This is a genomic window from Streptomyces sp. GL_140 (assembly GCF_057834465.1).
This window is the reverse complement of sequence record NZ_CM174404.1, coordinates 1,463,751-1,520,184: the sequence shown is the minus strand read 5'-3', so window position 1 is coordinate 1,520,184 and position 56,434 is coordinate 1,463,751. Positions and strand designations below refer to the sequence as shown.

Annotated in this window: 46 protein-coding genes, 3 rRNA genes and 1 riboswitch (2 of these 50 only partly in view); of the genes, 29 read left to right on the top strand and 20 right to left on the bottom strand. The window is 69.7% G+C overall.

Annotated elements, in window-relative coordinates; translation table 11 throughout:
• Nucleotides 1-2,161 carry the 5' portion of a glycoside hydrolase family 31 protein gene (locus AC3IYJ_RS07050; RefSeq protein WP_489400478.1) on the bottom strand. It extends 188 nt beyond the left edge of the window, so the window shows 2,161 of its 2,349 coding nt (coding positions 1-2,161); the start codon lies at nt 2,159-2,161; its stop codon lies off the left edge, out of view.
• A gap of 268 nt (nt 2,162-2,429) precedes the next feature.
• Between AC3IYJ_RS07050 and AC3IYJ_RS07045 the strand changes: the two genes are divergently transcribed.
• Nucleotides 2,430-4,424: an acetoacetate--CoA ligase gene (locus tag AC3IYJ_RS07045; protein ID WP_489400477.1), complete on the top strand. Its 1,995-nt coding sequence runs from the start codon at nt 2,430-2,432 to the stop codon at nt 4,422-4,424.
• 70 nt (nt 4,425-4,494) lie between these two features.
• Entirely contained in the window at nt 4,495-5,430 is a 936-nt protein-coding gene (locus tag AC3IYJ_RS07040) for a DUF8829 domain-containing protein (RefSeq protein ID WP_489400476.1), read from the top strand.
• Between the two features lie 116 nt (nt 5,431-5,546).
• Here the strand turns inward: AC3IYJ_RS07040 and ptsP are convergent, their stop codons facing one another.
• Together ptsP and AC3IYJ_RS07030 are read right to left on the bottom strand one after the other, a co-directional pair.
• Nucleotides 5,547-7,217: a phosphoenolpyruvate--protein phosphotransferase gene (gene ptsP, locus AC3IYJ_RS07035; RefSeq protein ID WP_489400475.1), complete on the bottom strand. Its 1,671-nt coding sequence runs from the start codon at nt 7,215-7,217 to the stop codon at nt 5,547-5,549.
• 73 nt (nt 7,218-7,290) lie between these two features.
• Nucleotides 7,291-7,740 (bottom strand): PTS sugar transporter subunit IIA, encoded by a 450-nt coding sequence (locus tag AC3IYJ_RS07030; protein WP_489400474.1) that lies wholly within the window; start codon nt 7,738-7,740, stop codon nt 7,291-7,293.
• 767 nt (nt 7,741-8,507) lie between these two features.
• Here AC3IYJ_RS07030 and AC3IYJ_RS07025 point away from each other — a divergent pair.
• The 13 genes from AC3IYJ_RS07025 (at nt 8,508) to AC3IYJ_RS06965 (ending at nt 24,091) form a co-directional block, all read left to right on the top strand.
• Nucleotides 8,508-10,032: ribosomal RNA gene (locus AC3IYJ_RS07025) — 16S ribosomal RNA — on the top strand.
• Between the two features lie 286 nt (nt 10,033-10,318).
• Nucleotides 10,319-13,442 (top strand): 23S ribosomal RNA (locus AC3IYJ_RS07020).
• Nucleotides 13,443-13,516: 74 nt separating this feature from the next.
• Nucleotides 13,517-13,634 (top strand): 5S ribosomal RNA (gene rrf, locus AC3IYJ_RS07015).
• Together the 16S, 23S and 5S rRNA genes form the textbook arrangement of a ribosomal RNA operon.
• A gap of 131 nt (nt 13,635-13,765) precedes the next feature.
• The gene (gene clsA, locus AC3IYJ_RS07010; RefSeq protein WP_384663848.1) at nt 13,766-14,356 is read left to right on the top strand and encodes a cardiolipin synthase ClsA; all 591 of its coding nucleotides are present in this window, start codon (nt 13,766-13,768) and stop codon (nt 14,354-14,356) included.
• A 100-nt stretch (nt 14,357-14,456) separates the two neighbouring features.
• Entirely contained in the window at nt 14,457-16,952 is a 2,496-nt protein-coding gene (locus AC3IYJ_RS07005) for a sugar phosphate nucleotidyltransferase (RefSeq protein ID WP_489400473.1), read from the top strand.
• Nucleotides 16,953-17,084: 132 nt separating this feature from the next.
• Complete coding sequence (locus tag AC3IYJ_RS07000; protein ID WP_489400472.1) at nt 17,085-17,990, top strand: DUF881 domain-containing protein; 906 nt, start codon at nt 17,085-17,087, stop codon at nt 17,988-17,990.
• Nucleotides 17,987-18,319: a small basic family protein gene (locus AC3IYJ_RS06995; protein ID WP_112452698.1), complete on the top strand. Its 333-nt coding sequence runs from the start codon at nt 17,987-17,989 to the stop codon at nt 18,317-18,319. Before AC3IYJ_RS07000 ends, AC3IYJ_RS06995 begins: the two co-directional genes overlap by 4 nt.
• A gap of 5 nt (nt 18,320-18,324) precedes the next feature.
• Complete coding sequence (locus tag AC3IYJ_RS06990; protein WP_489400471.1) at nt 18,325-19,203, top strand: DUF881 domain-containing protein; 879 nt, start codon at nt 18,325-18,327, stop codon at nt 19,201-19,203.
• A 189-nt stretch (nt 19,204-19,392) separates the two neighbouring features.
• The gene (locus AC3IYJ_RS06985; RefSeq protein ID WP_489400470.1) at nt 19,393-20,229 is read left to right on the top strand and encodes an FHA domain-containing protein; all 837 of its coding nucleotides are present in this window, start codon (nt 19,393-19,395) and stop codon (nt 20,227-20,229) included.
• Between the two features lie 44 nt (nt 20,230-20,273).
• Nucleotides 20,274-21,035 carry a transcriptional regulator FtsR gene (gene ftsR, locus AC3IYJ_RS06980; protein ID WP_489400469.1) on the top strand — a complete coding sequence of 254 codons (762 nt, stop codon included), beginning with the start codon at nt 20,274-20,276 and terminating at the stop codon, nt 21,033-21,035.
• Between the two features lie 97 nt (nt 21,036-21,132).
• Nucleotides 21,133-21,606, top strand: a complete 474-nt coding sequence (locus tag AC3IYJ_RS06975) for a bifunctional nuclease family protein (protein WP_330295267.1) — start codon at nt 21,133-21,135, stop codon at nt 21,604-21,606.
• Nucleotides 21,607-21,809: 203 nt separating this feature from the next.
• Nucleotides 21,810-22,466 (top strand): MerR family transcriptional regulator, encoded by a 657-nt coding sequence (locus AC3IYJ_RS06970; RefSeq protein WP_489400468.1) that lies wholly within the window; start codon nt 21,810-21,812, stop codon nt 22,464-22,466.
• Between the two features lie 110 nt (nt 22,467-22,576).
• Complete coding sequence (locus AC3IYJ_RS06965) at nt 22,577-24,091, top strand: DNA polymerase IV (protein ID WP_489400467.1); 1,515 nt, start codon at nt 22,577-22,579, stop codon at nt 24,089-24,091.
• A gap of 41 nt (nt 24,092-24,132) precedes the next feature.
• Here AC3IYJ_RS06965 and AC3IYJ_RS06960 read toward each other — a convergent pair whose 3' ends face one another.
• On the bottom strand, nt 24,133-24,498 hold the full coding sequence (locus AC3IYJ_RS06960) for a PRC-barrel domain-containing protein (protein WP_489400466.1): 366 nt from the start codon (nt 24,496-24,498) through the stop codon (nt 24,133-24,135).
• Nucleotides 24,499-24,616: 118 nt separating this feature from the next.
• Nucleotides 24,617-24,715: riboswitch (glycine riboswitch) on the top strand.
• Between the two features lie 197 nt (nt 24,716-24,912).
• Here AC3IYJ_RS06960 and gcvP point away from each other — a divergent pair.
• A complete protein-coding gene (gene gcvP, locus AC3IYJ_RS06955; RefSeq protein WP_489400465.1) occupies nt 24,913-27,798 on the top strand; it encodes an aminomethyl-transferring glycine dehydrogenase in 2,886 nt (961 codons plus the stop codon).
• Between the two features lie 128 nt (nt 27,799-27,926).
• Here gcvP and AC3IYJ_RS06950 read toward each other — a convergent pair whose 3' ends face one another.
• Together AC3IYJ_RS06950 and AC3IYJ_RS06945 are read right to left on the bottom strand one after the other, a co-directional pair.
• Entirely contained in the window at nt 27,927-28,133 is a 207-nt protein-coding gene (locus tag AC3IYJ_RS06950) for a DUF5999 family protein (RefSeq protein WP_489400464.1), read from the bottom strand.
• Nucleotides 28,134-28,426: 293 nt separating this feature from the next.
• Entirely contained in the window at nt 28,427-29,047 is a 621-nt protein-coding gene (locus AC3IYJ_RS06945; RefSeq protein WP_489400463.1) for a hypothetical protein, read from the bottom strand.
• A 508-nt stretch (nt 29,048-29,555) separates the two neighbouring features.
• On the opposite strand from AC3IYJ_RS06945, the gene AC3IYJ_RS06940 reads away from it, so the two are divergent.
• The gene (locus tag AC3IYJ_RS06940) at nt 29,556-31,091 is read left to right on the top strand and encodes a glutamate-cysteine ligase family protein (protein ID WP_489400462.1); all 1,536 of its coding nucleotides are present in this window, start codon (nt 29,556-29,558) and stop codon (nt 31,089-31,091) included.
• A gap of 155 nt (nt 31,092-31,246) precedes the next feature.
• Nucleotides 31,247-32,029 (top strand): CPBP family intramembrane glutamic endopeptidase, encoded by a 783-nt coding sequence (locus tag AC3IYJ_RS06935; protein WP_489402724.1) that lies wholly within the window; start codon nt 31,247-31,249, stop codon nt 32,027-32,029.
• A gap of 19 nt (nt 32,030-32,048) precedes the next feature.
• On the opposite strand, the gene AC3IYJ_RS06930 is transcribed toward AC3IYJ_RS06935, so the two are convergent.
• Nucleotides 32,049-32,876 (bottom strand): PhzF family phenazine biosynthesis protein, encoded by an 828-nt coding sequence (locus AC3IYJ_RS06930; RefSeq protein WP_489400461.1) that lies wholly within the window; start codon nt 32,874-32,876, stop codon nt 32,049-32,051.
• A 237-nt stretch (nt 32,877-33,113) separates the two neighbouring features.
• Here AC3IYJ_RS06930 and AC3IYJ_RS06925 point away from each other — a divergent pair, with 237 nt between their 5' ends.
• Complete coding sequence (locus AC3IYJ_RS06925; protein WP_489400460.1) at nt 33,114-33,743, top strand: PadR family transcriptional regulator; 630 nt, start codon at nt 33,114-33,116, stop codon at nt 33,741-33,743.
• A gap of 90 nt (nt 33,744-33,833) precedes the next feature.
• Here AC3IYJ_RS06925 and AC3IYJ_RS06920 read toward each other — a convergent pair whose 3' ends face one another.
• Entirely contained in the window at nt 33,834-34,262 is a 429-nt protein-coding gene (locus AC3IYJ_RS06920; protein WP_489400459.1) for a type II toxin-antitoxin system Rv0910 family toxin, read from the bottom strand.
• Nucleotides 34,263-34,443: 181 nt separating this feature from the next.
• On the opposite strand from AC3IYJ_RS06920, the gene AC3IYJ_RS06915 reads away from it, so the two are divergent.
• Both AC3IYJ_RS06915 and AC3IYJ_RS06910 read left to right on the top strand, forming a co-directional pair.
• Complete coding sequence (locus tag AC3IYJ_RS06915; protein ID WP_489400458.1) at nt 34,444-35,403, top strand: EamA family transporter; 960 nt, start codon at nt 34,444-34,446, stop codon at nt 35,401-35,403.
• A gap of 233 nt (nt 35,404-35,636) precedes the next feature.
• Nucleotides 35,637-36,683: a DMT family transporter gene (locus tag AC3IYJ_RS06910; RefSeq protein ID WP_489400457.1), complete on the top strand. Its 1,047-nt coding sequence runs from the start codon at nt 35,637-35,639 to the stop codon at nt 36,681-36,683.
• Here AC3IYJ_RS06910 and AC3IYJ_RS06905 read toward each other — a convergent pair.
• Nucleotides 36,665-37,324 (bottom strand): pyridoxamine 5'-phosphate oxidase family protein, encoded by a 660-nt coding sequence (locus AC3IYJ_RS06905; protein ID WP_489400456.1) that lies wholly within the window; start codon nt 37,322-37,324, stop codon nt 36,665-36,667. The genes AC3IYJ_RS06910 and AC3IYJ_RS06905 overlap by 19 nt on opposite strands.
• 37 nt (nt 37,325-37,361) lie before the next feature.
• On the opposite strand from AC3IYJ_RS06905, the gene AC3IYJ_RS06900 reads away from it, so the two are divergent.
• On the top strand, nt 37,362-38,693 hold the full coding sequence (locus tag AC3IYJ_RS06900; protein ID WP_489400455.1) for an aminotransferase class I/II-fold pyridoxal phosphate-dependent enzyme: 1,332 nt from the start codon (nt 37,362-37,364) through the stop codon (nt 38,691-38,693).
• Between the two features lie 108 nt (nt 38,694-38,801).
• Here AC3IYJ_RS06900 and AC3IYJ_RS06895 read toward each other — a convergent pair whose 3' ends face one another.
• Nucleotides 38,802-39,746, bottom strand: a complete 945-nt coding sequence (locus AC3IYJ_RS06895) for a DMT family transporter (RefSeq protein ID WP_489400454.1) — start codon at nt 39,744-39,746, stop codon at nt 38,802-38,804.
• A gap of 74 nt (nt 39,747-39,820) precedes the next feature.
• On the opposite strand from AC3IYJ_RS06895, the gene AC3IYJ_RS06890 reads away from it, so the two are divergent.
• The gene (locus AC3IYJ_RS06890; protein ID WP_489400453.1) at nt 39,821-40,720 is read left to right on the top strand and encodes a LysR family transcriptional regulator; all 900 of its coding nucleotides are present in this window, start codon (nt 39,821-39,823) and stop codon (nt 40,718-40,720) included.
• A gap of 13 nt (nt 40,721-40,733) precedes the next feature.
• On the opposite strand, the gene AC3IYJ_RS06885 is transcribed toward AC3IYJ_RS06890, so the two are convergent.
• Entirely contained in the window at nt 40,734-41,159 is a 426-nt protein-coding gene (locus tag AC3IYJ_RS06885; protein ID WP_489402723.1) for a pyridoxamine 5'-phosphate oxidase family protein, read from the bottom strand.
• A 184-nt stretch (nt 41,160-41,343) separates the two neighbouring features.
• Between AC3IYJ_RS06885 and AC3IYJ_RS06880 the strand changes: the two genes are divergently transcribed.
• The gene (locus tag AC3IYJ_RS06880; protein WP_489400452.1) at nt 41,344-41,961 is read left to right on the top strand and encodes a cysteine hydrolase family protein; all 618 of its coding nucleotides are present in this window, start codon (nt 41,344-41,346) and stop codon (nt 41,959-41,961) included.
• On the opposite strand, the gene AC3IYJ_RS06875 is transcribed toward AC3IYJ_RS06880, so the two are convergent.
• Both AC3IYJ_RS06875 and AC3IYJ_RS06870 read right to left on the bottom strand, forming a co-directional pair.
• Nucleotides 41,944-42,303: a hypothetical protein gene (locus AC3IYJ_RS06875; RefSeq protein ID WP_489400451.1), complete on the bottom strand. Its 360-nt coding sequence runs from the start codon at nt 42,301-42,303 to the stop codon at nt 41,944-41,946. The genes AC3IYJ_RS06880 and AC3IYJ_RS06875 overlap by 18 nt on opposite strands.
• A gap of 34 nt (nt 42,304-42,337) precedes the next feature.
• Nucleotides 42,338-44,932 carry an ATP-binding protein gene (locus AC3IYJ_RS06870; RefSeq protein WP_489402722.1) on the bottom strand — a complete coding sequence of 865 codons (2,595 nt, stop codon included), beginning with the start codon at nt 44,930-44,932 and terminating at the stop codon, nt 42,338-42,340.
• A gap of 394 nt (nt 44,933-45,326) precedes the next feature.
• Here AC3IYJ_RS06870 and AC3IYJ_RS06865 point away from each other — a divergent pair, with 394 nt between their 5' ends.
• Nucleotides 45,327-46,067 carry a hypothetical protein gene (locus AC3IYJ_RS06865; protein WP_489400450.1) on the top strand — a complete coding sequence of 247 codons (741 nt, stop codon included), beginning with the start codon at nt 45,327-45,329 and terminating at the stop codon, nt 46,065-46,067.
• Nucleotides 46,068-46,355: 288 nt separating this feature from the next.
• Here the strand turns inward: AC3IYJ_RS06865 and AC3IYJ_RS06860 are convergent, their stop codons facing one another.
• The 4 genes from AC3IYJ_RS06860 to AC3IYJ_RS06845 all read right to left on the bottom strand — a co-directional run bounded on the left by AC3IYJ_RS06860 (nt 46,356) and on the right by AC3IYJ_RS06845 (nt 49,802).
• Complete coding sequence (locus AC3IYJ_RS06860; RefSeq protein WP_489400449.1) at nt 46,356-47,072, bottom strand: hypothetical protein; 717 nt, start codon at nt 47,070-47,072, stop codon at nt 46,356-46,358.
• 709 nt (nt 47,073-47,781) lie between these two features.
• Nucleotides 47,782-48,429, bottom strand: coding sequence for a phosphatase PAP2 family protein (locus AC3IYJ_RS06855; RefSeq protein ID WP_489400448.1), 648 nt, complete (start codon nt 48,427-48,429; stop codon nt 47,782-47,784).
• On the bottom strand, nt 48,426-49,031 hold the full coding sequence (locus AC3IYJ_RS06850) for a phosphatase PAP2 family protein (protein ID WP_489400447.1): 606 nt from the start codon (nt 49,029-49,031) through the stop codon (nt 48,426-48,428). The genes AC3IYJ_RS06855 and AC3IYJ_RS06850 overlap by 4 nt, the downstream gene beginning before the upstream one ends.
• 159 nt (nt 49,032-49,190) lie before the next feature.
• The gene (locus AC3IYJ_RS06845; protein ID WP_489400446.1) at nt 49,191-49,802 is read right to left on the bottom strand and encodes a DUF4232 domain-containing protein; all 612 of its coding nucleotides are present in this window, start codon (nt 49,800-49,802) and stop codon (nt 49,191-49,193) included.
• A 286-nt stretch (nt 49,803-50,088) separates the two neighbouring features.
• Between AC3IYJ_RS06845 and AC3IYJ_RS06840 the strand changes: the two genes are divergently transcribed.
• The 4 genes from AC3IYJ_RS06840 (at nt 50,089) to AC3IYJ_RS06825 (ending at nt 53,290) form a co-directional block, all read left to right on the top strand.
• A complete protein-coding gene (locus AC3IYJ_RS06840) occupies nt 50,089-50,685 on the top strand; it encodes a hypothetical protein (protein WP_489400445.1) in 597 nt (198 codons plus the stop codon).
• Between the two features lie 139 nt (nt 50,686-50,824).
• Nucleotides 50,825-51,301 (top strand): hypothetical protein, encoded by a 477-nt coding sequence (locus AC3IYJ_RS06835; protein WP_489400444.1) that lies wholly within the window; start codon nt 50,825-50,827, stop codon nt 51,299-51,301.
• A 178-nt stretch (nt 51,302-51,479) separates the two neighbouring features.
• Nucleotides 51,480-52,073: a hypothetical protein gene (locus AC3IYJ_RS06830; protein WP_489400443.1), complete on the top strand. Its 594-nt coding sequence runs from the start codon at nt 51,480-51,482 to the stop codon at nt 52,071-52,073.
• A gap of 182 nt (nt 52,074-52,255) precedes the next feature.
• Complete coding sequence (locus tag AC3IYJ_RS06825) at nt 52,256-53,290, top strand: serine/threonine-protein kinase (protein WP_489400442.1); 1,035 nt, start codon at nt 52,256-52,258, stop codon at nt 53,288-53,290.
• Between the two features lie 46 nt (nt 53,291-53,336).
• On the opposite strand, the gene AC3IYJ_RS06820 is transcribed toward AC3IYJ_RS06825, so the two are convergent.
• From AC3IYJ_RS06820 to AC3IYJ_RS06810, 3 genes are all read right to left on the bottom strand, one after another.
• Nucleotides 53,337-53,561, bottom strand: a complete 225-nt coding sequence (locus AC3IYJ_RS06820; RefSeq protein ID WP_489400441.1) for a response regulator transcription factor — start codon at nt 53,559-53,561, stop codon at nt 53,337-53,339.
• 200 nt (nt 53,562-53,761) lie between these two features.
• Nucleotides 53,762-56,206: a SpoIIE family protein phosphatase gene (locus AC3IYJ_RS06815; RefSeq protein WP_489400440.1), complete on the bottom strand. Its 2,445-nt coding sequence runs from the start codon at nt 56,204-56,206 to the stop codon at nt 53,762-53,764.
• A 115-nt stretch (nt 56,207-56,321) separates the two neighbouring features.
• A protein-coding gene (locus AC3IYJ_RS06810; protein ID WP_489400439.1) for a 4'-phosphopantetheinyl transferase family protein crosses the window boundary here: on the bottom strand, nt 56,322-56,434 show its end. Its footprint extends 577 nt past the window's final position; only the last 113 of its 690 coding nucleotides appear in the window; its start codon lies off the right edge, out of view; its stop codon occupies nt 56,322-56,324.

The following is a 56,434-nucleotide window of genomic DNA, read 5'->3' as shown; positions in this document are numbered from 1 at the left end:
ACCCGTCGGCCGCGGCGACCGGCAGGAGCGAGCCCGCCCGGGCCAGCACCGGGATCCGGTCCACGGGGGCGTCCAGCAGCACCTGGCCCGGACCCTCGTAGGCCGCACCCGTCGCCGTGTCGTACCAGCGGCCGCGCGGCAACCGCACCGCCCGCCGGTCCGAGCCGCACTCCAGCACCGGAGCCACCAGCAGCGCGTCGCCCAGCAGGAACGCGTCCTCGCAGTCCCGCAGCGCCCGGTCCTCCGGCGTCCCCCACCACAGCGGCCGCACGTACGGGGCTCCCGTCCGCCGCGCCAGATGGGCCAGCGTCACGAAGTACGGGCGCAGCCGCTCCCGTTCCAGCAGCACGGCCCGGGCCGCCCCGGTCGTCGCCTCCCCGAACTCCCACGGCTCCCGCCGCCCCGCGAAGATCGCCGAGTGCGTCCGGAACAGCGGCAGGTACGAACCCAGTTGCAGCCACCGCAGGTACAACTCCGTTGAGGGCGAACCCCAGAAGCCGCCGACGTCGGGGCCCGAGTACGGCACCCCGCACAGGCCGAGCCCCAAAACCAGCGCCAGCGAGGCCCGCAGCCCGTCCCAGCTGCTCTCCACGTCCCCCGACCAGGTGCCCCCGTACCGCTGCATGCCCGCCCACCCCGACCTGGAGAACAGGAACGGCCGCTCGGCCGGGCGCAGTCGTACCAGTCCCTCCCAGCCCGCCCGCGCCATCCCCAGCGCGTACACGTTGTGCGCGGCCCGGTGGTCCCCGCCCGCCCCGTCCAGGACGTGCCGCGCCGACCGGGGGAGCGTGCGGTCCCCGAACGGGGCGAAGGAGACCGGCTCGTTCATGTCGTGCCAGATCCCGGCGAAGCCCTGCGCGAGCCGTTCCCCGTAGAGCCCGCCCCACCACTCCCGCGCGGCCGGATCGGTGAAGTCCGGGTACGCGCATTCGCCCGGCCACACCTCCCCGCGGACCTCCCGGCCCGCCGCGTCCCGTACGAAGGCCCCGTGCTCGCCGACCGCCAGGCCCGAGGCGTGTACCGGATCGCCCGCCTTCACCGCCGGGTCGACGATCGAGACCAGGCGTACGCCGTCGTCCGCCAACTCGGCGGCCAGCCCCGGCAGATCGGGGAACCGCTCGCGGTCCACCGTGAAGACCCGGTGCTCGTCGTAGTGGTCGATGTCCAGATGGACGGCCGAGAGCGGCAGGCCCCGTTCCGCGTACCCGGCCACGATCCGGCGCACCTCCGCCGCGCTCCCGAACCCCCACCGCGCGTGCTGGTACCCGAGCGCCCACTCCGGCGGCACGGCCGCGCCGCCCGTCAGCCCCGACCAGCCCTGCAGCACCCGCGCGGGCGGGCCCACCAGCACCCAGCAGCGCAGGGGACCGCCCTCCATGCGCAGCTCGCAGCTCCCCGGCCGGTCCGCACCCGATCCGGCCCCCTCCTCGCCCTCCCGCAACACCACCCGCCCGTCCCAGGTGTTGTCGTGGAACACCAGGTGCGTCCCGGCGTCCGCCACCACCAGCTGTACCGGCATGGTGATGTACAGCGGGTCCCCGGTCCGGCCGAACCCGTGCTTCGGGTCGGTGTTCCACAGCCGGTAGGAGCCGTCCCTGAGCCGGGGCCCCGCCGCCCGCCCGCCGAGCCCGAACACCCGCGCGTCCGCCGGGACCTCGCTGCGCAGCAGCCACCGGGCCCCGTGCCCGCCGCCGTCCTCCACCGGTTCCCACCAGCGCGGCGGCAGCTCGCGGCGCAGCACCGTCCCGCCCGGGGTGCGCACCTCCACCGCCCCGTGCCGGGACACCGCGACGGTCACCCGCTCGGAGACCACCCGCCAGCCGCCCTCGGTGTCCGGTTCGAGCACGGCGCGCGGATCGGCCTCCGGCCCGCCACCGACCACGGCGTACGAGGGGGTGGGCGCGGCCCCGTCCCAGCTCCAGAACACCGCCCCGCCCACGGTGACCCGTACCAGCAGCTCCGAACGGGCGAACCGCAGCACGCCCCCGCCCGGCCGGGGCTCCGTACCGGTCAGCAGACCCGGCACCCGGGCCCGTTCCGCGCCCCGGGGTGCGAGCCCCGCTCTGTCCACGCGCCGGTTGCGCCAGGCCGAGCGCCAGGCGCGCCTCCCCCGCTCGCTGCCGAGCTCCTTCACCGCACGTACCAGCTCACGACCGTCCATGGCGCCCACCCTGCCACCGGCACCTGCCCGGGACGGCTGCGTTCAACTGCCGTTCACTCTCAAAAGGATCACAAGGGACCGCCCATGACGGCTCTGGTGCGGATGTCGATCACATGGCATCGTCCCTGTGTGCCTCCGCGCGCCCACCCCGAGCGCGGTGACACCGTACGAACACCACAAGACGCACCACACGACGCACCACACGACACACCAGCCGACACGACACGCCCACGAAGCGCGAGCCGCAGACGTGACCGGGAGCCGACGCATGACCGCAGCAGCCACCCCCTCCGAGCCCCTCTGGTCCCCGGGCCCCGACCGGATCGCCGCGGCCCGGATCACCGCTTTCCAGGCCTGGGCCGCCGAACACCACGGCGCCCCCGCCGACGGCGGCTACCCGGCCCTGCACAGCTGGTCCGTCGACGAGCTCGACACCTTCTGGCAGGCCGTCGCCGAATGGTTCGAGGTCCGCTTCACCACCCCGTACCGGTCGGTCCTCGCCGACCGGTCCATGCCGGGCGCACAGTGGTTCCCCGGCGCCACCCTCAACTACGCCGAGCACGCCCTGCGCGCCTCCGAGGACCCGGCGCGCGCCGACGACGCCGCCCTGCTGTACGTGGACGAGACGCACGAGCCCACCACCGTCACGTGGGCCGAGCTCCGCCGCCAGGTCGGCGCACTCGCCGCCGAACTGCGCGCCCTGGGCGTAAGCCCCGGCGACCGGGTCAGCGGCTACCTCCCCAACATCCCCGAGGCCGTCACCGCGCTCCTCGCCACCGCCGCGGTCGGCGGAGTCTGGACCTCCTGCGCCCCCGATTTCGGCGCCCGCAGCGTCCTGGACCGCTTCCAGCAGGTCGAACCGGTGGTGCTCTTCACCGTCGACGGCTACCGCTACGGCGGCAAGGAGCACGACCGCCGCGACACCGTCGCCGAGCTGCGCGCCGAGCTCCCCTCGCTGCGCGCCGTGGTCCACATCCCGCTCCTCGGCACGCCGGCCCCCGCCGGGGCCCTGGAGTGGTCGGCCCTCACGGCAGGCACCGCGTCGTCGGAGGGGGGCGAGCCCGTCTTCGAGCCGGTCCCCTTCGACCACCCGCTGTGGGTCCTCTACTCCTCCGGGACCACCGGCCTGCCCAAGGCGATCGTCCAGTCCCAGGGCGGCATCCTCCTGGAGCACCTGAAGCAGATCGGTCTCCACTGCGACCTGGGTCCCGGGGACCGGTTCTTCTGGTACACCTCCACCGGCTGGATGATGTGGAACTTCCTCGTCTCCGGCCTGCTCACCGGGACCACCGTCGTGCTCTACGACGGCAGCCCGGGATTCCCCGACACTGGTGCCCAATGGCGCATCGCGGAGCGGACCAAAGCCACTCTGTACGGGACTTCCGCCGCCTACGTGATGGCCTGCCGGAAGGCGGAGGTCCATCCGTCCAGGGACTTCGACCTGTCCTCGGTCAAGTGCGTGGCGACCACCGGCTCCCCGCTGCCGCCCGACGGCTTCCGCTGGCTGCACGACGAGGTGGCCGAGGACCTCTGGATCGCCTCCGTCAGCGGGGGCACCGACGTCTGCAGCTGCTTCGCCGGCGCCGTGCCCACCCTCCCGGTCCACATCGGCGAGCTCCAGGCCGCCTGTCTGGGTACGGACCTCCAGGCGTGGGACCCGACCGGGAAGCCCGTCATCGGCGAGGTCGGCGAGCTCGTGGTCACCAACCCCATGCCGTCGATGCCGATCCGCTTCTGGAACGACCCGGACGGCAGCCGCTACCGCGACAGCTACTTCGAGATGTTCCCCGGCGTCTGGCGCCACGGCGACTGGATCACGATCACCGACCACGGCTCCGTGGTCATCCACGGCCGCTCCGACTCCACCCTGAACCGCCAGGGCGTCCGGATGGGCTCCGCCGACATCTACGAGGCCGTGGAGCGGCTCCCCGAGATCAAGGAGTCCCTGGTCATCGGCCTGGAGGAGCCGAACGGCGGCTACTGGATGCCGCTCTTCGTCCACCTTGCACCCGGCGCCGTCCTCGACGACGACCTCCGCGCCCGGATCAAGGCGACGATCCGCGAGGAGCTCTCCCCGCGCCACGTCCCCGACGAGATCATCGAGGTCCCGGGCGTCCCGCACACCCTGACCGGCAAGCGCATCGAGGTCCCGGTCAAGCGCCTCCTCCAGGGCGCCCCGATGGACAAGGCGGTCAACCCGGGCTCGGTCGACAACCTCGACCTCCTGCGCTTCTACGAGGAGCTCGCCCGCACCCGGCGCTGACCCCGGCGTCACTGTCAGTGGCTGTGATTACTCTGAGTGAGCAAGCGATCGCGCCACTCAGGGGGACCCGATGCCACGCTCGAACGACAGCAGGACCGGCACCACCGCGGGACGGCCCGCCCGTACCGCTCGCGGCGCCCGCGCCGGCAGGCGCCGCACACTGCGCCGCGAAGTCCCCGGCACCATCGGCCTCCTGGCCGACGCCGGGGACTTCGCGGCCATGCTCGGCTACCGCAGCTTCACCTTCGACGACCACCGCGACTACCTGGACCAGATCGACGGCCTGCTCCGCTCCCGCGCGGCCCAGGGCATCCACACCACCGTCACCCTCTTCGATCCCGAGGAGTACGCCGAGTACTGCACGGAGCACGGGCTCGACCCGGACACGCCCCAGGCCCGGACCCGCTTCACGGCCGAACTGGCCGGCACGGGCCCCGGCCTCCCGTACGCGGGCCAGCCCATCGACGAACTGGTCCCGCTCCTGGTCGACGAAGCCGTCCGCCAGGCCACCTGGGAGTACGCCACCACGCTGCTGGCCGGCGTGGGCAGCTGCGCCGACTGCGGGGAGGACATCGGGACCGCCTCCTTCGAGCGCGCGGCCGACGCGCTGGAACAGCTGGTCCGACGGGCCGGCCCCGGCCACCACCACCTGGTGTGCAGCGTCCCCACCGAGACCGAACAGCTCGTGGCCGTGCTCCATGTGGACACGAGCCCCGAGGGCCCGCCAAACATCGAGGGCCGCGAGGGCCTCGACTTCGTGACCGTCCTCGCCGCGGGCCTGGCCCTCGGCGGACCCGGGGGACTGGTCCTGCGCAGCGCTACCGAGGGCCACCCGGACCGCGTCCACGGCTGGCGCCTGGACCACGGCCGCCTGGTACCCCTCTCCGCGGCGGCCGTCTTCAACGCCTACTGCACCGACGCCGACACCGGAGACCCCGTCGCTCCGGAACCGGGCGTCGAACACCTACCCGGCTACGAAGTGGACACATCGGGGCCGCACCACTGACCCGAACGGGTGCGGCCCCGGAAACGGCCGAGGGGCCCTCGCCACCGGCGAAGGCCCCTCGATCGAAACGCACACCGTCCTGCGCGGTGCCCTCACGGGCGCGGTGTCTTCCTGAACTACTCGCCGGACAGCACGGCCTGGGCGGCCACGCGGGCCTCCTCGGCGCTGTCCGCGGCGCGCGCGGCCGCAGCCGCACGCTCGCACTGGGCGAGGGTGTACTTGGCGAGCGTCGCCCGGACGTAGGGAATCGAAGCGGCACCCATCGACAGGGAGGTGACACCCAGACCCGTCAGCACACAGGCCAGCAGCGGGTCGGAAGCGGCCTCGCCACAGACACCGCAGCTCTTGCCCTCGGCCTTGGCGGCGTCGGCCGACATGGCGATCAGGTCGAGCAGCGCGGGCTGCCACGGGTCCTGCAGTCGCGAGACGGCACCGACCTGGCGGTCGGCGGCGAAGGCGTACTGCGCGAGGTCATTGGTGCCCAGCGACAGGAACTCGACCTCCTGCAGGATCGAGCGCGCCCGCAGCGCGGCGGAGGGAATCTCCACCATCGCGCCGAACTTCGCCTGCAGACCGGCCTCGCGGCACGCGTCCGCGAACGCCTTGGCGTCGATCCGGTCCGCCACCATCGGGGCCATGACCTCGAGGTAGACCGGCAGCCCCGCGGAAGCCTTCGCCAGCGCGGTGAGCTGCGTACGCAGCACGTCCGGGTGGTCGAGCAGCGAGCGCAGACCACGGACACCCAGAGCCGGGTTCGGCTCGTCGGCCGGGGTCAGGAAGTCCAGCGGCTTGTCGGCGCCGGCGTCCAGGACGCGTACGACTACACGACCCTCGGGGAAGGCCTCGAGCACCTTGCGGTACGACTCGACCTGCTTCTCCTCGGTCGGAGCCTTCTTGCTGTCGTCCAGGAAGAGGAACTCGGTGCGGAACAGGCCCACACCCTCCGCCCCGGCATCGACGGCCGCCGGCACGTCGGCCGGACCACCGATGTTGGCCAGCAGCGGCACCTTGTGACCGTCGGACGTCGCGCCCGGACCAGAGGACGAGGAGAGAGCGGCCTTGCGCTCGGCGGCCGCGGCCTCCAGCTCGGCCCGCTTCGCCGCGCTCGGCTCCACGAACAGGTCGCCGGTGCTGCCGTCGACGGCGATGACCGTACCCTCGGCGATCTCGCCGGCGCCCGGAAGCGCCACGATGGCCGGCACGCCCAGCGCCCGCGCGAGGATCGCGCTGTGGCTGGTCGGGCCGCCTTCCTCGGTCACGAAACCGAGGACCAGCGCCGGGTCGAGCAGAGCCGTGTCGGCGGGAGCCAGGTCCCGCGCGATCAGTACGTAGGGCTCGTCGCTGTCCGGCACGCCCGGCATCGGCACGCCGAGCAGGCGCGCGACGATGCGGTTGCGCACGTCGTCCAGGTCGGCCACGCGGCCCGCCATGTACTCCCCGGCACCCGCGAGCAGCTCGCGGTACTGGGAGAAGGCGTCGTACACACCGCGCTCGGCGGTGCTGCCCACGGCGATCCGACGGTCGACGTCGGCCATCAGCTCAGGGTCCTGAGCGATCATGGCCTGAGCCTCGAGCACGTGCTGAGCCTCGCCACCGGCCAGCTGGCCGCGTGCGATCAGGTCGGCCGCAACAGCGTCCACGGCCTGACGGGCGCGCCCCTGTTCGCGCTCCGCCTCGTCCGCGTTGATCTGCTTGGCCGGCGGCTCGAGAACCGCCGTACCCATGTGCCGAACCTCGCCGATCGCCACACCGTGGCTCACGCCGACGCCTCGCAGCGTTGTCTCCATTTCACCCGTCTCCGATTGAGCGACGGCCCCGCCGCCGCGATGGATGTCCGACTCGCCTATGGAGGCGGACACGTCACTTCCAGCTGAAGAGGACGTCCGAAGTCTTCACGTCCCCGGGCTCGGCCACGTCGGAGAGGGAGTCCGCGGTTGCCTCCAGCGCCACGATGGGGCAGATGGAGGACTTGCCCGCGGTCTCGACGGCAGCGGGATCCCAGCGGATGACGGCCTGGCCGCGGGTCACGGTGTCGCCCTTGTTGACGAGGAGCTCGAAGCCCTCGCCGTTGAGCTGAACGGTGTCGATGCCCAGGTGCGTCAGCACACCGTGGCCTTCGCCGTCGACGACGACGTACGCGTGCGGGTGCAGGGAGACGACCACACCGTCGACGGGGGCCACCGCCTCCGAGAGCTCCTGCACGGGCTTGATGGCGGTGCCCGGTCCCACCATCGCGCCGGAGAACACCGGATCGGGCACTGCCGCGAGTCCGATAACGGTCCCGGCGAGTGGGGACGTCACGCTGGTCATGTGGGGCCTCCCAGGGGTGGGGCTACTTCGTGTCGCCGTCACAACCTGTCCTGGACGGCGTACTTTGAGAAGGGTAAGTCATGAGACGTCCCGGTTCCGTCTGAACTACACCTGTTGGTAGAGGTAGTGACGGAGGTCCCGAGCGAGTCAGGTGACAACCTAGTGGACTAGACCACCGGACTGGACCATACGCCTGAATCGATTTGCCTGGGCACCACCGGACCTGTACTGTCGAGACTCCCGCCAGGAAGCCCCGCGTGAACATTTCGCGAACGGCTGATGGACGGGACTCCTCCTCTCTTTTACTGATCTTGATCTCAACTTCTTTCCGCGTGCCTATTCGGCAAAACGGAGAGTGGTCAGGGAGACGGAAAAGGACTGATAGAGTCGGACTCACCGGAAAGGGAAAAGCGCGAAAGCGCAGGACCTGGAAGGCGGAAAACAAGCGAGACCGACTCTGATAGAGTCGGAAACGCAAGAACAACGAAGGAAGCGCCCGGAGGAAAGCCCCAGTAAGTGTTACTGAGGGTGAGTACAAAGGAAGCGTCCGTTCCTTGAGAACTCAACAGCGTGCCAAAAATCAACGCCAAAAAGTTGATACCCCGTCCACCTCGGTGGATGAGGTTCCTTTGAAAAAGACCTGTGAGGTCGCGGTTCTGCCGTGATGCTTGCAGGCAATTACACAGCGAGGACGCAGTGGACGGTCGGTCTTATTCCGACATGACTGTCCCGCTCTAAGTGCGTGTGCACCCGATTACGGGTAAACATTCATGGAGAGTTTGATCCTGGCTCAGGACGAACGCTGGCGGCGTGCTTAACACATGCAAGTCGAACGATGAAGCCCTTCGGGGTGGATTAGTGGCGAACGGGTGAGTAACACGTGGGCAATCTGCCCTTCACTCTGGGACAAGCCCTGGAAACGGGGTCTAATACCGGATAACACTCCTGCCTGCATGGGCGGGGGTTAAAAGCTCCGGCGGTGAAGGATGAGCCCGCGGCCTATCAGCTTGTTGGTGGGGTAATGGCCCACCAAGGCGACGACGGGTAGCCGGCCTGAGAGGGCGACCGGCCACACTGGGACTGAGACACGGCCCAGACTCCTACGGGAGGCAGCAGTGGGGAATATTGCACAATGGGCGAAAGCCTGATGCAGCGACGCCGCGTGAGGGATGACGGCCTTCGGGTTGTAAACCTCTTTCAGCAGGGAAGAAGCGAAAGTGACGGTACCTGCAGAAGAAGCGCCGGCTAACTACGTGCCAGCAGCCGCGGTAATACGTAGGGCGCAAGCGTTGTCCGGAATTATTGGGCGTAAAGAGCTCGTAGGCGGCTTGTCACGTCGGATGTGAAAGCCCGAGGCTTAACCTCGGGTCTGCATTCGATACGGGCTAGCTAGAGTGTGGTAGGGGAGATCGGAATTCCTGGTGTAGCGGTGAAATGCGCAGATATCAGGAGGAACACCGGTGGCGAAGGCGGATCTCTGGGCCATTACTGACGCTGAGGAGCGAAAGCGTGGGGAGCGAACAGGATTAGATACCCTGGTAGTCCACGCCGTAAACGTTGGGAACTAGGTGTTGGCGACATTCCACGTCGTCGGTGCCGCAGCTAACGCATTAAGTTCCCCGCCTGGGGAGTACGGCCGCAAGGCTAAAACTCAAAGGAATTGACGGGGGCCCGCACAAGCAGCGGAGCATGTGGCTTAATTCGACGCAACGCGAAGAACCTTACCAAGGCTTGACATATACCGGAAAGCATTAGAGATAGTGCCCCCCTTGTGGTCGGTATACAGGTGGTGCATGGCTGTCGTCAGCTCGTGTCGTGAGATGTTGGGTTAAGTCCCGCAACGAGCGCAACCCTTGTCCTGTGTTGCCAGCATGCCCTTCGGGGTGATGGGGACTCACAGGAGACCGCCGGGGTCAACTCGGAGGAAGGTGGGGACGACGTCAAGTCATCATGCCCCTTATGTCTTGGGCTGCACACGTGCTACAATGGCCGGTACAATGAGCTGCGATACCGTGAGGTGGAGCGAATCTCAAAAAGCCGGTCTCAGTTCGGATTGGGGTCTGCAACTCGACCCCATGAAGTCGGAGTTGCTAGTAATCGCAGATCAGCATTGCTGCGGTGAATACGTTCCCGGGCCTTGTACACACCGCCCGTCACGTCACGAAAGTCGGTAACACCCGAAGCCGGTGGCCCAACCCGTAAGGGAGGGAGCTGTCGAAGGTGGGACTGGCGATTGGGACGAAGTCGTAACAAGGTAGCCGTACCGGAAGGTGCGGCTGGATCACCTCCTTTCTAAGGAGCACAGTACCGATTGCAGACAAACGTTCTGCACGGTCAGCTCAGGGTGGAACGTTGATTAGTTGGCACGGTTTCCAAAACCTTCTGTGAGTACTGCTTCGGCGTGGAAAACAGTTTGAGTGGCGGGGATCGTGCTTGGCACGTTGTTGGGTATCTGAGGGTACGGCCGTAAGGTCTTATCTTCTGCGATGCCGGCCCCAGTGAACTTCACTTCTAGTAGGTGAGGGTGATGGGTGGCTGGTCGTTGCTTGAGAACTACACAGTGGACGCGAGCATCTGTGGCCAAGTTTTTAAGGGCGCACGGTGGATGCCTTGGCACCAGGAACCGATGAAGGACGTGAGAGGCCGCGATAGGCCCCGGGGAGCTGCCAACTGAGCTTTGATCCGGGGGTGTCCGAATGGGGAAACCCGGCAGTCGTCATGGGCTGTCACCCACTGCTGAACACATAGGCAGTGTGGAGGGAACGCGGGGAAGTGAAACATCTCAGTACCCGCAGGAAGAGAAAACAACCGTGATTCCGGGAGTAGTGGCGAGCGAAACCGGATCAGGCCAAACCGTATGCGTGTGATACCCGGCAGGGGTTGCGCATGCGGGGTTGTGGGAATTCTTTTGATCGGTCTGCCGGCCGGTCGGCGAGTCAGAAACCGTTGATGTAGTCGAAGGACATGCGAAAGGTCCGGCGTAGAGGGTAAGACCCCCGTAGACGAAACATCAGCGGCTTGCTTAAGAATCTCCCAAGTAGCACGGGGCCCGAGAAATCCCGTGTGAATCTGGCGGGACCACCCGCTAAGCCTAAATATTCCCTGGTGACCGATAGCGGATAGTACCGTGAGGGAATGGTGAAAAGTACCGCGGGAGCGGAGTGAAATAGTACCTGAAACCGTGTGCCTACAAGCCGTGGGAGCGTCGCCGTTATTCTTCGGAATAACGGTCGTGACTGCGTGCCTTTTGAAGAATGAGCCTGCGAGTTAGCGGTGTGTAGCGAGGTTAACCCGTGTGGGGAAGCCGTAGCGAAAGCGAGTCCGAATAGGGCGATTGAGTTGCACGCTCTAGACCCGAAGCGGAGTGATCTAGCCATGGGCAGGTTGAAGCGGAGGTAAGACTTCGTGGAGGACCGAACCCACCAGGGTTGAAAACCTGGGGGATGACCTGTGGTTAGGGGTGAAAGGCCAATCAAACTCCGTGATAGCTGGTTCTCCCCGAAATGCATTTAGGTGCAGCGTCACGTGTTTCTTGCCGGAGGTAGAGCACTGGATAGGCGATGGGCCCTACCGGGTTACTGACCTTAGCCAAACTCCGAATGCCGGTAAGTGAGAGCGTGGCAGTGAGACTGTGGGGGATAAGCTCCATGGTCGAGAGGGAAACAGCCCAGAGCATCGACTAAGGCCCCTAAGCGTACGCTAAGTGGGAAAGGATGTGGAGTCGCAGAGACAACCAGGAGGTTGGCTTAGAAGCAGCCACCCTTGAAAGAGTGCGTAATAGCTCACTGGTCAAGTGATTCCGCGCCGACAATGTAGCGGGGCTCAAGCGTACCGCCGAAGTCGTGTCATTGCAGCAATAGGGCCAACGCCCGCTGTGATGGGTAGGGGAGCGTCGTGTGCCGGGTGAAGCAGCAGCGGAAGCTAGTTGTGGACGGTTCACGAGTGAGAATGCAGGCATGAGTAGCGATACACACGTGAGAAACGTGTGCGCCGATTGACTAAGGGTTCCTGGGTCAAGCTGATCTGCCCAGGGTAAGTCGGGACCTAAGGCGAGGCCGACAGGCGTAGTCGATGGACAACCGGTTGATATTCCGGTACCCGCTTTGAAACGCCCAATATCGAATCAGGCGATGCTAAGTCCGTGAAGCCGTTCCGGACCCTTCGGGGAAAGGAAAGTGGTGGAGCCGACGAACCAGACTTGTAGTAGGTAAGCGATGGGGTGACGCAGGAAGGTAGTCCAGCCCGGGCGGTGGTAGTCCCGGGGTAAGGGTGTAGGCCGAGGGGTAGGCAAATCCGTCCCTCATATAAGGCTGAGACCTGATGCCGAGCCGATTGTGGTGAAGTGGATGATCCTATGCTGTCGAGAAAAGCCTCTAGCGAGTTTCATGGCGGCCCGTACCCTAAACCGACTCAGGTGGTCAGGTAGAGAATACCGAGGCGTTCGGGTGAACTATGGTTAAGGAACTCGGCAAAATGCCCCCGTAACTTCGGGAGAAGGGGGGCCATCACTGGTGAAGGAACTTGCTTCCTGAGCTGGGGGTGGCCGCAGAGACCAGCGAGAAGCGACTGTTTACTAAAAACACAGGTCCGTGCGAAGCCGTAAGGCGATGTATACGGACTGACGCCTGCCCGGTGCTGGAACGTTAAGGGGACCGGTTAGTCACATTTCGGTGTGGCGAAGCTGAGAACTTAAGCGCCAGTAAACGGCGGTGGTAACTATAACCATCCTAAGGTAGCGAAATTCCTTGTCGGGTAAGTTCCGACCTGCACGAATGGCGTAACGACTTCTCGACTGTCTCAACCATAGGCCCGGTGAAATTGCACTACGAGTAAAGATGCTCGTTTCGCGCAGCAGGACGGAAAGACCCCGGGACCTTTACTATAGTTTGATATTGGTGTTCGGTTCGGCTTGTGTAGGATAGGTGGGAGACTTTGAAGCTGTGACGCCAGTCATGGTGGAGTCGCCGTTGAAATACCACTCTGGTCGTGCTGGATGTCTAACCTCGGTCCGTGATCCGGATCAGGGACAGTGTCTGATGGGTAGTTTAACTGGGGCGGTTGCCTCCCAAAAAGTAACGGAGGCGCCCAAAGGTTCCCTCAGCCTGGTTGGCAATCAGGTGTTGAGTGTAAGTGCACAAGGGAGCTTGACTGTGAGACCGACGGGTCGAGCAGGGACGAAAGTCGGGACTAGTGATCCGGCGGTGGCTTGTGGAAGCGCCGTCGCTCAACGGATAAAAGGTACCCCGGGGATAACAGGCTGATCTTCCCCAAGAGTCCATATCGACGGGATGGTTTGGCACCTCGATGTCGGCTCGTCGCATCCTGGGGCTGGAGTCGGTCCCAAGGGTTGGGCTGTTCGCCCATTAAAGCGGTACGCGAGCTGGGTTTAGAACGTCGTGAGACAGTTCGGTCCCTATCCGCTGTGCGCGTAGGAATATTGAGAAGGGCTGTCCCTAGTACGAGAGGACCGGGACGGACGAACCTCTGGTGTGCCAGTTGTCCTGCCAAGGGCATGGCTGGTTGGCTACGTTCGGGAGGGATAACCGCTGAAAGCATCTAAGCGGGAAGCCTGCTTCAAGATGAGTATTCCCACCTCCTTGAGAGGGTAAGGCTCCCAGTAGACGACTGGGTTGATAGGCCAGATGTGGAAGCCCGGTAACGGGTGGAGCTGACTGGTACTAATAGGCCGAGGGCTTGTCCTCAGTTGCTCGCGTCCACTGTGTTAGTTCTGAAGTAACGAACTGTGTTCATATCCGGTTGGTTAACTTCATAGTGTTTCGGTGGTCATAGCGTTAGGGAAACGCCCGGTTTACATTCCGAACCCGGAAGCTAAGCCTTTCAGCGCCGATGGTACTGCAGGGGGGACCCTGTGGGAGAGTAGGACGCCGCCGAACAATCATTGTAGAAAGCCCCGTACCAGGGAACTGGTACGGGGCTTTTCTGCGTTTACGGGCCAGTCGGAGGCCTCCTGTAGGGTCAGGGGGCATCGTTCGACGCTTTTTCTACAGTCAGTGGAGGCCCCCGGGTGGAGGTCCAGGAGACTCGGGTTCAGACCGACCGAATTTTCACCATTCCGAACATCCTGAGCATGGCTCGCCTTGCCGGCGTACCCTTGTTCCTGTGGCTGATCCTGGCCAAGCACGACGGCTGGGCGCTCGCCGTTCTCATGCTCAGCGGGGTCAGTGACTACCTCGACGGGAAGTTGGCCCGGCGCTGGAATCAGATCAGCAGCCTCGGAAGGCTGCTGGATCCGGCTGCAGACCGGCTCTACATCCTGTCCACGCTGTTCGGTCTCACGTACCGCGGGATTCTGCCGATCTGGCTCACGGCGGCCCTGCTCGCACGGGAGCTGATGCTTCTGGTGATGGTCTGGATCCTGCGCCGCCACGGCTATCCGCCGCCGCAGGTCAACTTCCTGGGCAAGGCCGCGACCTTCAACCTGATGTACGCCTTCCCCTTCCTGCTGGTCAGTGAAGGGACCGGCTGGTTGGCCTGGACGGGCTCCGTTTTCGGATGGGCGTTCGCAGGATGGGGTACAACCCTCTACTGGTGGGCAGGAATCCTTTACGTGGTCCAAGTCCGCCGGCTGGTCAAGGCGGACGCCACGGCCGATTGAGCTCGCTCGGCGCCTGACTGACGCGCAGGAGTGGTCCAGTCACCGTCCGGGAGGGGCGAGGTCGGCTTAGACGCCGTCTCTCTAGGAGGACTCTTCCGACATGAAGGCCGTCGTGATGGCTGGTGGCGAAGGCACTCGTCTTCGCCCCATGACCTCAAGCATGCCCAAGCCGCTCCTGCCGGTGGCGAACCGGCCCATCATGGAGCACGTGCTCAGGCTGCTCAAGCGGCACGGGCTCAGCGAGACCGTGGTCACCGTGCAATTCCTGGCATCACTCGTCAGGAACTACTTCGGTGACGGCGAAGAGCTCGGAATGGAGCTCACTTATGCCAACGAGGAGAAGCCACTCGGGACCGCCGGCAGCGTGAAGAACGCCGAGGAGGCCTTGAAGGACGACACCTTCCTGGTCATCTCCGGTGACGCACTCACGGACTTCGACCTCACCGACCTCATCGCCTTCCACAAGGAGAAGGGCGCACTCGTCACGGTGTGCCTCACCCGGGTGCCGAACCCGCTGGAATTCGGCATCACCATCGTGGACGAGGAAGGCAAGGTCGAGCGGTTCCTGGAGAAGCCCACCTGGGGCCAGGTCTTCTCGGACACCATCAATACGGGCATCTACGTGATGGAGCCCGAGGTGTTCGACTACGTGAGCCCGGACGTATCGGTGGACTGGTCCGGTGACGTCTTCCCTCAGCTGATGAAGGAAGGCCGGCCCATCTACGGCTACGTGGCCGAGGGCTACTGGGAGGACGTAGGCACCCACGAGAGCTACGTCAAGGCCCAGGCCGACGTGCTCGAGGGCAAGGTCCAGGTCGACATGGACGGCTTCGAGATCTCCCCCGGGGTCTGGATCGCCGAAGGCGCCGAGGTGAGCCCGGACGCGGTGCTGCGCGGGCCGCTGTACATCGGGGACTACGCCAAGGTCGAAGCCGGTGTGGAGATCCGCGAGCACACCGTCATCGGGTCGAACGTGGTCGTCAAGAGCGGCGCGTTCCTGCACAAGGCCGTCGTGCACGACAACGTGTACATCGGCCCGCACAGCAACCTCCGGGGCTGTGTCATCGGGAAGAACACCGACATCATGCGGGCCGCCCGGATCGAGGACGGGGCCGTCATCGGGGACGAGTGCCTCGTCGGCGAGGAATCGATCATCCAGGGGAACGTGCGGGTCTACCCCTTCAAGACGATCGAGGCCGGCGCCTTCGTCAACACGTCGGTGATCTGGGAGTCCCGGGGGCAGGCGCATCTGTTCGGCGCCCGGGGCGTCAGCGGGATCCTGAACGTGGAGATCACCCCCGAACTGGTGGTCCGGCTCGCCGGTGCGTACGCGACGACCCTGAAGAAGGGGGCGACGGTCACCACGGCCCGTGACCACTCCCGAGGGGCCAGGGCGCTCAAGCGCGCCGTGATCTCGGCCCTCCAGGCCAGCGCGATCAACGTCCGAGACCTGGAGAACGTACCGCTGCCCGTGGCGCGCCAGCAGACCGCCCGGGGCAGCGCCGGCGGAATCGTGCTGCGGACCTCGCCCGGTGTGCCGGACTCGGTGGACATCATGTTCCTCGACGAACGGGGGGCGGACCTCTCGCTCCAGGGGCAGCGGAAGCTGGACCGGGTGTACGCGCGCCAGGAGTACCGGCGGGCGTTCCCCGGCGAGATCGGCGACCTGCAGTTCCCGGGCAGCGTCTTCGACGCCTACACCGGTTCGCTGCTGCGCCGGGTGGACATCACCGGGGTCGCGGACTCCGGTCTCAAGGTGGTCGTGGACGCCTCCAACGGCAGTGCCGGGCTCGTGCTGCCCAGCCTGCTGGGCCGGCTCGGCGTGGACGCCCTCACCGTCAATCCGGGGCTCGACGAGTCCCGGCCGACGGAGACCGTTGAATCCCGGCGGGCCGGGCTGGTGCGGCTGGGCGAGATCGTCGCCTCCTCGCGGGCCGCCTTCGGGGTGCGCTTCGACCCGGTGGGCGAGCGGATCTCCCTCGTGGACGAGCGCGGGCGGATCATCGAGGACGACCGGGCACTGCTGGTCCTCCTCGACCTGGTGGCCGCCGAGAGGCGCAGCGGCAAGGTGGCGCTGCCGGTGACCACGACCAGGATCGCCGAGCAGGTGGCCGCGTACCACGGCACCCAGGTGGAGTGGACGACGACCTCGCCCGACGACCTGACCCGGGTCGGCCGGGCGGAGAACACCATCTTCGGCGGCGACGGGCGGGGCGGTTTCATCGTCCCGGAGTTCAGCAGCGTCTTCGACGGGTCGGCGGCCTTCGTGCAGCTGATCGGGCTCGTGGCGAGGACACAGCTCACCCTGAGCCAGATCGACGCCAGGATCCCGCGGGCGCACGTGCTCAAGCGGGACGTGCCGACCCCGTGGGCCGTGAAGGGGCTCGTCATGCGCCGGGTCGTCGAAGCGGCCGGTGACCGGCAGGTGGACACCACCGACGGGGTACGGGTGGTCGAGGCCGACGGGCGGTGGGCGCTGGTGCTGCCGGACCCCGCGGAGGCGGTCACCCATCTGTGGGCCGAAGGTCCCGACGACGCGTCCGCGCAGGATCTGCTGGACGGCTGGGCAGAGGTGGTGGACGGCGCCGGGCACTGAGCGCCCCGTACGGAACGCGACAGGTCCGCCGGAACGCGGTAGGTCCGCAAGTCCGGTGGGCCGGGCGGGGTGAAGCCCCTGCCCGGCCCACCGGACGGGCGCATTCGGCGTGTGCGGTGCCGACATGCGACGATGTGCGGCATGTCGCAGCCGCCCCACAACCGGAGTTCGGCGCAGCCTCCCGCGCGCCCGGACGCTTCCATGTCGCTGCTGACGCACGTGATGGACCACAGCCTCGACGAGGGCTACGCGGAGGCCTCCGCCCGGCGCGAGTCGGACGGCACGGCGGGCCTGCCGCGCACGCTCAAGGCCAAACTGGGGCTCGCCGCAGGGCTGGTGCTCGCCGCGATGGTCGTCACGCTGGGTGCCGCGCAGGCGCGGGTCGCCGCGCCGGTGCTGGCCAAGGAGCGTCAGGAACTCATCGACCGGGTCGACCGGGCCGACGCGCACGCGGACGGCCTGGAGCGGGACATCGAGAGGCTGCGGGGCACCGTCGCCGACCGGCAGCGCGAAGCGCTCAAGCAGCACGGCGGTGACCAGGGGCAGCTCGTGGCGCTGCTGTCCGGGGCCACGGAGGTGCGCGGGCCGGGGATCAAGCTGACGGTGGACGACGCCAAGGGCGCGTCCACGGGCAACGGTTCCAAGCCGCGCGAGAACACGGGTTTCTCGGACACCGGCCGACTCCGCGACCATGACATGCAGAAGATCGTCAACGGGCTGTGGCAGTCCGGGGCCGAAGCGATTTCGATCAACGGGCAGCGGCTGACGTCGCTCTCGGCGATCAGGGCCGCCGGTGACGCGATACTGGTCGACAACAGGCCGTTGGTGCCTCCGTACGAAGTGCTGGCGATCGGCGACAAGAAGCGGCTCGGAACCACGTTCCAGGACTCCGCGGACGGCCAGTACCTGCACGTGCTGCAGGAGAGCTACGGGATCCGCTACAGCCTGTCTCCCGAGGACGAGGTACGGCTGCCCGCCGCGTCGAGCCTGACCGTACGTACAGCTACAGCAGTAGAGCAGCAGAAGGGTGCATCGTGATCGCGGTACTGGGCCTCGTGGTCGGAGTGGTGGTCGGACTTCTGGTCCGGCCCGAAGTGCCGGCCGTGGTGGAGCCTTATCTCCCGATCGCCGTGGTGGCGGCGCTGGACGCGGTGTTCGGGGGCTTGCGCGCGATGCTGGACGGCATCTTCGTGGACAAGGTCTTCGTGGTGTCGTTCCTGTCCAACGTGGTCGTGGCCGCGCTGATCGTCTTCCTCGGCGACAAGCTGGGCGTCGGTTCGCAGCTGTCCACGGGTGTGGTCGTCGTTCTGGGCATCCGCATCTTCTCCAACGCCGCGGCCATCCGCCGGCACGTGTTCCGGGCGTGAGGCCGATGAGTACGAACGACACCCCGCCCGAGGAGCCGAGGGGTCCGGGGCAGCCGCCGAAGCAGGAGCCGGCCGCTCCCACCGGTCCGGCCGAGGAGCGCGCGGCGTGGAACCCGCCACCGCAGGAGGAGCCGGTCGCGCGAGACGCCCCGGCCGAGCCCGAGGAGACCGGCCGGCAGCGGCTGGCCGCCGGGCTGTGGCCGCCGCGGGTGAGCCGGGCTCAACTGATCGTCGCGGTGCTGCTGTTCGTCCTGGGGCTCGGTCTGGCGATCCAGGTACGGTCCAACAGCGACTCCAGCGCGCTGCGCGGTGCCCGTCAGGAGGACCTCGTACGGATCCTCGACGAGCTGGACGGGCGCACCAAGCGGCTGGAGGACGAGAAGCAGAAGCTCGACGAGCAGCGCCGGGAGCTGGAGAGCAGCTCCAACCAGGCCGAGGAGGCCCGGAAGCAGACCGTCGAGAAGGAACGTCAACTCGGGATCCTGGCCGGTACGGTGGCCGCGCAGGGGCCGGGGATCGTGCTGAAGATCTCCGATCCCAAGAACCAGGTGCAGTCGGACAAGCTGCTGGACACCCTCCAGGAGCTGCGTGCGGCCGGGGCCGAGGCGATCCAGATCAACGGCGTGCGGATCGTGGCGGGCTCGTATTTCTCGGACGAGGGCGGCGGGGTCGCGATCGACGGTAAGAAGATCACACAGCCCTATGAATTCAAGGTGATCGGCAAGCCGCAGGACCTGGAGCCGGCGCTCAACATTCCGGGCGGCGTGGTCCAGTCGCTGGAGAAGGAGCAAGCGGTCGTCACCGTCACACGACCGGCGAAGATCGTCGTGGATGCCTTGCGGGCTGCGAAGCAGCCTGACTACGCTCGGTCGTCATCGCCGTGAGGCGGGACGCAGAGCAGACCGGCTCACGCGGGCGAATGCCTGCGGGGGGTCGGCGCACCGAAGTCGTGGTACGTGGTGGAAACTGTCTGATGGTTACGGACGTTGTGAGAATGTCCGGGTCGGCAGGTGTTGCATTCGGAGTTCGTCCTGCCCCACGGGCGGGTCTGTTTCGGTCAAGGGGAATCGCCCGTGAAGTTGTTTGAGAAGTTGTTCGGCAAGAAGAACCGCGAGGAAAGTGGCGCGGCCAGGCACCGCGCGGGGCATGGAGACGTGGAAGGGCAGGGCGACCGGCCGCTCTTCCGTGACGAGGTTGCGGGCGCGGGTGATATTTCGGGCGCACAGGGCGCGTCGACTGTTGACCCTGCCGGTACCGGACGCATAGGTTTCGGTGAACCATCAACCTCAAGTACGGGTGGAGGGTTTAACCCCGACCCGTATGCCACCAATGCCTCCGCGGGGCAGCCGCGGCGCGAGGAGCCGTCCATGTCGGCCGAGCAGATTTGCAGCAGGTGCGGGCACCGCAGCGATGCGGCGAGCCGATTCTGCTCCAACTGCGGGGCGCCGTTGCGGGCGGGTCTGACGCCGGAGCGTGCCTCGGAGACCACGTCCACCATTTCGATCTCGGGCCTCGAGGCCTACGAGGCCGAGGTGTCGGGACAGACGCACGTGTCGTCCTCACTGTCCCCCGAGGCCCAGGCCGCGGTGGAAGCACTGCCTCCGGGTTCCGCTCTGCTCATCGTGCGGCGCGGCCCCAACTCCGGCAGCCGCTTCCTCTTGGACGGAGAGCTGACGACGGCCGGCCGGCACCCGCAGAGCGACATCTTCCTGGACGACGTCACCGTCTCCAGGCGCCATGTCGAGTTCCGCAGGAGCCACGACGGCGGCTTCACCGTCGCCGATGTCGGCAGCCTCAACGGCACGTACGTGAACCGTGAACCGATCGACTCCGTCTCCCTCCACAACGGCGACGAAGTGCAGATCGGCAAGTACCGGCTGGTCTTCTACGCGAGCCTGCGGGGCATCTGACCCTCCTCCGGATCCTGTCCGGGGGACTCCCCAGGGAAGGTCCCATGCTGCGCACCCCGACAGGCGGTGCCGGAAACGGCACCGCCGCCTCGGCCCGACGGCTGGTGAGCATCGGCACGGTGCTCACGATGCTGCGTGAAGAGTTCCCCGAAGTCACGATCTCGAAGATCCGCTTCCTGGAGGCGGAGGGGCTCGTGGAGCCCCGGCGCACACCATCCGGATACCGCAAGTTCAGCACCGACGACGTGGACCGCCTCGCCCATATCCTCCGGCTCCAGCGCGACCACTACCTTCCGTTGAAGGTCATCCGCGAGCAGCTCGACGCGCTCGCCCGCGGCGAGCAGATCCGTATCCCGGCGCCCGCCGCGCACGGGGAATCCGTCGACCCCACGAGTCCCGTGGTCCTGTACGGCGAGGTGGGCCGGGAGCGGTCGACCGTGGCCCGGGTGGGCCGGGCCGAGCTGATCGCCGCCGCGGAGGTGGACGAGGTACAGCTCATCGAGTGGGAGTCGTACGGGCTGATCGCGGAGGCACCCGGCGGTGGGTTCGACGCGGAGGCGGTCACCGTGGCCCGTCTGGTGGCCGATCTCGGCCGGTTCGGGCTGGAGCCGCGCCACCTGCGGGCGATGAAGGCTGCGGCCGACCGGGAGGCCGGCCTGGTCGAACAGGTCGTCGCACCATTGCGCCGCCACCGCAACCCGCAGACCAGGGCACATGCCGAGGCCACCTTGAAGGAGCTCGCGGGGCTCTCCGTGAGGCTGCACGAGGCCTTGGTGCAGACGGCGCTCGGGGTGCGGCTGCCCTGATCCGGGGGGCCTTCGGAGGAGTCGCGGGGGACTCCTCCGGGCGGCCTTGGGGGAGCCCGACTACCCAAACCGGCCGGGCAGGTCCTAGGGTTGCTGTGTGAACGAGCTCGACGTTGTGGGTGTCCGGGTGGAAATGCCCTCGAACCAACCGATCGTGCTCCTGCGTGAAGTGGGAGGCGATCGGTACCTCCCCATCTGGATCGGACCAGGGGAGGCGACCGCCATTGCCTTCGCGCAGCAGGGCATGGCTCCTGCCCGCCCGCTGACGCACGACCTTTTCAAGGACGTGCTGGAGGCGATCGGCGAGGAACTCACCGAAGTCCGGATCACGGATCTGCGGGAGGGTGTTTTCTACGCGGAGCTCGTCTTCGCCAGCGGGGTCGAGGTGAGCGCGAGGCCGTCCGACGCCATAGCGCTCGCCCTGCGCACCGGGACGCCGATCTACGGCAGCGACGGCGTGCTGGACGACGCCGGAATTGCGATCCCGGACGAGCAGGAGGACGAGGTGGAGAAGTTCCGCGAGTTCCTCGACCAGATCTCGCCCGAGGACTTCGGCACCGGCCCGCACTGAGCCGGGGCAGCGGCGTCCTCGGGGCGTTCCTGGACGCAGCCTCAAAGGAGATTGCAGCCCATTCGAGTAGCCTTTCCCCGCAATGGGGTACGGGAAACCACTCTCAGGGTGATTATCACTCGGCGTGCCGAGTGTGGCGATCGTTGACGCACCCCTGGTGACTGCCTACCTTCAAGGTGGCAGGTCAAGGACGGAGGGTCGGCGTGAGAGTCACGGGCGACGGTACGACCGGGGGCATCCCCGCACGGAGTGACGGTGGGCCGTACCCGCTGCACGGTGGTGCGGTGAGCTCCGCGCGCCGTCAGCCGGAGCCCGCGCCGCTGGGTTCGGTGGGGTCGGTGGGACCCCAGGGCGGCGAGGCGGCTCCCGAGCAGGTCGGCTACCGCGGGCCGACGGCTTGCGCCGCGGCCGGCATCACCTACCGGCAGCTCGACTACTGGGCGCGGACGGGGCTGGTGGAGCCGAGCGTGCGTCCCGCGTACGGGTCGGGCACGCAGCGGCTGTACAGCTTCCGGGACGTGGTCGTCCTCAAGATCGTCAAGCGCTTCCTGGACACCGGGGTGGCGCTGCAGAACATCCGCACCGCCGTGCAGCACCTGAGCGACAGCGGGTTGTCGGACCTCGAGCGCATGACGTTGATGAGCGACGGCGCCACGGTCTACGAGTGCACCTCGCCTGAACAGGTCGTCGGCCTGCTCCAGGGCGGACAGGGCATCTTCGGGATCGCCGTCGGCGTGGTCTGGCGCGATGTCGAGAACGCCCTGTCGCAGCTCCACGGGGAGCGCGTGGACACCGGTGAGACGGTGGTCGGGCACAACCCCACCGACGAGCTGGCCGCGCGGCGCAACCGGGCGGTCTAGGCCGTCTAGGAGCTCGTGTACCGAGGCCGTCCGGCCGGGCCCGCCATGACGGCGGGCCCGGCCGGACGGCCTCGGGCCGTTTGTCAGTGGCGTAGGGCAGCATCGGTGCGGTGAGAGCCGCGCCGACCATCATGCATCTGGACATGGACGCCTTCTACGCGTCCGTGGAGCAGGCGTCGAAGCCGAGCCTGCGCGGCAAGGCCGTCATCGTCGGCGGGCTCGGTCCGCGCGGGGTCGTCGCCACCTGTTCGTACGAGGCCAGGCGGTTCGGGGTCCACTCGGCGATGCCGACGGCGCAGGCGCGGCGGCTCTGCCCGAACGGCGCGTACCTGATCCCGCGCTTCGGTCTCTACAGGGCGGTCAGCGACACCGTCATGGCCCTCCTGCGGCAGCTGTCGCCGCTGGTGGAGCCCCTGAGCCTGGACGAGGCCTTCGTGGACCTGGAGGCGGGCGGGGTCGCCTTCGACGCGGAGTCCGCACGGGTAGTCGGGGAACGGCTGCGGGCCGACATCATGGCCGCGACCGGGCTCAGCGGATCGGTCGGGCTGGCCGGGTCCAAGATGCTGGCCAAGGTGGCCTCCGAGGAGGCCAAGCCCGCGGGGCTGCTGCTGATCGAGGTCGGCACCGAGCGGGCCCATCTCGCGCCGATGTCGGTGCGGACCCTGCCCGGGGTGGGGCCGGCCACCGGGGAGCACCTGCGGCGGGCCGGGATCACCACGGTGGGGGAGCTGGCGGCGGCGGGCGAGGACGAACTGGTCCGGATGGTGGGGCGCTCGCACGGGGTCGGGCTCTACCGGATGGCCAGGGGCGTGGACGAGCGGCCGGTGGTCGCCGAGCGCGACGCGAAATCGGTGTCGGTCGAGGACACCTTCGACGTGGACCTGCACGACCGGGTCCGGATCCGGGGCGAGGTGCAGCGGCTCGCGGACCGGTGCGTGCGGCGGCTGCGGGAGTCCGGCCACTCGGGGCGGACCATCGTGCTCAAGGTGCGGCGGTACGACTTCTCGACGCTGACCCGGTCCGAGACCCTGCGGGGGCCGACCGACGACCCGGCGGTGGTGCGGGAGGCCGCGGCGCGGCTTCTGGAGGCGGTGGACACCACGGGCGGGGTGCGGCTGCTGGGGGTGGGCGTGACGGGGCTGGCGGACTACACGCAGGAGGATCTGTTCGCCTTCGCCGTGACGCTGACCGCTGCGGGGGAAGGGGATGCCGCTGGGCCGGAGGGGGTCGAAGGGGCCGAGGAGACGGGTGCGGTCGCCGACGCGGAGGGCTCGGTAGCGCCCGGTGGTAAGGGTGGGGTCCAGCCGGAGCAGGGCGCCGCGGAGCCCGGCGCGGGGCGGCCCGGCGGCGCGCAGGCTCCGGCCGCCGTGGACTCCGAGGGCGGCAGCGCGCCGCCCGGTGAGGGCGACGCCGGCTCCGGGCGGCTGTGGCAGGCCGGGAGTGATGTGCGGCACACGGTGTACGGGCCCGGGTGGGTGCAGGGGAGCGGGGTCGGGCGGGTGACCGTGCGGTTCGAGGAGCCCGGCTCGGAGCCGGGCCGGGTACGGACCTTCCGGGTGGACGACCCCGAGCTGGAGCCGTCCGATCCGCTTCCGCTGGTGGGGAGTGGTGGTGTGCCCGGCTAGGCCTTCATCTTTCGGATCTTGTCGGCTCTCGTCGGCCTTCGTCAGTCCTCGTCGCCCGCCAGGCGGCCGAAGTCGTGGCTGAAGTCGCTGGGCAGGGCCACGTCGAGGCCGTAGTGGTGGTAGAGCTGGAGCTCCTGCTCGGGGGAGAGGTGGCGGCCGACGCCGAAGTCGGGGGCGTCCTTGATGAGGGAGCGGTCGAAGGGCACGCGCAGGGTGTCGCCCACCATCTCGCTGGGTTCCAGGGGAACGAAGGCGTCCCGGCTGAAGAGGCCGGTCCGGACGGCGGCCCATTCCGGGACGCCCGTGGCATCGTCGAGGTAGACCTCGTCGACGGTGCCGATCTTGGCACCATTGCGGTCGAACGCCTTGCGGCCGATCAGGCTGCGGGGATCGATGTCGGTCTGCACGTTCCGGTCCCTCCATTTGGTCGCAACTCCTCCGTAATGACTACAAAAGTGCATTTCCGGAGAGTGGGCCACTCGGGGAGGGGCCGAGATCCTCGCTGGTAGGCTGGGTAACGGCTGTTGACCCTGTGCGGGAGAGTCCTCCAAGTGAGCAAGACGGGGGCGCCGAAGGAGCAAATCCTCCCCGGAATCTCTCAGGCATACGTACCGCACGTGGTGAGGCCACTCTGGAAAGTAGGGGCGGTACCGGGCGCGCAGTGCCGGTTCCTTCCCTCACCGACGGTGAAAGCCGGACCCCCGGGAGACCCCCGCGTGGCCCGGTGAAGCTCTCAGGTTGTGATGACAGAGGGGGAGGCCGTCCGGGTGCCCGCGCCGTGGTGCCCCTCGCAGGTCGTACGACCCAGGAGGCCTCCGTACATGACCGCCAACCGCATTCCGCTCTCCCAGCTGGAGCGAGGCATCCCCTTCGAGCAGCGCCACATCGGCCCTGATGCCGAGGCGCAGGCGAAGATGCTCGCCCAGGTGGGCTACGGCTCGCTGGACGAACTGACCGCCGCAGCGGTGCCGGATGTGATCAAGACCACTGCCGCGCTGAACCTGCCCGAGGCGCGGACCGAGGCCGAGGTGCTCGCCGAGCTGCGTCAGCTCGCCGACCGCAACCAGGTCCTCTCCTCCATGATCGGCCTGGGTTACTACGGCACCTTCACGCCGCCGGTGATCCTGCGCAACGTCATGGAGAACCCGGCCTGGTACACGGCGTACACGCCGTACCAGCCCGAGATCTCGCAGGGCCGCCTGGAAGCCCTGCTGAACTTCCAGACCGTCGTCGCCGAGCTGACCGGCCTGCCGACCTCCGGCGCCTCCCTGCTCGACGAGGGCACCGCGGCCGCCGAGGCCATGACGCTGGCCCGCCGCGTGGGCAAGGCCAAGGGCAACGTCTTCCTCGTCGACGCCGACGCGCTGCCGCAGACCATCGCCGTGATCCAGACCCGCGCCGAGCCGATCGGCATCGACGTGGTCGTCGCCGACCTCTCCGAGGGCATCCCGGCCGAGGCCGCCGAGCGCGGCATCTACGGCGTGCTCGTGCAGTACCCGGGCGCCTCCGGTGCCGTACGGGACATCAAGCCGGTCATCGACCGGGCCCACGAGCTCGGCGCGATCGTCGCCGTCTCCGCCGACCTGCTCGCCCTGACCCTGCTGACCTCCCCGGGCGAGCTGGGCGCGGACATCGCCGTCGGCACCACCCAGCGCTTCGGCGTCCCGATGGGCTTCGGCGGACCGCACGCCGGCTACATGGCCGTCCAGGCCAAGCACGCCCGCTCGCTGCCCGGCCGCCTCGTCGGCGTCTCCGTGGACGCGGACGGCAACAAGGCTTACCGCCTGGCCCTCCAGACCCGTGAGCAGCACATCCGCCGCGAGAAGGCCACCAGCAACATCTGCACCGCGCAGGTGCTGCTCGCCGTCATGGCCGGCATGTACGCGGTCTACCACGGCCCGGACGGCCTGCGGACGATCGCCCGCCGCACCCACCGCTACGCCACCCTGCTCGCCGCCGGCCTGAAGGCCGGCGGGGTCGAGGTCGTGCACGGCGCCTACTTCGACACCCTCACCGCCCGCGTCCCGGGCCGTGCCGCCGAGGTCGTGGCCGCGGCCCGCGAGGGCGGGGTCAACCTGTACCAGGTGGACGCCGATCTGGTCTCCGCCGCGTGCGACGAGACCACCCTGCGCGCCGACGTGGACGCCGTTTGGGCGGCCTTCGGGGTGACCGCCGACCTGGAGGAGCTCGACGCCGTCACCGCCGACGCGCTGCCCGAGGGGCTGCTGCGCAAGGACGCGTACCTGGCCCACCCGGTCTTCCACCAGCACCGCTCCGAGACCGCGATGCTGCGCTACCTGCGCAAGCTCTCGGACAAGGACTACGCGCTGGACCGCGGCATGATCCCGCTGGGCTCCTGCACCATGAAGCTCAACGCGACCACCGAGATGGAGTCGGTCACCTGGCCCGAGTTCGGCCAGCTGCACCCCTTCGCCCCGGTGGAGCAGGCGGAGGGCTACCTCACGCTCATCACCGAGCTGGAGGAACGTCTCTGCGAGGTCACCGGCTACGACAAGGTCTCCATTCAGCCGAACGCCGGCTCCCAGGGTGAGCTCGCCGGTCTGCTGGCCGTCCGCGCCTACCACCGGGCGAACGGCGACGAGCAGCGCACCGTCTGTCTCATCCCGTCCTCCGCGCACGGCACCAACGCCGCGAGCGCCGTGATGGCCGGCATGAAGGTCGTCGTGGTCAAGACCGCCGACGACGGCGAGGTGGACGCGGCCGACCTGCGCGCCAAGATCGAGCAGTACCGCGACGAGCTCGCCGTCCTGATGATCACCTACCCCTCCACGCACGGTGTGTTCGAGGAGCACGTCGCCGACATCTGCGCCCAGGTGCACGACGCCGGCGGCCAGGTCTACGTGGACGGCGCCAACCTCAACGCCCTGGTGGGCCTGGCCAAGCCCGGTCACTTCGGTGGCGACGTCTCGCACCTGAACCTGCACAAGACCTTCTGCATCCCGCACGGCGGCGGCGGCCCCGGCGTCGGTCCGGTCGGCGTCCGGGCCCACCTGGCCCCGTACCTGCCCAACCACCCGCTCCAGCCGACCGCCGGCCCCGAGACGGGCGTCGGCCCGATCTCGGCCGCTCCGTGGGGCTCGGCCGGCATCCTGCCGATCTCCTGGTCGTACGTGCGCCTGATGGGCGGCGAGGGCCTCAAGCGCGCCACCCAGGTGGCGGTGCTCGGCGCGAACTACATCGCCAAGCGCCTGGAGCCGCACTACCCAGTGCTCTACACCGGACCGGGCAACCTGGTCGCGCACGAGTGCATCATCGACATGCGCCCGCTGTCCAAGGCCACGGGCGTCAGCATCGACGACATCGCCAAGCGCCTGATCGACTACGGCTTCCACGCGCCGACCATGTCCTTCCCGGTCGCCGGGACGCTCATGATCGAGCCGACGGAGTCCGAGGACCTCGCCGAGATCGACCGCTTCTGCGACGCGATGATCGCCATCCGCGCCGAGATCGAGCGGGTCGCGGGCGGCGAGTGGCCGGTGGACGACAACCCGCTGGCCAACTCCCCGCACACGGCGGCGGCGTTGGGCGGCGAGTGGAACCACCCGTACACCCGTGACGAGGCCGTCTTCCCGGGCGGGGTGTCGGCCGCGGAGAAGTACTGGCCGCCGGTGCGCCGCATCGACGGCGCCTTCGGTGACCGGAACCTGGTGTGTTCCTGCCCGCCGCTGGACGAGTACGACAACTAGGCCTTCGCGGGCCCGCGGCGGGAGCCGTGCGGTTCTGAGGTCTTCCAGTGCATGACGAAGGGGCCGGTCCGGGAGTGGTACTCCTGGGCCGGCCCCTTTCGGCGCTCGCTGTCGGCGGACGGGCCCGGCTAGGCGGCCTTCATCACGTGCGCTGCGGAGAGCGTGCGGTGCGGAGCGATGATCTGGCCGTCCGGCAGCAGCTCACCGGTGTCCTCGAAGAGCAGGACGCCGTTGCACAGCAGGCTCCAGCCCTGTTCCGGGTGGACGGCCACGGGGTGTGCGGCCTCCCGGTCGGCGGAGTCGGCTGACGGGCATGCTGGCTTGTGCTGGCACATGGATGCGTTCTTTCGCTGCGGTGTGGTCTGTGTGCTGCGGCTCGATGCGTTGTTCATGGCCGCCCCCCGTATCAACGATTTGGCTTGGTCAGGGTCCCCAGTGTTCCCCTAGGACTCGGTGTCCGCAGGGATTTCCCGGCAGCTGTCCTCATAGATTGATGACGCATCACCCGTGCGGGCGGTTCAGGCCAACTCCCCTGTCATTTCGGGTGGTTCGCAGGGGGCCCGAGTGGGCTAGGCCGAATGGGCAGTTCCGGTCACCGTGCTTCCTCCAGCGGTGCGCCGTGCCTCGTTCAGGCGGCCGGGGCCGCCATCGAGGGCGGGACCGGCGGCGCCGTGGGCGTGAGCCGGTGGGTCATCACGGGCAGCAGTTCGGACACCGGGTGCGGTCGGTAGGCGGCGATTCCGGGCGGGGCGGGCGCCAGCGGGACCAGCAGATCGGCGGCCGCCGGCATCCCGGACGCCGCGTCGGCGCCCACGGCCCCGTGGAGCCACAGCGTCAGCATGTACAGCTCCGGTACGGACAGCAGTCGTGGCTGGTAGCTCTTGCCGAGGGATTCCGCCTGGCGCAGCGCGCGTTCGGTGGCTGCTACGTAGGGGCCCTCGAAGAAGTGGGAGAAGGCCCACCCGTCCGGGGTCAGTCGGGTGTCGGCGGCAGCCACGTAGCGCTCACCGCTGCGGATCAGGAACCGCCAGCCGGTCAGCCTGGTGCGCGGCGGCCGGCCGCCGGCCGTCAGGCCGGAGAGGTTCAGCCGGTCCAGGACGTGTACGGGCAGTGGCAGTTCGGCGGTCATCGGGCCCTGGAGTGAGCGCAGGGCCGGGGTGTGTGCTTCGTTGACGGCGCTGGGGGAACCGAGGGCCGCGAGGACGCTGCGCAGGGCGGGCGCGGGGGCCGGAGGGACGTGCAGCGGCATGGTGGGTCGCCTCTCGCTTGGGAGACCGGTGGATCGGGGGAGGTGCGGGACGGCGCTGTCGCATTCTGGGGCCAGAGGGGGGCTGAGGGGCAATGGCCGCGCGCCAACTCTCTGCCTCGTTTGCGGAGTTTATACGACATGTGTTCACGCAGTGTTTCGGCTAGCTGTCCCGCCTATTGCGGGCAAGGCGCTTACCGGTCCCCCTGACATGGCATTCATGACGCGTGCGCGCAATCGTGCCGCGCTGACCTCGGAGGTTACCGGACGGGGGCTCGGCTGGAAAGCGCCGGTTATTCGGAACCGGCAAATCATATGGGGTATTTGCGCAGCTCGGCATGCCAGGGGAATGTGCCAAAGCGCCTGTCGGCCAAACCGGCGCGCGCTCCTCGCCAGTCACGCCCCTTCCGCGTTATCGATCATGCCGCCGGGGCATCATCGACCGTAACGCGCGCCTGGGGTGAGGGATCTTTTCCAAGCCTGCCAGGCCCAGTCGAGGAGGGACGCTTCGATGGGGGAGAAGGTCGTGGCGGGCGGATTCGACCTGTCCGATCGGCAACGGTACCGGAGGAAGCTTCACGAGTGCCTGGAGGGACTGGAGCGGCTTCTGGAAGAGAAGAGGTTCGATCGGCCCAAGAACATGATGGGGCTCGAGATCGAGTTGAATCTGGCTGGTGCCGACGGGTTGCCGAGAATGGTGAACGCACAGGTTCTGGAGCGCATTGCGAGCCCCGATTTCCAAACGGAACTTGGAATGTTCAACCTGGAGGTGAATGTACTTCCGCACCGGCTCGGCGGCCGGGTATTCGACCGGCTCGCCGAGGAACTGAGCGCGGGTCTCGGCTATGCCCACCGGCAGGCCGTCGAGATCGACGCCGGGGTGGTGATGATCGGAATTCTGCCGACGATCTCCCGCGCCGACCTGGTCACCGCCAACCTCTCGGCGGTGGACCGCTACTCGCTGCTGAACGAGCAGATCCTGATGATGCGCGGCGAGGACTTCACGCTCGACATCGACGGAGTCGAGCGGCTGACCTGGACCTCGGGATCGATCGTGCCCGAGGCCGCGTGCACCTCCGTACAACTGCACCTGCAGGTGACTCCGGCCCGGTTCGCGGACGTGTGGAACGCGGCGCAGGCGGTGGCCGCCGTACAGATAGCCGTCGGCGCCAACTCGCCGTTCCTGTTCGGGCGCGAGCTGTGGCGGGAGTCGAGGCCGCCGCTCTTCCAGCAGGCCACCGACACCCGGCCGCCCGAGCTCCAGGCGCAGGGGGTGCGGCCGCGCACCTGGTTCGGCGAGCGGTGGGTGGATTCGGCGTACGAGCTCTTCGCCGAGAACGTCCGCTACTTCCCGTCCCTGCTGCCGATTTGCGATGAGGAGGAGCCGCTGCGGGTCCTCGCCGAGGGAGGGGTGCCCAGCCTTCAGGAACTGGTCCTGCACAACGGCACGGTCTACCGGTGGAACCGGCCCGTGTACGGGGTCGCCGACGGGGTGCCGCACCTGCGCGTGGAGAACCGGGTACTGCCGGCCGGGCCGACGGTGGCGGACGTCGTCGCCAACGCGGCCTTCTACTACGGGCTCGTACGGACCCTCGCGGACGAGCAGCGTCCGGTGTGGAGCCGGCTGCCCTTCGCGGAAGCGGAGGCCAATTTCGACGCGGCCTGCCGCTACGGGATCGACGCCCGGCTGCGCTGGCCGCGCCGGGGCCGGGGCGGCGGACTGGCCAGCGTGCCGGCCGTACGGCTGGTGCTGGACGAGCTGCTGCCGATGGCGGCCGCGGGACTGGACGCCTGGGGCATCGAGCCCGCCGACCGGGACCACTACCTAGGCATCATCGAGGAGCGATGTCGGCGACGGGTCAACGGAGCGACCTGGCAGGTGGAGACGTACCACCGGGCGCTCGCGGCCGGGCTGGAGCGGGACGCGGCGCTCGCCGCGACCACGCGCCGCTACAGCGAGCTGATGCACAAGGGCGACCCCGTGCACACCTGGCCGGTCGGTCTCGCGGAGGCGGAGGTGAGCGCCGTGACGGCGGCCCGGGGCTGACCCGGGGCGTCCGGGCACTGTGATCCGGCTCCCGTTCGGCTCCGGTCCCGTCCGGTGATCCCGTTCACCCGCCGACGAGGCAGTATGGGGTGATCGCAGTGGTCGGCGGACGGGAGACGAGCGTGCGGACGGAGCCGGAACCGGTGGTCGGGGAGCTGGACGGGGCACTGGGCGGGGGCCGGGACGGGCGCAGGGTCCTGCGCGACGAGACGCTGCTCGTGCTCGCGCTGTCCCTGGGCGCGAGCGGCGTCTCGGCGCTGATCAGCTTCATCGGCTCGCTGACCAAGCCCGGCGGGCTCAAGGACCAGGCCGCCACGCTCAACGGTTCGTACGCCCCGGGCCGGCCCTGGCTCGACCTGGCCTGGCAGCTGTTCGGCATCGCGAGCGCGCTGGTCCCCGTACTGCTGGTGGCGCACCTGCTGACGCGCGAGGGTGCCCCCGGGCTGAAGGTGCTGGGTTTCGACCGCACCCGACCCGTGTGGGACCTGGGCCGGGGTGCGCTCGTCGCGGCCGGCATCGGGAGCGCCGGGCTCGCCTTCTACCTGGTGGCGCGGGCCACGGGCTTCAACCTGACGGTGGTGCCGGAGGCGCTTCCCGACGTGTGGTGGAAGTTCCCGGTGCTCATCCTCTCCGCGGTGCAGAACTCCGTGGTGGAGGAGGTCATCGTGCTGGCCTACCTGCTGCGCAGGCTCGGTCAGCTGGGCTGGTCGCCGATGGCCGCGCTGATCGCCAGCTCCGTGCTGCGCGGTTCCTACCACCTCTACCAGGGCATCGGCGGCTTCATCGGCAACATGGTGATGGGCGTCGTCTTCGTCCTGGCCTACCGGCGCTGGGGCCGGGTCGGGCCGCTCGTCGTCGCCCATGCGCTGCTGGACATCGTGGCCTTCGGCGGGTACGCCCTGCTGGCGGGCAAGGTGGGCTGGCTGCCCACCCCGTAGCCGCCGTACGCCTTCTGTCTCAGGGGGCGGTGAGCAGTTCGCCGTCGATGACGGTGACGGCGGTCCCCGTCAGCAGCGTACGGTCGCCCTTCAGCCGGACCCTGACCAGACCGGTGCGCGCTCCGCCCTGGAGGCCGACGAGCTCGGTGCGGCCCAGGCGCGCGGCCCAGAAGGGGGCCAGCGCCGTGTGGGCGCTGCCTGTGACCGGGTCCTCGTCGATGCCCACGGCGGGGAAGAAGCCGCGGGAGACGAAGTCGTAGCCGCGGGCAGGGTCCTCGGCGGCGGCGGTGACGATGGTCCCGCGGCGGGCGTAGCCGCGCAGGGCGGCGAGGTCGGGCGTGAGCTCCCGTACGGTCCGCTCGTCCGCGAGCTCCACCACCAGGTCGCCGATGTGGGCGGCGGTGTCGTGGACCGACTTGATCTCGGTGCCCAGGGCGCGCTGGACCTCGGCGACGGGGTCGACCTCGGTCAGGGAGGACGTGGGGAAGTCCATCGTGATCGTGCCGTCCTCGGCGGCCTCGGCCGTGAGGATGCCGCACCGGGCGGAGAAGCGGATCAGCCCGCTCGCGAGGCCGCTGGTGGCGAGCACGTGGGCCGTGGCCAGGGTGGCGTGGCCGCACATGTCGACCTCACCGGCCGGAGTGAACCAGCGCAGCGCCCAGTCGGCGTCCCCGCCGGGCGGCAGGGGGTGGGCGAAGGCGGTCTCGGAGAGGTTGACCTCGGCGGCCACCTGCTGGAGCCAGGCGTCCGGGGGGAACCCGCCGTCGGGGCCGTCGAGGAGCAGGACGCCGGCGGGGTTGCCGGCGAAGGGGCGGTCGGTGAAGGCGTCCACGATTCTGATGCGCATGCCCTCGACCGTAGGGAGACGGCAGGAGCCCCCGCAAAGGCCAATCCGGGATGACTGGCCTGGTAGCGGCGGGCCGCGGTCACGCGCCCCGCATCGGCGAGCAGACGGCGGAGCTCGGTGCGGACAGTTCGGTGAAGTTGTTCCCGATATATCGTTGACGCATCGCGATGGGTCAGCGATAGTTGGTGTATCGCAACAGCGACAACCAGATCACCGAATGACGAAAGGAGCGCAGTCATGCGTTCACACGGACAGCACGAACGACGCGGACACGATCACGACCACGAGCACGGGCGGGGTCACGGCCACTGCGGGCCGGACCGTCGGGAGGAGTTCCAGGGGCGGCGTGCCGCCTTCGGACCGTTCGGTCCGCCCTTCGGCGGCGGGCCCTTCGGAGGGCGGGGCGGGCGCGGCGGACCGCGTGGCCGGGCCCGGCGGGGTGATGTGCGCGCCTCCATCCTGGCGCTGCTCGCCGACCGGCCGATGCACGGCTACGAGATGATCCAGGAGATCGGCGAGCGCAGTGGCGGGGCGTGGAAGCCCAGCCCGGGGTCGGTCTATCCGACCCTGCAGATGCTCGAGGACGAGGGGCTCATCACGAGCGTGAGCGAGGGCGGCAAGAAGCTCTTCACGCTCACCGACGCCGGCCGCACCGAGGCCGAGTCCGGTCCGGACGCCCCCTGGGCGGAAGTCGGGCGAGGGTTCGACTTCGAGGCGATGAGCGAGATCCGGACGGCCGGCTTCGGTCTGATGGAGGCCTTCGGCCAGGTCTTCAAGACCGGCACCCCCGCACAGCGGGAGAAGGCCCTCGCCGTCATCAACGACGCCCGCAAGAAGCTCTACCTGATCCTGGCCGACGAGCACTGAGCCCGGCCGGCGGGACCTCCCGCACAAAGCAGCGCGCCCCGCGAGGTTTCTCGCGGGGCGCGCTGCCGTAGGAACGGGTGGGTTCGGTGGTCAGGCTACGAGGCCTGCGAGCTTGCGGAGCGACTCATTCAGGGCGGCCGTCGCCGAGTCCTTGAGCTTGCCCGCCATCATGGCGACCGCGGCGCCCGTGAACTCGCCGTCGATGCGGACCGTGGTGGCCTCGCCGTCGGGGATCAGGCTGTAGCGGGTCAGGACGGCCACGCCCATCGGGCCCTTGCCGGTGATGGCGATGACGCGCTCCTCCTCCAGCTCCGAGATCGTCCACAGGACCTCGGCCGGGAAGCCCATCATCTTCATGTTCTCGGCGAAGGTGGAGCCGATCGCGAGGGTCTCGGGACCGCCCTTCGGGAAGTTGGTGTGGGTCATGCTCCACTGGCCGTAAGCGTCCCAGTCGGTCAGCTGGGACCAGAGCTTCGCGGCGGACGCCTCGATGCGTGATTCCGCGGTGACTTCAGCCATGCGACCACCCCTTCTCGTCAGGTACGTGCGGCGGAACGTAGTCGCGGCGGACGCAACATTCAAGACTGACGACCTGTCAGATATTGAGGTAAGGGCCCGGCCCGGCCGCGCCCGGTGTCGACTGCGTCTCAACAGGTGTCACCGCCGTGTCACTCCTGACGGGCCCTGTCATGATGTCCGGATGCAAGCGTCAGGGAAACGTTCCGGACTGGGCCTCGCCCTCGTTTCGGCGATCGCGTTCGGTGGTTCGGGTGTGGCGGCGAAGCCGCTGATCGAGGCGGGTCTGGACCCGCTCCACATGGTCTGGCTCAGGGTGGCCGGGGCGGCTCTCGTGCTGTCCCCGCTGGCCTGGCGCCATCGCGATCTCGTACGCCGCAAACCCCTGCTGCTCGCCGGCTTCGGGCTCGTCGCGGTGGCCGGGGTCCAGGCCTTCTACTTCGCCTCCCTGTCCCGGATCCCGGTCGGCGTGGCCCTGCTCCTGGAGTACCTGGGCCCCGCGCTGCTGCTCGGCTACATCCGCTTCGTGCAGCGCAAGCCCGTGACCCGGGCCGCCGCGGCCGGAGCCGCCGTGGCCGTCGTGGGCCTCGCCTGCGTGGTCCAGATCTGGGCCGGGCTGAGCCTGGACCCGCTCGGGGTGCTGCTCGGCCTCGCGGCCGCCTGCTGCCAGGCCTTCTACTTCGTCTTTGCCGACCAGGGCAGCGACGGGGACGACGTGCCCGACCCGATGGGCGTGATCGCGTACGGCATGATCGTCGGCGCCCTCGTGATGACCGCCATCGCCCGACCGTGGCAGATGGACTGGCAGGTGCTCGGCGGCTATGCGGCCGTCGGTGACCTGAGGATCCCGGCGTCGGTGCTGCTGGGATGGGTGATCCTGATCGCCACCGTGTTCGCGTACCTGACCGGCGTGGTCTCCGTACGCAAGCTGTCGCCGCAGGTCGCGGGCGTGGTGGCCTGCCTGGAGGCGGTCGTGGCGACCGTACTGGCCTGGGTGCTGCTGGGCGAGCACCTCGCGACCTGGCAGATCGTCGGCGGCGCGCTCGTACTGGGCGGGGCCCTCATCGCGCAGACCTCCCGGCCGGTCGTGCCGGGTACCGCGGAGCCGGTGGCCGCGCTGGACCGCGATCCGAGCAAGGTCTAGGACGGAGTAGGCTCCGGGACATGCCGCAGACCGTGCTTCCGCCTCCCGCCGCCTAGCGCGGGCGGCTGCCACCACGTAGAGAACCCGGCCCGGGTCGTGACCCGGGCGGGTTCGCGCTGTCCGCGAAGCGATGAGTCCTGCTTCCTCCATCCTTCACGCATGCGCGGAGAACTCTCGTGTCGAACCCTTCACGTTCTTCCGGCCCTTCCCGTCCGGGGCCTTCTTCCACCCCTGTGCCCTCCGCCGGTCGAGGTCTGCTGTACCTCGTCGTCGCCGGCGTCGCCTGGGGCACTGCCGGGGCGGCGGCCTCGCTGCTCTTCCTCGCCAGTGACCTCGGTCCCCTCGCCCTGTCGTTCTGGCGGTGCGCGGGCGGGCTGGCGGTGCTGCTCGCGGTGCTCGCCGTACGGGGTTCCGGGCGCGCCTGGCGCTCCCGGCGGTCCGCGCCGGCGCACCGGTCCCGGCAGTCCCGGCGGGCCGACGCGGCGGCTGGGCCCGGGCCCTCGGTGGGGTCTCTGATCGGGACCGGGCTGATGTTCACGCTCTTCCAGTCCGCGTACTTCGCCGCCGTCCGCGACACCGGCCTCGCCGTCGGCACCGTGGTCACCCTCGGGGCCGGGCCGGTGCTCATCGCACTCGGCGCCCGCCACTGGATGGGGGAGCGGCTCGGCCGGGGTGGGGTGGCCGCCGTCGTCGGGGCGCTCGCCGGGCTGGCCGTACTGGTCCTCGGCAGCGGGGGCGGTGAGGTGCGGCCGCTCGGCGTTGGCTGGGCACTGCTGTCCGCCGCCGGATACGCGGCGATGACCCTGCGGGCCCGGCTGCTCGGCCGACGCGGGGCGGGCGGGGATCCGCTGGTCACCACCGCCTGGTCGGTGGGGGTGGGCACGGTCTGCCTGCTGCCGCTCGCCGTCCTGGAGGGGATCGCCCCGCACACCGCCGAACCGGTGCGGGTGCTGTGGCTGCTCGTGTACATGGCCACCGTGCCGACCGTGCTGGCGTACGCGCTCTACTTCAGTGGGGCCGCCGTGGTGCGCGCCGCGACGGTGTCCGTGATCATGCTGATCGAGCCCGTCAGCGCGGCGGTGATCGCCGTCCTGCTGCTCGGGGAGCGACTGACCGGCGCGGTGGTGCTGGGCACCGTACTGCTGCTGACGGCCGTGGGCGCGCTGATCGCCGCCGAGTCGCGGGGGCCGGCGGGCGGGAGCGGCGACGGGCCGGAGGCCGGGCTCGGGGGCGGGCCGGAGGTCCGGCCCGCCCCCGAACCTCAGAGCGCGGCGATGTAGTCCGGGGTGGTGGTCCCGGGGGTCAGATCCGCCGCCGGGATCGGGGTCCCGTACGCGGGCGCGACCGGGACCACGCCCGACCAGAACGGCAGCCCCAGGTCCTCGGGGTCGTCGTTCGGGCCGCCCGTACGGAGCTTCGCGGACACCTCGTTCAGGTCGAGGCGGATCACGGCGGTGGCCGCGAGCTCCTTGGCGTTGGCGGGCCGCGAATCGGCGGAGCGGCCCGGGACGACGTGGTCGACGAGGGCGTCGAGCGCCATCCGGCGCTCCTGCGGGTCGGTGACCTCGTAGGCGGTGCCGTGCACGACCACCGAGCGGTAGTTGATCGAGTGGTGGAAGGCCGAGCGGGCCAGGACCAGGCCGTCGACGTGCGTCACGGTCAGGCAGACGGGCAGCCCCGGATCGGCCTTGCCGGCCGCGAGGAGGGGGCGCGAGCCCGTGGAGCCGTGGATGTAGAGGGTCTCGCCGACGCGGCCGAAGAGGGTCGGCAGGACCACCGGGGCGCCGTCGCGGACGAAGCCGAGGTGGCAGAGGTAGGCCTGGTCGAGTATCGAGTGCACGGTCTCGCGGTCGTAGCGGGCGCGGTCGCGGGACCGGGTCGGGACGGTGCGGTCGGTGGGCTCGTACCCGGTGGCGCTCATGATGCGGACTCCGTTGTATTAGTGCATACTTGGCTTTGTGCTAGGAGATTATCTGATCATTGGGCGTCGCGCATCGGAAATCGCGGCCAGTGTCGAAGCGGGCGTCGGATCGGGCGCGCTCGCGCCGGGAGCCCTGTTGCCGCCGATGCGGGAGCTCGCCGGTGTGCTCGGGGTGAATCCCAACACCGTGGCCGCGGCGTACCGCACGCTGCGCGATCGCGGGGTCATCGAGACCGACGGGCGGCGCGGCAGCCGGGTCCGGGCCCGCCCGGCGACCGCGCCGCGCGACGAGCTGCGGATGCCCGTCCCCGAGGGGGTGCGCGACATCGCCTCCGGCAACCCGGACGTACGGCTGCTGCCCGCCCTGGACGAGGCCCTGGCCGGTGCCGCGCGCCGGTACGCCGCGGAGCCGACGCTCTACGGGCAGGATCCGGTGGTTCCCGAGCTGGCGAGGCTCGCCAGGGCCGGCTTCGACGCGGACGGGGTGCCGGCCGGGGCGGTGGCGGTGACCTCGGGCGCCCTGGACGGAATCGAACGGGTACTGGCCGCCCACCTGCGGCCCGGGGACGCGGTGGCGGTCGAGGACCCGGGGTGGGGCAGCGTGCTGGACCTGGTCCCGGCGCTGGGTCTGAGGGTGCTGCCGGTGGCCGTGGACGACGAGGGCCCGCTGCCCGGCGCGGTGGAGCGGGCGCTGGCGGAGGGCGCGCGGGCGCTGCTCGTGACGGCCCGCGCGCAGAACCCGACCGGCGCGGCGGTGAGCGCGGAGCGGGCGGCGGAGCTGCGGTCGGTGCTGTCCGGGCACCCGGATGTGCTGGTCATCGACGACGACCACGGACACGGCATCGTGGACCTGCCGCTGCACTCCCTGGGCGGGGTCACCCGGCACTGGGTGCTGATCCGCTCCACGGCGAAGGCGTACGCGCCCGACCTGCGGCTCGCCGTGCTGACCGGGGACGGAGTGACGCTCGACCGGGTACGGGGCCGGCAGCGGCTGGGCCCGGGATGGGTGAGCCGGCTGCTCCAGTACACGGTGGTGGAACTGTGGAACGCGGGCGCGGTCGACCGGACGGCGGTCGCACGGTCCTACGGGGAGCGGCGCGAGGGGCTGATCGCGGCGCTCGCGGAGCGCGGCGTACCGGCACGCGGGCGGAGCGGGATGAACGTGTGGGTGCCGGTCGCCGATGAGACGGCGGTGGTGACGAGGCTGCTCGGCGCGGGCTGGGCGGTGTCCGCGGGAAGCCGGTTCCGGGTGGAATCGGCGCCGGGGCTGCGGATGACGGTGTCGCGGCTCTCGCTCCCGGACCTGCCGGTGCTGGCTGACGCGGTGGCGGCGGCGGTACGGCCGACGGGCGGGGGACGCTTCGGCTGAGGGCGCGAGGCGCGAGTCGGGGGTCAGGTCCGGAGCCGGGTCGGGCTCAGGGCTCCGTGCGCCGGACTCCGTGCACCGGGCTCCGGACCTGTGCCGTCCGCCGGTCGGCTACCGGCGGCGGGGCTGGCTGAGGGCCGCGCCCGCCAGGACGACGGCGGCGCCGACCGGGGTGTTCCAGTGCAGCTGTTCGTGGAGCAGCAGGACGCCCGCGGTGGTGGCGATGACCGGGATGAAGTACGTGACCATCTGCGCGGTGGTCGGGCCGATCTCCGTGACCAGGCCGTACTGCATCTGCAGCGCCATGCCCGTGCCCAGTGCGCCCAGCGCGATGACCGACAGGGTCGGCCAGAGCGGGAAGGAGTCGGGGGCCGTGGTGAACAGGGTGCTGACCGCACCCAGTTGGAGGGTGGAGACCATGAGCTGCGCGCCCGTCAGGGCGACCGGGGAGCCGGGCGTGGAGGCCAGCGTGCGGCGGACGTAGATCCAGCCGATCGGGTAGCAGAGCGAGGCCAGCAGGGCGAGCGCGGCGCCCTTGGCGTCGATGCCCGAGAAGCCCTGCCACGCGCCGAGGACGGTGAGCACACCGAGGAAGCCCAGGCCCAGCCCCGCGAAACGGCGGCGGGTCGGGCGGTCCTCGGAGAGGGCGACCAGTGACAGTGCCATGCCCCACAGCGGGGAAGTGGCGTTGCAGATGCCCGCCAGGCTGGAGGGGATGCTCAGCTCCGAGTACGCGAAGAGCGAGAAGGGGGCGGTGTTGAGCAGCAGTGCGGCCACCGTCAGGTGGAGCCAGGTGCGCCGGCCCCGGGGGAGCGGTTCGCGACGGATCAGGAGCACGGTGAGCAGGGCGAGCGCGCCGAAGAAGACCCGGCCCAGGGCGACTTGGAAGGGGGCGTACGCCTCCGTGCCCACCTTGATCAGCAGGAAGCTGAAGCCCCAGATCACGGAGAGCACCGCGAAGCGCAGGCGCCAGTCCAGCCGTCCGGCGGCGGGCGTGACGGGGTGGGCGGCGGGGGTGCGGGAGAGGGAGGGGCGGGGGGTCGTGGGTGCGCTCATGAGTCTTACTCTGGCCCTACCGATCTCTTAGGACAAGCGAGAGTTCTTGGGAGTGACGGCGTAGCATCGCTTACATGTTGAACCTGGAGCGACTGCGCACCCTCGACGCCCTCGCCCGCCACGGCTCCGTGAGCGGCGCAGCCGACGGGCTCCACGTCACCACTTCCGCCGTGTCCCAGCAGATGGCGAAGCTGGAGCGCGAGGTCGGCCAGCCGCTGCTGGCCAAGAGCGGACGCGGGGTCCGGCTCACCGACGCCGGCCGGCTCCTCGCCGATCACGCGGCCCGGATCATCTCCCAGGTCGAGCTCGCCCAGGCCGACGTCGAGGCCCGGCGCGGCCGCGCCGTGGGCGAACTGCGGATCGGCGCCTTCCCGACCGCCATGCGCGGCCTGCTGCCGCCGGTGCTGGCCCTCCTGCGCGCGGACCATCCCGAACTGCGGCCCCGCGTACGGGAACAGGAGCCGGCGGAGAGCATGGCCGCAGTGGTGCGGGGCGACCTCGATCTGGCCCTGGCCATCGATTGGCACAACAAGCGGATGCCGGTGCCGGGGGAGCTCACCCGGACGCACCTGCTGGACGACTCCGCGGACATTGCGGTGCCGGCGGACCATCCGCTCGCGGGCCGCGCGGAGGTCTCGCTCGCCGAGTTCCGCGAGGACGACTGGATCTCCTGGAACGAGGGGCAGTTCTGCCACGAGTGGCTCGTCCACACCCTTCGCGGCGCCGGCATCGAGCCCCGGATCGCGCACATCGCCGAGGAGCACCACACCCAACTGGCCTTCGTCGAGGCCGGACTCGGGGTGTGCGTGACCCCCCGGCTGGGGCGCGGACCCGTACCCGAAGGGGTCCGGCTGCTGCCGGTGAGCGAGACCGTACGCCGCCACGTGTACGCGGTCTGGCGGGCGGACGCCGACCGGCGGCCGTCGATCCGGGCCGCCGTCGAAGCTCTCCAGCAGACCGCCGCCGCCCTTTAGGGCCTGTCAGCCACTAGATCTTGCGGAAGTCCCAGGACACGATCGACTCCGGGGTCAGCCGGATCCAGGCGTGCCGCCCGTCGTGGGGCATCTCCTCGATGCCGAAGTTCTTCACCGGGAAGATCCGTTCCGGCTCGGCGAGCTCCTCGCACGGCTCGCCCGTACGCGGGGCCTCGCCCACGAAGACGGCGTTGCCGGACAGCTCCACGCCGCGCAGTTCGTCGTAGCCCTCGCCCGAGTCCACGACCACCGAGATCCGGGGGTCCTTGCGCAGGTCCGACCAGCGCCGGCTGCGGGTGATCGAGTACAGCCACATCGAGGTGCCGTCCCAGGCGAACCAGAGCGCGCCCACGTGCGGGCGCCCGTCCGGGGAGACCGTGGCCACCCGGCAGGTGCGCTGTTCGCGCAGGAAGGCGTCCAGTTCCTCGTCGGTCATCATGATGCGGCGGCCCCGCCGCTGCGCCCTGCTTGCGTGCGTCCTGTCCGCGTGCGCCTCGTCCACGTTCGCGTCCACGTCCGCGTGCGCCTCGTCCACCTGGTCCGCCATCTACTCCGCACCCCTTCACATCTGACTGTGTGTCAGGAATCATGCGGGCTCTTGCGTCGTCACGCCAGGGGGAGCCATGGCCGAACCAGATCCAGCCACCACCGCCTTGCTCACCGTCGAGTGCCAGAGCGGCGTCGTCGGCGAGGAGAGCGCCCTGCCGGAACTCGCGAAGGAGGCCCGGGACTCCGGAATGCTCGACCGGGTCGCCGCACTGGTCGAGGCCGCGCGCGGGGCCGGGGTACAGGTGCTGCACGCGGTCGCCGAACGGCGGCCGGACGGGCTCGCGGCCAATACCAACGCCCGGCTCTTCCGGGCCGCCGGGAGACTTCCCGTGCGCCAGCTGACCGGCAGCCCGGCCGTCGAGGTCGCCGCCCCCATCACGGTCGCCGAACAGGACCTGGTGGTGCGCCGGCTCCACGGGCTCTCCCCGATGGCCGGAACCGATCTGGACGCGCTGCTGCGCAACCTCGGCATCCGTACCCTCGTCGTCACCGGGGTGTCCTCGAACATCGCGATCCCGAACACCGTCTTCGACGCGGTGAACCTCGGCTACCAGGTGGTCGTCCCCTCGGACGCCATCGCCGGAGTGCCCGCGGCCTGCACCGCAGAAGTGATCCGCAACTCCCTTTCCCTGGTGGCGACCATCACCACGGCCGAAGCGCTGCTCGAACAGTGGCTACCCGCCGTGAGCTGAACCGCCGGCCCCGGTGTCGGCCGCCGGACGAATGTCGTTCAGACTCTCCACGACGATCACCGGCGGCGGGGGTGACGGCGTGGGCACCTGGATGAGCACGGGGATGTAGACGATCATTCCGTGCCGGTACTCCGCCTTCAACGAGGTCCGGAAGCACACCACCGACTCCGGGCTGCCGCGCGTCGCGTAGCACCGGGTCGCCGACTCCGACGCGGCGGGCGCGGCCCGCGCATTCGGTGACGGGCCGGCCGCCACGCTCGCGGGTGCGCCCCATGCGCCGAACGCCATGCAGCAGCAGGCCGCGGCTGCGAGGCCGGTGCGCCGAAAGGCTGCCTTCTTCATCCTCATCACCTGAAAACTTGTCGTCCGAGCTCTGTCAGCGCTCGGACCGGTGGAGCCTGCGGGCGGCTTCGTGGCGGGTGTGGACGCCCAGTTTGGTCAGCACGGCGCCCACGTGATGTCCGGCGGTCTTGGGGGTGATGTAGAGGCGGGCGCCGATCTCGGCATCGGACAGGCCCTCGCCCAGCAGCTTCAGGACGTCCAGCTCCCGGTTGGTCAGCCCGTACGGATTGGCCCGGGTCGCAGCCCGCGGGCCCCGCCGCACCGGGCGGACACCGCGGGAACGCATCACGGCGCGGGTGCGTACCACCGCCGACCGGGCGCCCAGGGCCTCGAAGGCGGCCAGGGCCTGGTGCAGCGCGGGCGCGTTGCCGGACAGACGGGCCAGCGCGGCATCGTACGGGCAGCCGAGCCTGTCCCACAGTTCCGCGGCGCCGGCCCAGTCGCCGGCCAGCTCCAGCGCGTAGGGTCCGGCAGCCGGCACGGGCGGCGGGGTGCCTCCGGCGCGCTGGATCCAGCAGGCCAGGGGCCCGGACAGCCAGGGGTGGTCGCGCTCCTGCTCCTTCAGCGCGGCCAGCGCGCGCCCGGCCTCCGCCCGCACCCGCTCGTGGTCACCGACCAGCCAGGCCGCCTCGACCCGGGCCTCCCGGCCCAGGCCCGTGTCCAGCAGGCACCCCGGGTCGACCAGGCCCGCCGCCCGTTCCAGCAGCGGCCACACCCGGGCCTTGCCCTGTCGGGCCTGCCCGAGGCCCAGGACGGTCAGGGCCGTGGACCGGGCGACGGGCGGTGAGCCGGGATGGGACAGCACGGCCCGTGCGGCATCGGCGGCCGGCCCCCACAGGCCGCAGTTCAAAAGCGCCCAGCTTCCCCAGGCCCTCGTGCACAACAGGTAGGACGGCAGGTCACGGTCCAGGCAATGGGACTCCGCCCGGCTCAGGGCCGCGGTGGTCCGGGTGGCATCGCGCCGCAGTGCGGCGAACCAGCAAGTGACGACCGCCAGGACGCCCGCGTCCACCGGCAGGTCCTGTGCCATCGCGCCGGCCAGCTCGTGTTCGCAGTCCTCCCAGCCGCCCCCTTCGCACAGCATGCGTGCCGCCGCGGCATGGAAACGCGCCTGTACGAGGACGCCCGGATCGCCGAAGCGTTCGCCCAGCGCGATCGCCTTCTCGGCGTGGGCAGCGGTCGCCGCAGCCCCCTCGTGCTCGTAGCAGGCCAACCGGCACAGATTCAGGTACGCGCGGGCCAGTTCCCGGCTCGGCCCCAGCCCTTCGAGCACCCGTACGGCGTCCAGACCGGCGGCTCTGGCCTCGGCGGCCCGCCCGGCCGGCCACAGCCAGTCCGACAGCCGGCGCAGATCGTCGCCCTCGCGCAGCCGGTCTCCCAGCGCCCGGCGCAGCACGACGGCCTTGCGCCCGGAAGCGATCCCCGCGTCCAGCCCGCCGGACAGCAGGGTGGCCTGCGAATGGCCCTCCAGCAGGGAGGCCGACCGATCGGTTGGCAGGCGGTCGGCGTACGACAGGGCGCGGGCGTACTGGGCGGCTGCTTCCCGGTACGCCCCCGACGCCGCGGCGTGGGCCGCCGCCGCGGGCGCGTACTCCAGCACGGCGGCCGGATCCACGGCGCCCTCGGCGTGATCGGCGAGCAGCGCCAGATCGTCAGCGGCGATCGGACCGGACCGCATCACCGCCAGCACCTGCCGGTGTACGCGCAGACGCATCGCGGCGGGTACGGCGTCGAGCACCGCCAGTCGGGCCAGCTCGTGGCGGAACCCGGCCACCTGCCCGTCGGTGCGCACGATTCCGCAGGCCACGGCCTCATCGAGCGGTTCTTCCGGGGCGGGCAGGAGGCCGGCCAGCAGCTGGAGCGAGACCTGGCGCCCCAGGACGGCCAGCACGTCGATGACGGTCCGCGCGGGGTCCGAGAGGCCGGCCAGGCGACCGGCGACGGCCTCGCGCACCGTGGCCGGTACGGGTTCGGCAGGGGAGGCCAGGACCTCGGTCACGATGAACGGGTTACCGGCGGAGAGGTGATGGAGCTGCTCGGCGTCGACCGGGTGTCCGCCGGTGAGACGGGCCAGGGCCCGCAGGCTCAGGGGAGCCAGGTCCTGGCGGTACACCCACGGGTAGCCGGCCAGCGTGCCGAGGAGGCCGTTCAAAGGGTGGGTGCGGCCGATCTCGTCGTCGCGGTAGGTGACCACCACCAGCGCCGGAACACCCGGCAGCCGCCGGACCAGGTAACGGAGCAGGTCCAGCGTGGCCTCGTCGGCCCAGTGGACGTCCTCCACCACCAGCAGGCTGGGACAGGTGCTCAGGTCCGCGAGCAGGCAGTCGAAGACCTCATCCGTACGGCAGGTACCGGCCAGGGCCCCGGTCAGGGATGTGCGTACCGCCCGGCCCAGGTGCGGAGCCAAGTCCATCAGGGGGCCGAGGGGACGGGGCGTGGCCAGGGGGTCACAGGCGCCGATCAGGACCCGGATGCCGGGATCCGCCAGCTGCGCCAGACGCCGGACGACGGCGGTCTTGCCGATCCCGGCTTCGCCACGCAAAAGGGCCAGACGTCCAGGGCCGCTCTCGGTCGCTTGGAGGTGACCGACGAGGGCCTGGAGCACGGCCTCTCGCTCTAGCAGGTCCATCACCAGCCAGTTTCCTCCCATGCTCGGAGCCGCGCAAAAGATCCAGACCGAGTGGGACGGGTGGGCTGAGGGTGGGCGGTACGGGGGTCCTCGGTGGGGATGTGGGGCGTACCGGAGGGGATTTTGGGGTGAGCCGGAGCCGAATTTGGGGTGTTTGCCCGATGTGTCGCCGACTATCGCGGCGCATGCTGGCGAAGGAGTTCCAGAACCCGGGTCTCTCTGGTTCGCATGTCCCACCGGCCCCGCGCAAGGGCATGCCGTTCGGCATGCCGTCGAACCCGCGCCCACCGAACGACTCCGGCCAGTGAATCCGGGGTCCGAGCGCCGCGGGTGGTGGCTTGCGAAGCCGAAGTCGGGCTGCGAACCGACAGGGTTCATACGGAAAGGAATCGTCATGCTCAACAAATTCGCGAAGCGCGCGGCGATGCTGACCGCGTCGGCTGCACTGGCCGTGGGGGGCGCTGCGGTGCCCTCGTTCGCCTTTGCTGCCACGACGCCGACCATCGCGCACGTGACGGTACCGAGTGACAACGGCGGGAATAACAACAATAACAACAATAATGGCGGTGGAGGAAACAACAACAACAATAACAACGGCGGGAAGGGTGGAAACAACAACAACAACAATAACAACAACAACGGTGGCAAGGGCGGAGCGAACAACAACAATAACAACAACAACGGTGGCAAGGGCGGAGCGAACAACAACAATAACAACAACAACGGTGGCAAGGGCGGAGCGAACAACAACAATAACAACAACGGTGGAGGTGGAGCCAACAATAACAACAATAACAACAACGGTGGGGGCGGAGCGAACAACAATAACAACAACAACAACGGTGGGGGCGGGGCCAACAATAACAACAACAACAACGGTGGGGGCGGGGCCAACAATAACAACAACAACAACGGTGGGGGCGGGGCCAACAACAATAACAACAACAACGGTGGGGGCGGAGCGAACAACAATAACAACAACAACGGTGGGGGCGGGGCCAACAATAACAACAACAACAATGGTGGGGGCGGAGCGAACAACAATAACAACAACAATGGTGGGGGTGGAGCCAACAATAACAACAATAACAACAACGGTGGCGGGGGTGCGAACAATAACAACAATAACAACTGAACTTCAAAGTCCGGCGGCCGGTGGTTCGAAGTCACCAGGCCGCCGGATTGTCACGTGCGCACCCTGCGGTGGGTGGAGGACGGTGAAGCCGGTTGGTCGGCGCCCGTACGTCCGCGCCATCGACCGACGTGGGCAACGCAAGGCGGAGGGGGCTCGTGCCGGGCCCGCCCGGGTCCGTGACCTCGCTGCTGGGGCGCCCGTCGGCCGGGTTGAATCGACGGCAGCGCGGGAATCGGCGCACGTGAATTCTTCCGTGCCGCCTTGCCGCTCCCTGCCGGGCCGGCACGTTTAACGCTGATTGCAGCTGATGTTCAGAGTGCCGACATAGGTGTCGCCCAGTCCGACGTGCTCGATCGGATAGCAGGCCTGGAGGTGGGAGAGCGCCGTCTCGTCGAGAAGTGATCGGATTCCTTCGGTGCTCCGAATCTCGGCGCTGTCGTGGGCGTCGGCGGCCTTTTCGGCGGCGCCGCCGATGTTGTTGTTATTGTTGTTGTTGGTCCCTCCGCTCCCGTTGTTGTTGTTATTGTTGTTCGTCCCCCCACCGATGTTGTTGTTATTGTTGTTGTTCACGTCGCCACCGTTGTTGTTGTTATTGTTGTTGTTCGTTCCTCCGCCGATGTTGTTGTTGGTGTTGTTGTTCTGGGTTTCGGTGTAGGAGTTCCCTTCTCCGACCTGTACCGCGTATGAAGCTTGAACGAGTCCCGCCCTGTGTAGGAGCGAGAAGAATCCCTCGTCGTCGTCATGGGATTTAGTCGAACCTCCGTCGTTGTTGTTGTTATTGTTGTTCACGCCTCCACCGAGGTTGTTGTTGGTGTTGACGTTCTGGGTGCCGATGTAGGTGTTTCCGTGGCCGACCTGGACCGGGGTTGAGGCCTGGGGGAGCGTGGCGCTGCCGAGGAACGAGAGGAAATCCCCGTCGTCCTGTGCCTGGGCGCCGCCGGCGCTGAGGAGTACCGCTGCTGTCGCGGCGGTACTGATCGCGGCAAAACGCTTGGCGAGCTTCATTCGACCAACCTTTCGTCGTTCCTGAAGTCCGGATCCTGAGACTCAGTCGACAGGATGGCGACCGAAGCGATTGAACGATCATCAGGCACGCTGAAGCGGCCGCCTTTTCCCCCGTACAGCCCCAGAGCTCCACTTGGCCGCTTGTCTGCCCAGCAGTCATTGAAGAGGTCGGGCAGGAATGCCCTGGCCGGAGCGGTCGCCGAGGCCGAGTCCGAGTCCGTGGCCCGTGCCGGACCGGCTCCGTCCGCGAGGCATCCTGCTGCGTCTTCTGCGAGGAGATCGGACTGCTCCGCCTGATCAGGATGCGGCCGCTGCCCGTTGGGGTAACGGGCCTTTCAACTGCGCTTACGGGGGCTCCTGTTGGAGTCCGTGGCGAGCGTCTTATCCGATGTGCTGCGTAGCCGTCTTCCGGCGCCGGCGCCGATTCCGACGATCAGGGAGATGGGAACCGGTGATTGGCAGCCGAACGTGCGGGGTTCATCGGCGGCTTGCTGTGCGTGCGCGAGGCTCTCGCCGGATCAGGGTCAGGAGTCCGGGAGTTCAGGCCGACCGGCAGGGGGCGTTCGGTACGAACAGTGTCTGGGGTGGCAAGCCCGAGTTCAGCGGCGTTCAGCTCCGACGTGTGCGGGAACTCGGCGCGGTCGAGGCGCGGTTCGCCTCCGTCTTCTCGGCGGAACGACCCCGAGGATCTGGCCGGGGTGGTGCCCGGTCACCGTACGGTGTCCCGCGTACGCCACAGGTACGCGCAGGCGGCCAGGGCCAGCCAAGCGGTGGCGAACAGCCAGCCGCCGAGCACGTCGCTGAACCAGTGCACGCCGAGGTGCACCCGGGTCAGGCCCACGGCCGCTCCCCAGAGACAGACCAGGACGGTCGCGAGGCGCGGGAGCCGCGGGCCCCGTAGGGCAAGGGCGGCGATCAGGAGGCCCGCGGTCATCGCGCCGGTGGTGGCGTGGCCGGAGGGGAAGGACCAGCCCGAGGCGTGCGTCGCCCAGTCGCCGAGCGGCGGCCGGGGGCGGGCGATCAGCCTCATGACCGCGTACCGCAGGGCTTCGCCCAGGCCCAGGCAGAGGGCGAGTCCGGCGGCGGTGGTGACGCGCTGCCGGACGTTGCGGCCCACGGACAGGCCCGCCAGGACGACCGCCGCGAAGGGGATGACCCCGGTGCCGGTGGCGGTGATCGCGCGGGACAGTGCCACGACCGGGGCGGGCCGGTGAGTCAGAGACCACTGGTGCAGCGCGGCGTCGCCGGGCAGCCGCCCGTGATGGCCGTGGAGCACGGCCAGGGTCAGCAGGGTGAAGGCGGCGGCCGCGACCAGTGCCGTCCAGCCGCACAGTCGGACGGCCCCGGGGCGGGTCACGCCACGGCCAGCAGGGGGCGCAGCGGGCCGTGCTTGAGCCGGGTGGCGAGCTCGCTCTGCTTGCGGCGCACGGCCCAGGTGGCGAGGAGGGCGACGAGGGCGCCCACGGCGAAGCCGATGACGACGTCGTGCGGGTAGTGCACGCCCACCCAGACCCGGGAGGCCGCCATGAGGATCGCCGCGGCCAGGGCGACGAGGCTCACCCGGCGCGATACGAGGAGCAGTGCGAAGGCCGCCGCGGAAGCGATGGCGGCGTGGTTGCTGGGGAAGGACCAGTCGCCGGGTGCGGGACAGGCTTCGAGGACGGTCACGTGCAGCCGCCGACAGGGCCGGTCCTCGCGGACGGCCAGTTTCAGCAGGGAGTCGACGCCGAAGGCGAGGACGGTGACCAGGGGGACCGCGAGGGCGGTGACCGTGGCCGGGGTCCCCGCTCGGCGTGCCCGCCACCAGGCGACGAGCATCAGCAGCGCGAAGATGCCCAGTCCGTAGGCCGACCAGCCGGTGATCAGGATGTCGAGCCAGCCGGGGGCCCGGTGGGCGAGGTCGACGATGTCGAGGTAGGCGGGGCCGTCGATGGCCGAGCCGTCGTACGCGAGATTCATCAAGGGGCCTCGTTCCTCTCCCTGATCGCGGGCAGGGGGCAGGGGGATGGAACATCCGGGCGACTGCAATCGCGTAGATGGTCTACTGAACTGTAGACGATCGGGGTGTGGAGAAGGCGCCGGCCGAGGCGGCCGGTCAGCGGTGAACGCTCGCTGCCGTCAGGCAACGTCCTCGGCGGCGGCGAAGGCGGTGGCCCGGACGGTGGTGCCGCAGAGCGCGAACTGCCCTCCGTCGTCAGGGGCCAGCTGGAGCCCGCCCCCTCCCGCGCCCAGCACGATCGAGGGGGCGATGGTCGGCTCGGCGCCGGAAGCGCAGTATCCGCCGGCCTCGCCGAGGACCGGAGCGAAGGTGAGCCGGGTCGAGGCCCGGTCGCCGACGGCCAGCCGTACTGGGTGGGCCTGGCCCTGAGGGGTCACGGTCAGGGGCTTGTTCCGGTCCGGGGAGCCCTGGCCGGCGAGGGCCACGGTGGGGAAGCCCCTCAGGACGCATGCCTCCGGACCGTCGTTGAGCACGGTGATCCGGATCTGGGCGGCGCCGATCCGCTCCGCGCCGTCCGCGCTGAGCTGCTCGCCCGCGCAGGGCGCGGCGGACCCCCGTCGCCCGGCCGTCCCCTGCGCCGATGCGCCCGCGCTCACACCCGCGCCCAGCAGCAGACCGCAGGCCAGGGCGCCCGCCGCGAGCCGAAGGGCCGAGGCCGAGGCCGGGGTCCGGGACGCGCCACCCCGCCTCGTGCCCGTCCGTGGCGCTCCTGTCCGTGCCGTTCCGGTCATGGGGGCCTCCTCGCGGTTCGCGGGACGTCCCACCCCGGCCGCACAACGCGCTCCCCGTCGGCCGCGCTCTCCTCCCAGCGTCGCGCGCCACGGGCGGACGCGCAGCTTTTAACCGGGGTCCGCGAGGGTGTCAAGTCCCGAATTCCCGGCACATGACCGGGGTGCCCCCGCCGGGGCTTACTGGTGGAGCGGAAAGGACCTCACCGAAAAGGAAACGAGGGAACATCCGCACCGACCCGGATTACGGGACAACCCAATGAATCATCTGAATCGGTAGGAGAAGGTCATGAACTTCAAGGCTCGCACCAACAACGTTGTCCGCCCGAACCGTCGGGGTTTCCGCATCGCGACGCTGGTGGCCTCCGCCGCAATGATTTCCGGTGGGGTCCTCATTCCGGCCTCCATGGCTACGGCGGCTCCGATGCCGGCTCACGTAGCCGCCGCACTGCCCACGGCCGGCGGCGCCGGTGGGGACGGTGGTGAAGGCGGAGGCGGCCTCATCGGGGGCGGCGGTGGCTCCGGCGGCTCCGGCGGGGGCAGCGTCCTCGGTGTCGGCGGCAACGGCGGCAACGGCGGCAAGGGCGGCGAAGGCCTCCTGTCCGGTGGCGGCGGCGGTGGCGGCGGTGGCGGCGGCGACGGCGTGATCGGCGGCAACGGCGGCAAGGGCGGCGACGGTGGCGGCGGCCTCTTCGGTGGCAGCGCCGGCAACGGCGGTGGCGGCGGCAGCGGCACCCTGATCGGCGGCAACGGCGGTAAGGGCGGCAACGGCGGCTTCGGCGTCTTCCAGGGCGGCAACGGCGGCAAGGGCGGCAAGGGCGGCTTCGGCGGTCTCTTCGGTGGCCTCGGCGGCGGCGGTGGCGCCGGCGGCGGAAGCATCTTCTGATCGCAACACCGCAACACCGCAACACCGCAACACCGCAACACCCGGCTCTACGGGGTGGAGGCCTTCCGGGCCTCCACCCCCCACATCCCCTTCTCATCCCCCCACAAGCGACACCGTGCTCACGAAACGGAGAATCCCCATGTTTACAAGCTCCTGGCAGCGTCCGCTCATCCTGGCGGCGGCCTCGCTGGCCCTCGTCACCGGAACGGCCTGCGCCGCGCAGGCGTCGGTGTCCCACACCCCGGCCGGTGTCAGCACCTCGGTCCTGACGGACCTTCCCTCGCACTGCGGCCAGGGCGGCGAAGGCGGCGAAGGCGGCAAGGGCGGAGAGGGCGGCAAGGGCGGTCAGCCCGGTCAGCCCGGTGAGCCCGGCAAGCCCGGAGGAATCGGTTGCTTCCGGTTCGAGGACCTGCCCGACAAGCCGAAGTCGGAACTGACGGTGGTGGACCGGGTCCGCATCGTGGTGACCCTGATGGCCGACGACTCCGACGCCATGAAGGAGAAGATCGCCAAGAAGTACAAGATCTCGGAGGAGCAGCTCGACACCTGGAAGCAGCAGTACCAGGACGGCGACTGGATCGCCCTGATGGGAGGGAACCTCGCAGTCGCTCCGTGAGGTTCGAGGGCACAGCAGGGGATGGAAAGGCCGATCGAGGCCGGATCACACGGGGCCCGTCCGGTCATTGACCGGCCGGGCCCCCGTCGTCCCGATGGCGACTCGCCCCCTTGCCCCCGCCATTCGCCCCGCTGGATCCCGTGTCACGGAAACCAATTCCTCGGAAAGGGAGAACGTCATGCGCATACATGCTTGGAAGATCCGTCTTGGTCTCGTCGTTTCGGCGGCTCTGATCGGCGCCGGTTCGATGACGTCCGTCGCCACGGCCGCCCCGGCCTCGGCGAACGTGGCAGCCGCCCCGGCGCTCGCCGCCGCGCACTACGACTCGGGCTCCGGCGGCGGCGGTGGCGGTGGCTTCGGGCCGGGCGTGGCCCGGTACGGCAGCGGGGCCCTCGGCGGCGTCAAAGTCGGCAACGGCAGTGTCCGCGTGGGCGACAAGGTGTGTGCGGGCAACTGCAACGGAACGGTGAACGGCACCAACGGCAGCAGCGGCGGGGTCTGTGCCGGTCTGTGCAACGGCAGTGCCAACGGAGGCAAGGGAATCGAAGGCCGACCGGGTGGCGGCGACGGCGGCAACGGCGGCAAGGGCGGTGTCTGTGTCGGGGTGTGCGGCGGCAGCTCCAACGGAGGCAACGGCGGCACCGGCGGGACGTCGGCGCCCGGCGGCGACGGCGGCACCGGCGGCCGGGGCGGCGACGGCGGAATCTGCTTCGGATCGGGCTGCGAGACCAGCGGTCGGGGCGGCAACGGTGGTGCCGGCGGCGATGACTGAACCCGCCGAATGCGAGCACCACGCACCACGCACCACGCACCGTGGCCGGTCCTCGGGACCGGCCACGGACGCGTCCGCAGTCAGCGGTTCCCCGGCCCCAGGTCCCGGCCCCCGGCCCCGGCCCCGGCCCCGGCCCCGTCCCGGACGGGCAGGCAGGTGGCCCGCTGGATAGACTTTCAGGCATGGAAGAGCGGCCTGCCGCGTCGATCCCGGGCCGGCCCTCCGGCCTGATCGGGCAGCAGATCGCGGGCTACCGGATCGAGCGCCTGATCGGCCGCGGTGGCATGGCCGTCGTCTACTGCGCGAAGGACCTGCGTCTGGAACGTACGGTCGCGCTCAAGCTGATCGCCCCGGAGCGCGCCCGCGACGAGGTCTTCCGGCGCCGCTTCACCCACGAGTCACGGGTGGCCGCACGGATCGACCACCCGCACATCGTGCCGATCTTCGAAGCCGGCGAGACCGACGGCCTCCTCTACATCGCCATGCGCTACGTATCCGGCCCGGACCTGCGGGTCCTGCTGCAACGGGAGGGGCCGCTCCCCGTCGCGACCGCGCTGCGCATCGCCTCCCAGGTGGCCTCCGCGCTCGATGCGGCCCACGCGCACGATCTGGTGCACCGGGACGTCAAGCCCGCCAACATCCTGGTCGCCGCCGGCACCGACAGCGACCACCCCGAACACGCCTACCTCACCGACTTCGGACTGACGAAGAAGTCGCGGGCGCTCACCGGGTTCACCACCGTCGGCGAGTTCGTCGGCACGGTCGACTACATGGCGCCGGAACAGATCGCCGGCCGACCGGTGGACGGCAGATGCGACGTGTACAGCCTCGCCTGTGTGGTCTACGAGTCCCTCGCCGGTGGGCCGCTCTTCGAACGTGACGACGCCCCGGCGCTGCTCTGGGCACACCAATACGACCGGCCGCCCCTCCTGGCGGAGAGACGGCCGGATATCGCGCCCGCTGCGGACGAGGTGCTGACGAAGGCCCTGGCGAAGGTGCCGGAGGACCGCTACGGGTCCTGCCTGGAATTCGTGGCGGCCCTGCGCGTCGCCACCGGGGGCGGCGGGGGAGGCGTGGGTGGTGCGGGTCCGGGTACTCATCCGCCGACCCTGGTGGTTCCCCGGCCCCTCGGGGTCCCGGGCATCTCCGTGCCGCCGCCGGAGCCCCCGGCCTGGGCGCGGCCGGTGTTCCGGGAAGGGTCCGGCGGGGCGGCTTAGCGCCCTGTGCTCCGTAGGGACGACCCAGGGGCCACAGGCCCGGAGGTCACAGGCCCAGGGAGATGGCCATGCGGGTCAGTTCCGCCGTGGTGTTGATGCCCAGCTTGGCCCGGATGCGGCGGAGGTAGGCGTCGACCGTGTGCTTGGAGAGTCCCATGGAGTGGGCCGTCTGCACGTAGGTGCGGCCTGCTGCGATGTGTCCCAGTGCCTCCTGCTCGCGCGGGGCGAGTACGGGGGCTTCGGCCTGCGGGGTGGCGAGGGTGAGGCTCATGGGATTTCCCTCCGACGCATCGGCTCGGTCATCGCTGCTCACACCATCGGAAGCAGGGGACATATCCATGAATGTGGGTGTATGTCCGTGATAAAGAGCCTGTCGGTCGGACTTCATGGAGCTGTCCGTCGACTGTCACAGGCGTGTCACAGGGAACCCCGACGCGCGTGGCGCGGGAACGAAAGGGGCAGAGCGGCTCCTCAGGGCCCGACGAGGGTCTGCTCTGCCCAGATGGTCTTGCCGACGAGGGTGTGCCGGGTGCCCCAGCGCTGGGCGAGCTGGGCGACCAGCAGCAGACCGCGCCCTCCCTCGTCGAAGATCCGGGCCCGCCGCATGTGCGGAGCCGTACCGCTGGCGTCGGAGACCTCGCAGATCAGGGTGTTGTTCTCGTGGATCAGCCGCAGCTGGATGGGCGGCTCGCCGTAGCGGATGGCATTGGTGACCAGTTCGCTCACCACGAGCTCGGTGACGAAGGCGGCGTCGTCGAGCCCCCACGCCGTCAGCTGGTCGGTGGCGTCCCTGCGGGCCTGGGCGACGACGGAGGGGTCGGGCGGTACGTCCCAGACGACGACCTTGTCGGCATGCAGGGCCCGGGTCCGGGCGACGAGCAGGGCGACGTCGTCCTCGGGCGGGTGCGTCAGCAGAGCCGTCAGTACGCGGTCGCAGACCGCGTCGAGCGTGGAGGCGGGCCGGACGAGGGCGGTGAACATGCTGTCCAGGGCCTCGTCGATGTCGTGCTCGCGGGCCTGGAGCAGGCCGTCGGTGTACAGGGCGAGGATGCTCCACTCCGGAAGCTCGACCTCGACGGTCTCGAAGGGCAGGCCCCCCAGGCCCAGCGGCGGGCCGGCCGGGACGTCCATGAGGTACGCGGAGCCCTCCGGGGAGACCACGATGGGCGGCGGGTGGCCCGCCCGGGCGACGGTGCAGCGCCGGGTGATCGGGTCGTAGACCACGTACAGGCACGTGGTGCCGATGCCCCCCGCGGCCTCCTTGCCCTCGTGGCCCGCCTCGTCGGCGGACAGGTGGATGACGAGGTCGTCGAGATGGGTCAGCAGCTCGTCGGGCGGCAGGTCCACGTCGGCCAGGGTGCGCACCGCCGTGCGCAGGCGGCCCATGGTGGCGGTGGCGCGGATGCCGTGTCCGACGACATCGCCCACGACCAGGGCCACCCGTGCACCGGACAGCGGGATCACGTCGAACCAGTCGCCGCCCACGCCGGCCTCGCCACCGGCGGGCAGGTAGCGGGAGGCGATTTCGAGTGCCGACTGGTCGGGCAGCGTGTGCGGGAGCAGGCTGCGCTGCAGCGTCATGGTGCTGGTGTGCTCCCGGGGGTGCCGGGGCGCGTTGCGGATGCTCACGGCCGCCCTGCCGGCGAGCTCCTCGGCCTGCCACAGGTCCTTCGGCCGGAACGGCTCCCGGTGCTGGTGGCGGCCGAAGACGGCCGACCCGACGGTGGTGCCGCCGGCCCGCAGCGGCACCACCATCACCGAGTGGGTCCCGTACTCGCCGATCCAGGCGGCCCCGGGGTCCTGGGCCACCCATCGGGCGATGGCCGGGTCCGTAGTCCCGTAGACCGTGCCGCGTCCCGCGGCCAGGCACTCGACGGGGGGTGACAGCGGCGGGTAGACGGTCGTCCCGCCGACCGCCACCCCGGACTGCGGGCCCGTGCCCTGGACCGACCGTACGGCGGTACGGCGTACGGTGACCGCCCCCTCGACAGCGCCGGAGGAGGGATCGTCTCCGCGCGGCACAGGCTCCAGCAGGTCGACGACCGCGAAGTCGGCGAGCTGGGGGACGGCGGCGTCGGCCAGTTCCTGCGCGGTGCGGGTGCTGTCCAGGGTGGTGCCGATGCGGGCTGCGTCGAGATCCGGCGGGAGCGTCGGCTGCCCGTCGTTCCCGGCCGCGGTCCGCTCGTGCGCGGCCAGGTACACGGCGCGCACGCGGCCGTCCGCGTCCCGCAAGGGGGTCAGCGAGGTTGCCCAGCCGTGCTCCGCGCTCGCACCCGTCGGGCGCACGAGGCCCTGCGCGTGCTGCGTCTCGCCGCTCTCCAGGGCCAGGCGCATCCTGCGCTCCGTCTCCTGGCTGACGGGATCCGGGGCGATGTCGGGCAGGCGCAGTCCGCGCATCTCGGCCTCGGTGAGGGACAGCGCTCGCTTCATTCCGGCGTTCGCCCGCACCAGCCGCAGGTCCGCGTCGAAGATGGCCAGGACGCAGGGGGACTGGGCGAACGCCCATTCCTTCAGGGGTTCCTCCCAGGGTGCGCCGGTCGTGTCCGCCGCACCGGGCCCGCCCGCCACGGCGGACACCAAGGACCACCTGGTGTTCCCCCCGGTCGAGGTCCAGCGGTGCGCGAGCAGTCCCAGTTCCGTCCGGTGGCCGTCCCGGTGCCGCAGCGCCACGGTGCCGCTCCACCGCTCCTGTCCGGGCGGGATCCGCCGCGCCGCATCCGCGGCATCGGCGAGCAGGTCCGCGGCGGGCATTCCCACGACCTCGGAGGGCGCGTAGCCGAGCAGCCGACGGGCCTCGTCGCTCCACTCGGTCACGATGCCCTGCTCGTTGATGGTGGCCGTGGCCGTGTACGCCGCCTCGTGGAGGGTGTTCGTCTCCTCCGGCCGCTCATCAGGAGAGGTGGGAAGTCGCTCCATCGCAGCTCATCTCGCCCTCGCTAGATCCTTTGCCGCGTCGCGCGGCAACCCGCACGGCCAGGGGCTCCACTGACAAGCATGATCCGGCGGGGCGGGGAGCACCAACGCAGTGTCGTCACGGGAGGCAGTACGGCGCGGCCCGCTGCGCGAGGACCAGGGCGAGCACCGCGTCTCCCGCCTGCCACACCATCGCGCGGCGCCGTCCGCCGAGTACGGGCGGCCGTAGGC

What these genes read in the sequence shown, in the direction of transcription:
- AC3IYJ_RS06830 (WP_489400443.1), top strand. Translation starts at nt 51,480, where the DNA reads ATGCGCATACATGCTTGGAAGATCCGTCTTGGTCTCGTCGTTTCGGCG.
- AC3IYJ_RS06925 (WP_489400460.1), top strand. Translation starts at nt 33,114, where the DNA reads ATGCGTTCACACGGACAGCACGAACGACGCGGACACGATCACGACCAC.
- AC3IYJ_RS06940 (WP_489400462.1), top strand. Translation starts at nt 29,556, where the DNA reads ATGGGGGAGAAGGTCGTGGCGGGCGGATTCGACCTGTCCGATCGGCAA.
- AC3IYJ_RS07040 (WP_489400476.1), top strand. Translation starts at nt 4,495, where the DNA reads ATGCCACGCTCGAACGACAGCAGGACCGGCACCACCGCGGGACGGCCC.
- AC3IYJ_RS06820 (WP_489400441.1), bottom strand. Translation starts at nt 53,561, where the DNA reads ATGAGCCTCACCCTCGCCACCCCGCAGGCCGAAGCCCCCGTACTCGCC.
- AC3IYJ_RS06870 (WP_489402722.1), bottom strand. Translation starts at nt 44,932, where the DNA reads ATGGACCTGCTAGAGCGAGAGGCCGTGCTCCAGGCCCTCGTCGGTCAC.
- AC3IYJ_RS06850 (WP_489400447.1), bottom strand. Translation starts at nt 49,031, where the DNA reads ATGAATCTCGCGTACGACGGCTCGGCCATCGACGGCCCCGCCTACCTC.
- AC3IYJ_RS07005 (WP_489400473.1), top strand. Translation starts at nt 14,457, where the DNA reads ATGAAGGCCGTCGTGATGGCTGGTGGCGAAGGCACTCGTCTTCGCCCC.
- AC3IYJ_RS06880 (WP_489400452.1), top strand. Translation starts at nt 41,344, where the DNA reads ATGGCCGAACCAGATCCAGCCACCACCGCCTTGCTCACCGTCGAGTGC.
- AC3IYJ_RS06865 (WP_489400450.1), top strand. Translation starts at nt 45,327, where the DNA reads ATGCTCAACAAATTCGCGAAGCGCGCGGCGATGCTGACCGCGTCGGCT.
- AC3IYJ_RS06860 (WP_489400449.1), bottom strand. Translation starts at nt 47,072, where the DNA reads ATGAAGCTCGCCAAGCGTTTTGCCGCGATCAGTACCGCCGCGACAGCA.
- AC3IYJ_RS06875 (WP_489400451.1), bottom strand. Translation starts at nt 42,303, where the DNA reads ATGAAGAAGGCAGCCTTTCGGCGCACCGGCCTCGCAGCCGCGGCCTGC.
- AC3IYJ_RS06825 (WP_489400442.1), top strand. Translation starts at nt 52,256, where the DNA reads ATGGAAGAGCGGCCTGCCGCGTCGATCCCGGGCCGGCCCTCCGGCCTG.
- AC3IYJ_RS06905 (WP_489400456.1), bottom strand. Translation starts at nt 37,324, where the DNA reads ATGAGCGCCACCGGGTACGAGCCCACCGACCGCACCGTCCCGACCCGG.
- AC3IYJ_RS06915 (WP_489400458.1), top strand. Translation starts at nt 34,444, where the DNA reads ATGCAAGCGTCAGGGAAACGTTCCGGACTGGGCCTCGCCCTCGTTTCG.
- AC3IYJ_RS07000 (WP_489400472.1), top strand. Translation starts at nt 17,085, where the DNA reads ATGTGCGGCATGTCGCAGCCGCCCCACAACCGGAGTTCGGCGCAGCCT.
- AC3IYJ_RS06815 (WP_489400440.1), bottom strand. Translation starts at nt 56,206, where the DNA reads ATGGAGCGACTTCCCACCTCTCCTGATGAGCGGCCGGAGGAGACGAAC.
- AC3IYJ_RS06945 (WP_489400463.1), bottom strand. Translation starts at nt 29,047, where the DNA reads ATGCCGCTGCACGTCCCTCCGGCCCCCGCGCCCGCCCTGCGCAGCGTC.
- gcvP (WP_489400465.1), top strand. Translation starts at nt 24,913, where the DNA reads ATGACCGCCAACCGCATTCCGCTCTCCCAGCTGGAGCGAGGCATCCCC.
- AC3IYJ_RS06840 (WP_489400445.1), top strand. Translation starts at nt 50,089, where the DNA reads ATGAACTTCAAGGCTCGCACCAACAACGTTGTCCGCCCGAACCGTCGG.
- AC3IYJ_RS06950 (WP_489400464.1), bottom strand. Translation starts at nt 28,133, where the DNA reads ATGTGCCAGCACAAGCCAGCATGCCCGTCAGCCGACTCCGCCGACCGG.
- AC3IYJ_RS06895 (WP_489400454.1), bottom strand. Translation starts at nt 39,746, where the DNA reads ATGAGCGCACCCACGACCCCCCGCCCCTCCCTCTCCCGCACCCCCGCC.
- AC3IYJ_RS06835 (WP_489400444.1), top strand. Translation starts at nt 50,825, where the DNA reads ATGTTTACAAGCTCCTGGCAGCGTCCGCTCATCCTGGCGGCGGCCTCG.
- AC3IYJ_RS06845 (WP_489400446.1), bottom strand. Translation starts at nt 49,802, where the DNA reads ATGACCGGAACGGCACGGACAGGAGCGCCACGGACGGGCACGAGGCGG.
- AC3IYJ_RS06930 (WP_489400461.1), bottom strand. Translation starts at nt 32,876, where the DNA reads ATGCGCATCAGAATCGTGGACGCCTTCACCGACCGCCCCTTCGCCGGC.
- AC3IYJ_RS06890 (WP_489400453.1), top strand. Translation starts at nt 39,821, where the DNA reads ATGTTGAACCTGGAGCGACTGCGCACCCTCGACGCCCTCGCCCGCCAC.
- AC3IYJ_RS07045 (WP_489400477.1), top strand. Translation starts at nt 2,430, where the DNA reads ATGACCGCAGCAGCCACCCCCTCCGAGCCCCTCTGGTCCCCGGGCCCC.
- AC3IYJ_RS06885 (WP_489402723.1), bottom strand. Translation starts at nt 41,159, where the DNA reads ATGATGACCGACGAGGAACTGGACGCCTTCCTGCGCGAACAGCGCACC.
- AC3IYJ_RS06920 (WP_489400459.1), bottom strand. Translation starts at nt 34,262, where the DNA reads ATGGCTGAAGTCACCGCGGAATCACGCATCGAGGCGTCCGCCGCGAAG.
- AC3IYJ_RS07030 (WP_489400474.1), bottom strand. Translation starts at nt 7,740, where the DNA reads ATGACCAGCGTGACGTCCCCACTCGCCGGGACCGTTATCGGACTCGCG.
- ptsP (WP_489400475.1), bottom strand. Translation starts at nt 7,217, where the DNA reads ATGGAGACAACGCTGCGAGGCGTCGGCGTGAGCCACGGTGTGGCGATC.
- ftsR (WP_489400469.1), top strand. Translation starts at nt 20,274, where the DNA reads ATGCTGCGCACCCCGACAGGCGGTGCCGGAAACGGCACCGCCGCCTCG.
- AC3IYJ_RS06990 (WP_489400471.1), top strand. Translation starts at nt 18,325, where the DNA reads ATGAGTACGAACGACACCCCGCCCGAGGAGCCGAGGGGTCCGGGGCAG.